We start from the raw sequence: 57,671 nt of genomic DNA, 5'->3' as shown, positions 1-57,671 counted from the left end.
ACAGCAGCAGCTGTCCCTTGGTCTCGGCGAGGTACTTGTAGGCGGAGCGGGCGATCTGCACCGGGGCCAGGTAGTTGACCTTCAGCGCCTCCTCGATGGTGGCGTTGTCGGTCTCGGCGAGCTTGCCGATGCGCAGCACGCCCGCGGTGTTGACGACGTAGTCGATGCGGCCGGTCTCGCCGTACGCCTTGGACAGCGCGTCGTCGACCTCCTCCGGGTTCTCCACGTGGGTGCCGGTGGTGGAGCGGCCCAGCGCGTAGACGGTGGCGCCGTAGGACTCGGCGAGCTCGGCGATGTCCTTGCCGATGCCGTACGAACCGCCGAAGACCACCATGGTCCTGCCGGTGAGCAGCTGCCGGTAGGCCTCCTCGGAGACCTGCTCGGGGGCGGCGGTGGAGGCGAGCTGGAAGAGCTTGTCGGCGATGAAGACGTCGACGGGCTGGGTGACCTTCATGTTGTACTCGTCGCCCGCCACGACGTGGACCGGCACGTCCGGCAGGTACTTGAGCACGACCGAGCAGTCGTCCGTGGCCTGGAAGTTGGGGTCGCCGGCGGCGACCTGGTAGGCGCGGCGGATGGTGGACAGCTTGAAGGCCTGCGGGGTCTGGCCGCGGCGCAGCCGGGAGCGGTCCGGGATCTCCGTGATGAACTCGCCGTCCTCGCCGTGCGTGCGCGTGACGATGATGGTGTCGGCGGACGGGATGGCCACGTCGACGGCCTGGTAGCGCCCCAGCGCGGTCACGCAGTCGTCGATGACGCGCTGCGACAGCAGGGGGCGCACGGCGTCGTGGAAGAGGACGTTGCGGTCCTCGCCCTCGGCCAGGCCCTCGCCGAGCGCGGCGATGGCCCGCTCCGTGGTCTCGTTCCGGGTCGAGCCGCCCTCGATGACCTTGGTGACCTTCGTGAACCCGGCCTTGGCGACGATCTTCTCGACGTCGGGCACGTATCCCGGCGCCATCAGCACGATGATGTCGTCGATGGAGTCGGCCTTCTCGAAGGTGGTCAGGGTGTGCTCGATGACTGCCTTGCCGGCGATCTTCAGCAGCTGCTTGGGGATCGAGAGACCCACCCGCTGACCGGTACCGCCGGCCAGGATCACTGCGGTGGTACGGGGCTTGGCTATGTGCTGGGACACAGGTGACCTACCTTGGGGCGACAGGGAACTTCGAAATGGTCCCACTTGGGGTTACCGCAGTGCAAGGTGAGCGACCTCTGCCGCATATGTGCGCGCCACCTGTCATTCACCCAGGACTCCTGGCGCCCGGTGGAGGGTTCCAGGGGCGCACGGTGAATTCTTGTGAGTAACTCCACAGGAGTTGTGTCATTGCTGTGCGTGACAGGCGTGACACCACCCGGTCGGCTCAGCGCAGGCGCAGCCGTTTCAGGCAGCGGTGGCCGAGGACCTTCACGAGTTCCTTCGACGATGTCCGGTGAACAGTACGCCCTTTGTCGGTGCCGTTCGTCGCGGCGACCGTGGTGAGCATCCCGAACAGGGCCTGCGCGGCCACCTCGGGAGCGAGCCGCGGCTCACCCGCCTGTCCCCCGGACGCCGGTACGCGGGACAGCGACTCCGGGTCACCGAGGACCCGTACGCCCAGGGAGCCGATCCGCGCGGCCGTCTCGGCGCCGATCCCGGCGGCGGCCTCCAGGGCCCATTGCGGGGTACGGATCCTCACGTCCCGCTGGGTGGGGCTGCACGCGTTCTTCATATGCGCGATCGCGCCGTGCCGCACCAGCCTCGAATACAGCTCTTCCGGAAGCTCATTGCCGCGGAATTCCTTATTGAGGTTCCGCAGCATTTCGGTCTCGGCGAGGGTGAGGGAACGGTTCGCGGTCTCCGGGACCGGCCGCAGCAGCCCCCCGGGCAGTCCGAGGAGCGCCTCGAAGGTGCGCATCAGCGCGTCCCGGTCGCGGTCGTCGACCACGACGACGGTCACCCGGTCGGGACCGGTCGCCCCGACCCACCGTTCGACCAGCCGGTCGTGCCGGTGCCGGCGCCAGAAGCTGGGGGTGGGCCTGTCGTACGGGGCCCGGCGGAGCATGTGCTCCAGCCACGGCTCGTAACCCAGCCGCAGCCCGTTCTGCACGTACTGCTGCCACTGCGAGGGCATGATCCGCGCCAGGGGCCGCAGGGTGACCAGGACGTGCACCCGGTCACCGCCGAGCTGCTCGACGATCCGGGCGATCGTCGCCCCGTCCTCGGCGTCGGCGAAGAACTCGCTGCTGATCACGGAGGTGCGCTCCCCGGTGGCCGCCACCTGGTCAAGCAGCCGCCGCCAGTGCTTCTCGGTGGGGACGGTGTCCCCCATCATCGCGGGCCGGGCACAGGCGGCGAGGACGGCCTCGATCGGGTGCCGGCTGTGCGCCGGGAAGTCGACGCCGTGCCGCGCCATCTCCTCCTTCGCCGCGAACAGCGCGCCCTGGACGGCGGTGGTGCCGGTCTTGTGCGGACCGATGTGCAGCAGGCGGGTGCCGGCGGGGAGGGCGGGGGTGCGGAGTTCTTCTCTCGTACAGTCGGTGTCCATGCCGAGGCACGGTAGGACGACTCACTGAGGATCCCGTGAGAGCAGCCTGGGACCCGGCTGAGTGCCGCCCCGCCGCTCCCGCGGACAGCCGTACCGCAGGGCGGCACGGGTGGGCGCGACGGTGCCCCGCGAGCGCCGGACCGCGCGACCCACCCCCGGCCGGCTCAGACCAGGTGCACGCCCGGCCTCCCCGCCTCCACCCGCAGCGCGGCCAGCGTGCGGGGCGTGGCCCGCGGCCGCACCACCGTGTCCACCACCCGCACCCGCGCGTCGATGCCGTCACGACGGATGTCGAACAGGTGGTACCCCCGGTGGGCGTCGAGCAGCTTCCAGTGCGGATTGTCCGCGCGCCGCGGATCCCACTGCGCGCGGAACGCGGCCTGGTCCTGGTCGCCGTTGCTGGAGATGGACGTGCCGACGAACTCCGCGCCCACGACCGCCGACCCCGGATCGGCGAAGTCCGCCTTCAGGTCGCTGATCATGGTCAGATGGCGGTCGCCGGTGAGGACGACGGGGTTGCTCACCCGCCGGAACTCCTGCAACAACGCGTTGCGTTCGGCCTGGTAGCCGTCCCAGGCGTCGTAGGCCCAGAGCTTGCCCTCACCGGCCTGGAGATCGGTCTCGGCCATCATGATCTGCGAGGCGATCAGGTTCCAGCGGGCGGGCGAGTGCCGCAGCCCGTCGACCAGCCAGCGCTTCTGCGCGGCCCCGAGCATGGTCAGCGACGGGTCCTGGGCGCCTTCCTGGCTGGTGGCCTGGTCGCTCCGGTACTGGCGGGTGTCCAGCACGTTGAGCCGGGCCAGCCGGCCGAACTCCAGCCGGCGGTGCATCCGGATGTGCGGGCCGTTCGGGACGGCGGTGGCGCGGACCGGCATGTGCTCGTAGTACGCCTGGTAGGCGGCCGTCAGCCGGGCGACGAACGGGTCGTGCGCCTGCTTGTCGGGGTCCTGCGGGATCTCGCCGGCGAAGTCGTTGTCGACCTCGTGGTCGTCGAAGGTGACCACGAAGGGCGCGTTCGCGTGCATCGCCGCGAGGTCCGGGTCGGAGCGGTACTGGGCGTACCGGTTGCGGTACTGGGTGAGGCTGTACGGCTCTCCGGCGCCCTCGTGACGTCGTACGCCGGTCGCCGAGGGCGTGGACTCGTAGATGTAGTCGCCGACGAACACCACGACGTCCGGGTCCTGCTGGAGCATGTCGGCGTACGGGGTGAAGTAGCCCTGCTGCCAGTTCTGGCAGGAGGCGAGCGCGACCTTCAGACGGCCGCCGGAGCTGTGCGGGGCGGGCGCGGTCCGGGTGCGGCCGACGCGCGAGAGCTGCCCGCCGGCGCGGAAGCGGAACCAGTACGTGGTGTCCGGGTCCAGCCCGCGTACGTCCACGTGGACGCTGTGCCCGTACGTGCGCCGGGCCGGGGCGACGCCCCGGCGGACGACCTTCCTGAAGCGGGCGTCCCGGGCGACCTGCCACTCCACGGCCACGGTGTGGTCGGGCATGCCGCCGCCGTTCAGCGGGTCCGGGGCGAGCCGGGTCCACAGGACGACCCCGTCGGGCAGCGGGTCGCCGGAGGCCACCCCCAGGCTGAACACGCCGTCGGGCAGCTTCATCTCGGTCGTGTGCGCGGTGGCCGGCAGCCACAGCTGGGTGGATACGGCGGCGCCGAGCACGGCGGCACCGGCGGTCAGGACGCGGCGGCGGTCGGGCTGAACTGCTCCGGACATCGGGCGAACTCCCCTGCGTCGTAAGACACTCGGACACTGGGAAGCTCGCGGTCCGGACGGTCCGTCCGCTGAACGCCGTAGTTCGCGTGCATGACAAGCAGGGGGACAACGGAAAACCCGCCGCGGCACGGGAACATCCCGTGGCCACGACGGGTCTGCCGGGTGAGCGGCGGGCGACGGCCGCCGGAGCCCGTACGGGTCAGGCGGCGAAGCCGAAGCCGTCGCGCGGCCGGGTGGTGCCGGCCGCCGGTTCCTGAGTGGGCGCCGCGTACGCGCCGGGCACCGCGAGCGGGCCGGCGACGACGCGTGCCACGCCGGTCGCGAGCGCGATCCGGGTGGGGCGGGTGAGGTTCCTGTGACGTGGGAGGGCGCGACTGTGGCGGCCGTTCCGTCGTGGAACCGGCCGGGGGGCGCCGTTCAGTGCGACCGGCCGGAACACCCGTTGGCTGCCCGGGTGTTCATCACGACCTCGCCCGGAGTCACTCCGACTGGAACGGCTCGAAGCCGTCGTACGCCTGCTCGGACTCGTCCCGTTCGGCCTGCTTGTCCCGACGGCGCTGGGCGGCCGGGCGGGGCGCCTCGAAGCGGTGGTCCTCGCCGCGCCGGCCGAGCATCTCCGCGCCCGCCGTGACGGTCGGCTCCCAGTCGAAGACGACCGCGTTCTCCTCGGGACCGATGGCGACGCCGTCACCGTTACGGGCGCCGGCCTTCATCAGCTCCGCCTCGACACCGAGACGGTTGAGCCGGTCGGCGAGGTAGCCGACGGCCTCGTCGTTGTTGAAGTCGGTCTGGCGGACCCAGCGTTCGGGCTTCTCGCCGCGCACGCGGAACAGCAGCTCCCCGTCGACCTCCTCGCGGGTGACGGTGAAGCCGGCGTCGTCCACGGCCCTGGGCCGGATGACGATGCGGGTCGCCTCCTCCTTGGGCTTGGCGGCCCGTGCCTGGGCCACCAGTTCGGCGAGCGCGAACGACAGCTCCCTCAGCCCCATGTGGGCGACGGCCGACACCTCGAAGACGCGGTAGCCGCGCGCCTCCAGGTCGGGGCGCACCATCTCGGCGAGGTCCTTGCCGTCGGGGACGTCGATCTTGTTGAGGACGACGATGCGGGGGCGGTTGCCGAGGCCGCCGTACTGCCGCAGCTCCTCCTCGATGATGTCGAGGTCGGAGACGGGGTCGCGGTCGGACTCCAGCGTGGCGGTGTCCAGCACGTGCACGAGCACGCTGCACCGCTCGACGTGCCGCAGGAACTCCAGGCCGAGCCCCTTGCCCTGGCTGGCGCCGGGGATGAGGCCGGGCACGTCGGCGATGGTGTAGACGGTCGACCCGGCGGTGACGACACCGAGGTTCGGGACGAGGGTGGTGAAGGGGTAGTCGGCGATCTTCGGCTTGGCGGCGCTGAGCACGGAGATCAGCGACGACTTGCCGGCGCTCGGGTACCCCACCAGCGCCACGTCGGCGACGGTCTTGAGCTCCAGGACGACGTCCCGCAGGTCCCCCGGCTCGCCGAGCAGCGCGAACCCGGGCGCCTTGCGGCGCGCGGAGGCGAGGGCGGCGTTGCCGAGCCCGCCGCGTCCGCCCTGGGAGGCGACGTACGACGTCCCGTGCCCGACCAGGTCCGCGAGCACGTTGCCCGCCTTGTCCAGGACGACGGTCCCGTCCGGCACGGGGAGGACCAGGTCCTGCCCGTCCTTCCCGGACCGGTTGCCGCCCTCGCCGGGCTTGCCGTTGGTGGCCTTGCGGTGCGGGGAGTGGTGGTAGTCGAGGAGGGTCGTCACGGACTGGTCGACGGTGAGGATCACATCGCCGCCGCGTCCGCCGTTCCCGCCGTCGGGTCCGCCGAGCGGCTTGAACTTCTCACGGTGGACGGAGGCACAGCCGTGGCCTCCGTTACCCGCGGCGACGTGCAGCTCGACGCGGTCCACGAAGGTGGTCATGGTGGGGTGCCTCCAGAGACGTGTCAGGGGTTTCTTGTCTTAACGCGCGAAAGGCGGACCCGCCTTCCCGACCGGGAAGTGAGGTCCGCCTCTCGAAAGCTTCCGGTCAGGCGACCGGAACGATGTTCACGACCTTGCGGCCACGGTGGGTGCCGAACTGCACCGCACCGGCCTGCAGGGCGAACAGCGTGTCGTCGCCGCCACGGCCGACGCCGGCGCCCGGGTGGAAGTGGGTGCCGCGCTGGCGGACCAGGATCTCACCCGCGTTGACGGCCTGACCGCCGAAGCGCTTCACACCGAGCCGCTGGGCGTTCGAGTCGCGACCGTTCCGGGTGGACGATGCGCCCTTCTTGTGTGCCATGTCTCCTCAGTCCCTTACTTCGCAGCCGCGGGGATCTCAGTGACCTTGATCGCCGTGTACTGCTGGCGGTGGCCCTGACGACGGCGGTAGCCGGTCTTGTTCTTGTAGCGCAGAATGTCGATCTTCTGGCCCTTGTGGTGGTCCACGACCTCGGCCTGGACCTTGATGCCGGCCAGCACCCACGGGTCGCTGGTCACAGCGTCGCCGTCGACGACGAGCAGGGTCGAGAGCTCGACCGTGTCGCCCACGTTGGCGGTGGAAATCTTGTCAACCTCAACGATGTCGCCGACAGCAACCTTGTGCTGGCGGCCACCGCTGCGCACGATGGCGTACACGCGGATCTCACTCTCACTCGAAGAACGGCATCCCCGCAGGCCAGCCGTCCGGCCAAGAACACGGACGACCTCTCCCGGACACCGGAGCACCCGGAAGGAAGAGGTTTACGGGGACGTGGCGGCCCCGATGGACACGCCGACGGTCAAGGTTACGGGGCCCTGACGTGAGGGTCAAACCGGACCTCGGACCGGCCGGGGAACGGGAGCGGCCGCGGGGCCGGACCCGGACGCGCGTCCGCCGGGCCGGAGGCGTCCGGCCCGGCGGGGCAGCCGGTGTCAGCCGGCCACGGCCTGGATGCGGCGACGGATCGGCGCGAACGCCGAGCGGGGGCGGCGCAGGTTGCGGGCCCGCATGAGGGCCGGCCAGAAGTCCGCCCCGAGCAGGATCTCGCCCTGGACGGCGTTCTTGCGCAGCAGGACCTCCTCCGGAACGACCTGCGGGTCGTCGGCGCGGTACTCCTCGATGATCCTGTCGTAGTTGTCCTTCAGCACGGTGTTGGCCGGATCGGCTCCGAAGACCGCCACGACACCGGTCGGCTTGGTGTCGAGCTCCACCACCACCAGATCGGGGCGGAAGCGCCGCAACACCTGAGCCACCTTGAACACGTCGCCGGTCCACATCCCCGTGTGCCGGTCGCGGGCCGCCTCGTCGACGTCGCGCGGCAGCATGTCGTCCAGGACGATCACGCTCGACCAGCGCGAGTGCCGCTCGACGTTCATGAAGTCCCGCAACGCGAACTCGAAGAGGTGCATGCCGTCGATGAACGCCAGGTCGAGCCGCGGCTCGCCGCCCAGGAGGTTCAGCGGATCGCGGCGGGCCAGCGCACGGAACGGGTTGCGGCCGTTGCGCAGGTGGATCAACGGGTCCTTGCGGCCGAAGAAGGCGTCACTCGTCGCCTTGACCAGGTGCACATCGCAGCTGACCTCCGACGTCACCTTGAACGCCGGATCGACGGCGACCGTGGGAACTCGGGACAGCGTCAGGCTGCGACCGTCATTCACTCCTATCTCAAGGTAGTTACGGGGGCGGTAAACCTTGTGCAACTGGCGGAGGAACCCGTGCCGATCCACGTAAAGCGCGCCCTTCACTGATGGGTGACGACCAAGCGATTCACGGAAGCTAGCCGGGGTACAACCGGGGAGTAAACACTTACCGCCCAGTAACTTCAAAGGCTTTCAGATTTCCGAGCGATAGGCGACGCATTCCTCGTAACGGGGCAGCAGTCCCTGCGCCGCCGCCTCCGCCAGCGTCGGGGCGGCGGCGTCCTTGTCCGACAGCAGCGGCTCCACGTCCGCCGGCCATTCGATGCCCAGCTCGGGGTCGAGGGGGTGGATGCCGTGCTCCCGCTGCGGCGCGTAGCCCTCGGAACAGAGGTAGACGACCGTCGCGTCGTCGGTCAGCGCCAGGAAGGCGTGCCCGAGACCCTCGGAGAGGTAGACCGAGGCGTGCGTCTCGTCGTCGAGCCGGACCAGCTCCCACTGCCCGTAGGTGGGGGAGCCGACCCGGATGTCGACGACCGCGTCGAGCACGGCGCCGCGTACGCACTTCACGTACTTGGCCTGGCTCGGCGGCACGTCGGCGAAGTGGATGCCGCGGAGGGTGCCGCGGCGGGAGACCGAGCAGTTCGCCTGGGCCAGGGACAGGTCGTGCCCGGTGCTCGCGCGGAAATCCGCTCCGCGGAACCACTCGTGAAAGCTGCCGCGCTCGTCCGGGAAGACGCTGGGCTCGTGGACCCAGGCGCCTTCGATCGAAAGGGGCTTCATGATGTGGTGGAACCTCCGGTTCAGGATGTGAGGGCTCGTTTGACCTTCTTGGCCACCTTGCGCCAAGTGGCCTGGGACTCTGCGGGCTTCTCCGGGACCGGGTGCATGTTCCCGCCGATGTCGAGAGCGAGCCGCCCGTCCCTCGTCCAGTAGGGGGCGGCCTGGATGTTCCGGCGCTGGGACCGCTCACCGCCGCAGGGCAGCAGCTCGCTCACGGGGCCGCCCTCGATGCGGGCCATGCGGTCGATCCCGAGCAGCTGGACGTTGACGTAGACGTCGTAGAGCCCCTTGGGGAGCCGGCCTCCGCACGCCGCGGTGTCGGGGTCGATGCGGACGGTTCCCGTGATCTCCACGGTCCCGTCGGAGGCGACGTTCAGCTTGGACTCGACGTCGGCGAACCAGGCCTGCGCCTTGTTGCGCTGACGCAGCTGGAAGTCCACGGCCGCACGGTTCTCCAGGTCCTTGAAGGACCATTCCGGTCCGCCGTCTATCCCGTGGACCACGGCGAGGTCGAGGCCGTAGCCGTCGCCCAGCTTCCTGACCTTCACCGTGGCGCCGCTCGGGTAGCGCAGCCGGGCGCGGAACGGCGCCACCAGCACACCCCGCCGCCAGCGCACCGGGCCGCTGAACTCGACCTCGCTGACGGTGTCGCGGTAGCGCTCGGCCACCTTGCGCAGGTCCTCTACACGGTCGGCCTCGAGCAGTTCGGCGCGGAACCGCCAGAGCGGCGGCAGCCCCTCGCGGACGGAGTCCGAGTACTCCTCCATCACCACCTTACGGGCCGCCTCGTAGTGCCCCATGCTGAAGGGGTCGCCCTTCAGGAAGCCCTGCGTGGAGGTGTTCCGCAGGACTTCGACCCGGTAGTTGCGCGTCAGGAAGGCGTCGCGCACCGGTCCCGGGCTCGTGTTCGCCTTGACGATCTGCGCGGTCTTGGCGAGCCAGGGGTAGTAGTCCTCCGGCTCGGTGCGGCTCTTGCTGTTGTTGCTGCCGTCGTCGCGCTTGCTCCAGTCGTAACACACGACATCGCCGACGATCGTGATGCTCTTGGCGAGCGGATAGGCCTTCGCCAGGAACATCTGGTCCTCGAGACGACAGCGCCCCTCCTGGAAGGTGATGTCGTTGTCGAGCAGGAACTGCCGCCGGAACATCTTGTGCGGAGTCAGCGTCTCGTACAGCTCGGCGAACTCCGGGCCGACGCTGTCGGCCGACTCGCGGAAAAGGCGGATGGGGCCGCGCATATTGCCCTTGACCTTGCCGACGACTATGTCGGAGTCGTTCTTCCGTGCCCGGTCGTACATCACTTCCAGCGCCTTCGGGCCCAAGGCGTCGTCCTGGTCGAGGAAATGTATGTACTCGCCACGCGCATTGGCGACGCCGACGTTGCGAGGGCGGCCGGGCCAGCCCGAGTTCGGCATGGAGAGCACCCGCATGTTCTCCGCCTCGTCGGCCAGTTCCTGCAGCCGCTCCGCGGAGTCATCGGTGGATCCGTCGTCGACGAAGATCACCTCGAGCTCGTCCTGCGGCAGCGACTGCTTCAGGATCGAGTTGATCGGGCGCTCGATGTAGACCCCCGCGTTGTACACCGGGATGATGATGCTGACCTTCACGGTCATGGGTTCCCCTCCTGGAGCTCCGCGACCAACACGGGCATCGCGGAGCTGAGACTTTCGGACCAGTCGCGTATCGGTTCGATGCCGGCCTGCCGCCAGCGGCTGTGCCCCAGCACGCTGTACGCGGGCCGGGGCGCGGGGCGGGCGAACGCCGCGCTGGTGGTCGGCCGGACCCGCTCCGGATCAGCGCCCAGCAGCCGGAAGATCTCCCGGGTGAGCCCGAACCACGTCGTCTCGCCGGCGCTGGTGCCGTGGTACACACCCGCGGGAGCGCTCCCCTCGAGGGCCCCCTGGCCGAGGCGCACCAGGCGGTCGGCCAGGTCGACGGTCCAGGTGGGCTGGCCACGCTGGTCGTCGACGACGTCGAGGGTGTCCTTGACGGCCTCCAGCTTGATCATCGTATGGACGAAGTTGCCGCCGCCCGCCCCGTACAGCCATGCCGTGCGGACCACGAATCCTCGGTCGGGGAGCGTGGTCAGGACGGCCTGCTCCCCGGCCAGCTTGGTGCGGCCGTACGCGCTGCGCGGGCCCGTCGGGGCGTCCTCCGCGTACGGCTTGTCCGCGTCGCCGGGGAAGACGTAGTCCGTCGAGACGTGCAGGAGCACGGCGTCGAGCTCGCGGCAGGCCTCGGCCAGGTGGCGCGGGCCGTCGCCGTTGATGCGCAGGGCGTCGTCCTCACGGGTCTCGGCGTCGTCGACGGCGGTCCAGGCGGCGCAGTTGACCACGACCGCGGGCCGATGCCCGGCGAGGACCTCGCGCACCGCCGCGGGGTCGGTGATGTCCAGCTCGGCGCGGGTGAGGGCGACCGCCGGGATCCCGGCGGTCGCGAGCCGGGCCAGGACGTCCCGCGCCAGCATCCCCCCTGCGCCGGTCACCAGCCAGCTGCGCGTACCGCTCACAGCGCCGCACGCTCCTTCAGCGGCTCCCACCAGGCGCGGTTGTCGCGGTACCACTGGACGGTCTCGGCGAGGCCCTGCTCGAAGCTCTTGCGGGGCTCGTAGCCCAGTTCCTCGCGGATCTTCGTGCAGTCGACGGAGTAGCGGCGGTCGTGGCCCTTGCGGTCCTGGACGTACTCGACGCTGGTCTCCCAGTCGGCGCCGCACGCCTTCAGGAGCAGCCCGGTGAGCTCCTTGTTGGAGAGCTCGGTGCCGCCGCCGATGTTGTAGATCTCGCCCGCGCGGCCCTTGGTGCGGACCAGCTCGATGCCCTGGACGTGGTCGTCGATGTGCAGCCAGTCGCGGACGTTGCCGCCGTCGCCGTACAGCGGGACCTTCTTGCCGTCGAGGAGGTTGGTGACGAAGAGGGGGATGACCTTCTCGGGGAAGTGGTGGTGCCCGTAGTTGTTGGAGCAGCGGGTGACGCGGACGTCCAGGCCGTGGGTGCGGTGGTAGGACAGCGCGATCAGGTCGCTGGACGCCTTCGCCGAGGAGTAGGGCGAGTTGGGCTCCAGCGGGTGGGTCTCGGGCCAGGAGCCCTCGTCGATCGAGCCGTAGACCTCGTCGGTGGAGATGTGCACGAAGGTCTTGATGCCGGCCCGGTGCGCGGCGTCGACGAGCGTGTGGGTGCCGACCACGTTCGTACGGACGAACTCCGCGCCGCCGTCGATGGACCGGTCGACGTGCGACTCGGCGGCGAAGTGCACCACCTGGTCGTGCTCGGCCATCAGCTTGCCGACCAGCTCCGGGTCGCAGATGTCGCCCTGCACGAAGGCGAACCCGGGGTGCTCGCGCACCTCGTCGAGGTTGGCCGGGTTGCCCGCGTACGTCAGCTTGTCCAGGACGGTGACCGAGACGTCACCGGGGCCCTGGGGGCCGAGCACCGTACGGACGTAGTGCGAGCCGATGAAGCCGGCGCCGCCGGTCACCAGGATCCTGGTAGTCATGAGGAGATCTGCACCTTGCTGTGATCACCGAGCACGAGCCGGTGGGCCTTGGGGTTACGGGGAGCGGGCGTGACCTCGACGTCGCGCCCGATGAGCGAGGCCTCCACCCGGCGCACGCCGGTCACGGACGCACCCCGCAGGACGATGGAGTACTCGATTTCGCTGTCCTCGATCCGGCAGCCCTCGGAGACCGAGGTGAAGGGACCGATGTACGCGTCGTTGACCACGGTGCCGGCGCCGATGACCGCGGGCCCGACGATCCGGCTGCCGCTGACCCGGGCGCCTTCCTCGATGCGCACCCGGCCGATGATCTCACTGGCCTCGTCCACCGTGCCCGCGTCGTAGGGCTCCAGGGCCTCCAGGACGGACCGGTTGACCTCCAGCATGTCGGTGACGTTGCCGGTGTCCTTCCAGTAGCCGGAGATCGTGGTGGAGCGGACGTCCCGCTTCTGGTCGATCAGCCACTGGATGGCGTGCGTGATCTCCAGCTCGCCGCGCCAGGACGGCTCGATGGAGCGGACGGCCTCGTGTATGGCGGGGGTGAACAGGTAGACGCCGACGAGGGCGAGGTCGCTCTTCGGCTGCTTCGGCTTCTCCTCCAGGCCCACCACGCGGCCGTCGGCGCCGAGTTCGGCGACACCGAAGGAGGTGGGGTTGGGGACCCTGGTCAGCAGGATCTGCGCGTCGGGCCGCTCGGTGCGGAACTCCTCCACCAGGCCGGTGATGCCGCCGACGATGAAGTTGTCGCCGAGGTACATGACGAAGTCGTCGTCACCGAGGAAGTCCTGGGCGATGAGCACGGCGTGCGCGAGGCCCAGGGGCGCGTCCTGCGGGATGTAGGTGACCTCGATGCCGAACCGGGAACCGTCCCCCACCGCCTCGCGGATCTCGTCCGCGGTGTCACCGACGATGATCCCGACCTCGGTGATCCCGGCGTCGGCGATCGCTTCCAGGCCGTAGAAGAGCACGGGCTTGTTGGCGACCGGTACGAGCTGTTTGGCCGAGGTGTGGGTGATCGGACGGAGGCGGGTTCCCGCTCCCCCGGAAAGCACGAGAGCCTTCACGTGTGGCGCCCCAATACTATGGACCTTGACAGGGGCGGAAAGCCCCCGTTTGTCTGATTTCGCAGTCAATCTGTCGGCACATCATAACCACGCGCCAGGAACAACGATTCACCGGCCATTCACGCATTCGAACCTCAAGTAGCCACCCAATGGCAAAAAATGATCCGCCCCCGGCTGGAACCGGGGGCGGATCACGATCACCGAACGATCCGGAGATCAGTCCTCCGTCGAGGCGGTCACCGACGACGACGGCTGCTGGGCCGCCGCCGCGGTCTTCTTCGACGCCGCCTTCTTCGCGGTCGTCTTGGCGGTGGTCGTCTTGGTGGCGGCCGACTTGGTGGTCTTCGCCGCCGCCTTCTTGGCCGTCGTCTTCTTGGCGGCGGTCTTCTTGGCCGCCGTCTTCTTCGTGGCGGCCTTCTTCGCCGTGGCCTTCTTGGCCGCCGTGCGGGCGGTCTTCTTGGCCGGGGCGGCCTCGGCTTCCTCGACGGGCGCCTCGGCAGGCGCCGCCTCCGCCACCGTCTCCGTCTCCGTCGCCGTCGACGGGACGACCACGACGGCCGTCTCCTCGGACGCGGTCGACGTGCTCGGCTTGCGCACCGCGCGGCGACGCGGGCGGGCCGGGGCCCCGGTCTCGGCGGGTGTCTCGGCGGGTGCCTCGGACGGGACCTCCTCGGGCTTCGGCGCGGGCGCCTCGGCGACCGGGGCCGCGGGCTCCGCGACCGTCACCACCGTGGCCTCCGCTCCCGCCGGGGAACCGGCCGGCGCGGACACCTTGCGGGTGGCCCGGCGCCGCGTACGGCCCTTGGGCGCGGCCTCCTCGGCGGCCGGCTCGGCCGGCTCGGGGACCACCGCGTCCTCGACGGCCGCGGGCTCGGCCAGCGCCTCGGCGGCCGGCTCCGGCCGCACCGGACGCGCGGCCTCCTCGGCGGCCGTCACATCCTGCGCCGTCGGGACCTCGGCCTCGGCCCTCTCGCTCTCCTCGCCCCTGTGCCGGCCGGCCCGGGCCTTGGCGGTCTCCCGCTTCGGCGCGCCCGCCGGGGCCGACACCCGCCGGCTCGCCCGGCGGCGCGTGCGCCCACGGGTGGCCGCGGCCTCCGCCTCGGCGGCGCTGCTGTACAGCTCCTCGTCCGGCACGAACTCCGGAGCGGGGAGCGCGACCGGCTCGGCGGCCTCGGCGGCGACCTCGGCCGCCGTCTCCGTCTCCGCCTCCTGCTCGGCCGTCTCCACGCCCGCGACCGCCTCGTGCTCGTGCGGCTGGTCCGCCGCACCGGCCCGCGCCCGCTTCCGGCGCTTGCCGCCGCCACCGGCGGCGGGCTGGTCCAGGTGCACGATGACACCGCGCCCGTTGCAGTGGACGCAGGTCTCCGAGAACGACTCCAGCAGGCCCTGGCCGACCCGCTTGCGGGTCATCTGAACCAGGCCCAGCGAGGTCACCTCGGCGACCTGGTGCTTCGTACGGTCGCGGCCCAGGCACTCCAGCAGACGGCGCAGCACCAGGTCCCGGTTGGACTCCAGCACCATGTCGATGAAGTCGATCACGATGATGCCGCCGAGGTCGCGCAGCCGCAGCTGGCGCACGATCTCCTCGGCCGCCTCCAGGTTGTTCCTGGTGACCGTCTCCTCCAGGTTGCCGCCCTGGCCGGTGAACTTGCCGGTGTTGACGTCGACGACGACCATCGCCTCGGTCCGGTCGATCACCAGCGAGCCGCCGCTGGGCAGCCACACCTTGCGGTCCAGCGCCTTGGCGAGCTGCTCGTCGATCCGGTACGTGGCGAAGACGTCGACCTCGCTGGTCCACCTGGACAGCCGCCCGGCCAGGTCCGGCGCCACGTGCGACACGTACCCGTGGATGGTCTCCCAGGCGTCGTCACCGCTGACGACGACCTTGGTGAAGTCCTCGTTGAAGATGTCCCGCACGACCCGGACGGTCATGTCCGGCTCGCCGTAGAGCAGCGTCGGCGCGCTGCCCGCGCCGTTCTTGGACTTCTTCTTGATCTCCTCCCACTGCGCCTGCAGCCGCTCGACGTCCCGGCGCAGCTCGTCCTCGCTCGCGCCCTCGGCGGCGGTGCGCACGATGACGCCCGCGTCCTCGGGGACGACCTTCTTGAGGATGGTCTTCAGCCGGGCCCGCTCGGTGTCGGGCAGCTTGCGGCTGATGCCGGTCATCGAGCCCTCGGGGACGTACACGAGGTAGCGGCCCGGGAGGGAGACCTGGCTGGTGAGGCGGGCGCCCTTGTGCCCGATCGGGTCCTTGGTGACCTGCACCAGGACCGACTGGCCGGACTTCAGCGCGGACTCGATGCGGCGCGGGCCGTGGCCCATGCCGAGCGCCTCGAAGTTGACCTCACCGGCGTACAGCACGGCGTTGCGGCCCTTGCCGATGTCGATGAAGGCGGCCTCCATCGACGGCAGCACGTTCTGCACCTTGCCGAGGTAGACGTTGCCGACGTACGAGGTCGCCTGCTCCTTGTTGACGTAGTGCTCGACGAGCACGTCGTCCTCCAGGACGCCGATCTGCGTACGGTCGCCGTGCTGGCGCACCACCATCACGCGCTCGACGGCCTCACGGCGGGCCAGGAACTCGGCCTCGGTGATGATCGGCACCCGGCGGCGGCCCTGCTCACGGCCCTCGCGGCGGCGCTGCTTCTTCGCCTCCAGACGCGTGGAGCCCTTGATGGACTGCACCTCGTCCGACGGCTCGGCCTTCGGACGCGGCTCGCGGACCTTGACGACGGTGCGCTCGGGGTCGTCGGCGGTCGCCTCGGCCTCACCGCCGCCGTCACCGGCGCGGCGACGACGGCGACGGCGGCGCCGGCTGCTGCTGGACCCGGAGTCCTCGCGGTCCTCGGCCTGCTCGGCCGCCTCCTCGGCGTCCTCCTCGTCCTGCTCGGCGGTGTCCTCGGCGTCCTGGGCGGCCTGCTCGACGGAGACGTCCGCGGGCTCGCCGCCCTCGATGTCGGTCTCTGCGGAGTCACCCCGCCGGCGGCGACGGCCGCCGCGGCGACGACGCCGGCGCGAACCGGCGGCCTCGCTGTCGTCCTGGTCGTCGGCCTCGGCGTGGTCCTCGGCCTGCTCCTCGTCCTCCTCCGCCTCGTCCTCGGCGGGGGTCACGGGAGCGGCCTCGGGCTCCTCGCCCCGGCGCCGGCGACGGCGGCGGGAGGCGGCGGGCTGCTCCTCGGCAGGCTCCTCGGTCCGCTCCTCCGGCTCCGCCACCGGTTCGGCGACCTCGGCGGCCGCTTCGGCGGCGGCCCGCTCCGGGGTCTGGAAGCGGGGCTCGGTGAACACCGGCGGCTGGAACACGGCGACGGCCGGACGCGCGGGGCGCCGCGACGGGGTCTCCGCCTCGCCGGACCCGGCGGGCTCGGCGAAACCGGCGGCGGCCTTACGGACCACCCGGCGCCGGCGCCGCGGAGCGGCCTCGTCGGCGACGGGCTCGGGGGCCTGGGCGGGCTCGGGGGCCTGGGCGGGCTCGGGAGCCTGGGCGGGCTCGGGAGCCTGGGCGGCCTCGGTCACTGGGGTCTCCTCGGCGGCGGGCGCGTCGGCGCGCCGCGTGGCGCGACGCCGGGAACGGCGCGGAGCGGCGTCCTCCGTCGCGGCTTCCCCGGCCTCGGGGGTCCCGGTGGTGGCCTCGGCGGTCTCGGTGGACGCCTCCGGGGAGGTCACGCTGCGCGTGGCCCGACGCCGGGAACGGCGCGGAGCGGCGTCCTCAGCCGCGGCTTCCCCGGCCTCGGGGGTGGTCTCCGGGGCCGCAGGGGCGGTCTCCGGGGCCGCGGGTGCGGTCTCCGGGGTTTCGGTGGTCGCCGTCGGCGAGGTCACGCTGCGGGTCGCACGGCGCCGGGTACGGCGCGGGGCCGCGTCCTCGGCGACGGCGGGCTGCTCGGGGGCCGGAGCGGTCTCGGGCGCGGCGGGCGCCGCCGGTACGACGGTCTCGGCGGCCTCCGCCGACTCGGGTGCCCCGGCCGGTGCGGCCGCGCGGCGGACCACACGACGACGCCGGGGCGCGGCGGCCGGTGCCTCGACGGGCTCGGCCTCCTTCTCCGCCTCGGCCTCGGCGCCCTCCTGCTCCACGAGCTCGTCGGGCTCGGGGGCCTCCGCGGCCGGTATGGCCGGCGCGACGGTCTCGGCCGTCGTGTCGGCCGCCCCGGCGGGCGGGCCCGCCGGGCGGGACGCGGCACGGCGCCGCCGCCTCGGCGGCAGGGTGTCGCTGGGGGTGTTCGGTTCGGAGCCCTCGGTGGGCTCGATCGGTTCGAGCATGCGGGCGTTTCTCCCGTCAGGCTCCCGGGCGCCGCACCTGGTCCGGCGATGCCGGTGACGTCCGCGGCTCGCGCGGTGCGCGATCGCCGCCGTCCGGGGCGCGGGCGCCGCACGGGAGCACTCTGTGTCCTGTCTCGCCGGTTCCGTACGCCGAATGCGTACGGCCTGGCGAAAGTCTTCTGGTCGGTGCGCTGCCCGACTCAGGTGGCTCCCGAGTTCGAGGGCGGCGCTTACGACGTCCGTCCCTTCGCGGGACCTTCCTTACGCCGGCGCCGTCGCGGCGGCAGTGGCGCCGGCCGGTTGCGGCTCGGTCGCTGCTGCCTCGCGGTCGGGCGCGAGCGGGTCGGTCACCGTGCCGGTCTCTTCATCGAGCAGCCCCTGCGCCAGCCTGGTCACCGCTGCGGGGACCGGCGGCGCCAGGTCGGCCACGGCGCGGAGACCGGACAGGACGTCGTCGGGTCGTACGGCAGGCGTCACGTGCCGAACAACCAGCCGCAGTATCGCACAGGGCCGGTCGGTCGGCCCAGTAAGGAGCGCGGCGCCGGCCGCTCCGGTGGAGCCGACGTCTGCGTCGGGCTGCGACAAGTGCGTTTCCGCGCTCTCCAGACCCACGACCGCCGAGCGGGCGTCGAAGGTACGGACGCCGTTCTTGGTCCGGCGCTGGACCTCGACGGTCCCGGCCGCGTTGAAGACGTCCACCGCGTGGCGGGCGTCCTCGGGGCCGACGCCGTCCAGCCGCAGCTCCCACACGGAAGCCGTCAGCCGGTCGGCGAGACCCGAGGTGCGGGCCTCGACCGCCTCGACGATGTCGAGCCCGGCGGGCATCGACTCGTCGAGGAGCGCCCGGAGCCGCTCCGGGTCACGCGTCTCGGTGAGCGCGATCTCCAGATACTCCGCCTCACTGCCCGTGCCGGTGGGTGCGGCATTGGCGTACGACACCTTCGGGTGCGGTGTGAACCCCGCCGAGTACGCCATCGGCACCTCGGCACGGCGCAGCGCACGCTCGAAGGCGCGCTGGAAGTCACGGTGGCTGGTGAACCGGAGGCGGCCGCGCTTGGTGTAGCGCAGTCGGATGCGCTGCACCGCGGGTGCGGGCGGCGGGCCTTCGGGCTGTCGCTTGCCCAGTGTTGTTCAGTCCTTCGTGAGAGCGGTCGTACTGCTACCAAGAGTACGTGTCTCCGGGCCGGTAGGTTCCCGCCGGTGTGCGAGCTGCGGTTTCTTCGGCTGACCGACCGGTTCAGCGGCCGGTTCGCCGAGCAGCATCCGGCGGAAGTCGGCGCGTGCCTGCCGTACCGACGCGCGGGCGGCGGCGAGGGCCTGCCGTACCGACGCGCGGGCGGCGGCGAGGGCCTGCCCGGTGGCCCGGCCCACCGCGCGGGCGGCGTCCCCGACGGGCCGCAGCACCGTGTCGCGCACCACGTGCCCCACCGGTGTCAGCACACTCCGGTACACCCACCGCACCGGCTCCACGAACACCCACCGGAAGAGCCTCCCGAGGAACCGCCCCACGGCGAGCGAGAGGTGCCCGGCGACCCGCCAGGCATGACCGAGGGCGTCCCCGACCTCCCGCGCGACGACCGCGAGCACACGCCCGACGGGCACCAGCACCCACCGCCACACCGCGAGCGCGGGCAGCACCAGCAGGATCCGGGTGATCCAGTACAGCCCCGCACCGATCCCGGTCACGACCGTCGCCCCCAGCCACACCAGCCCCCTGCCGCACCAGGCGACCGCCCGCCCCACCGGCGCCAGAACCCACCGGTACAGCCACAGCGCGGGCACGACGACGAGGTGTCGCCCCAGCCACAGCACGGGCACGACGACGAGGTGTCGACCCAGCCACACCGCAGCCGCCCACGCCCCGGCGCCGATCGGTGTCAGCACGCGCGCGTACAGCCATGCGGCCCCATGACCGAGGGGAGTCAGCACATGGCGGTAGAACGCGATGGCCGGAAGGACCAGCAGCACCTTCCCGAGCCACGCCAGCCCCTTGCCGGACGGCACGAGGACATACCGCCACAGCCCCACGAACGGCCACACGAACACCGCCCGTCCCACCCACAGCAGTGCCCGCCCGAGAGGCCGCAGCAGCGTGTCGTTCAGGAACCGTCCGGCGACGACCAGCGCGTCCCACGCCATCCGCACCGGCACGACCAGCACCAGCGCCACGATCCGCACGGGGATGCGGATCGCCACGACGAGACACCCCTCACCCGCGGGCGCGGCGGCCGGCGGCCGGGCCGGCTTCTCGAGATCCATACCTACGGAGACGCAGGCGCGGCCCGCCCGGATCCCACCCTCATGATGTTGTTTACCTCATATGCTGAACGCCGATCGGACATAAGAATTCCGCGACTTATGTAAAGCGATTTTCCCTACGGCCGTTCACTCATTCGCCACGCATCCAAGCGAAACAGCCACCGTTAGTCGCTATATGACGAAGGCACGCATGTCCGGGCTCATCAGGCTCGACGGGGGGAATTCGTGGGAATCGGAGCTCGCCGACCGCTGGATCGGCGAGGCCGGCTGACATGAATGACGAACGCTACGACCCTCTCGTCTACGCACCGCCCATGGAATCGCACGTACCCCCCTGGGACCCGGCCGAGGAACTCGCCTATCTGCTCCAGGAAGCCCGCGGTGAGGAATCCTCCGGCATCACCATGCCGGGGCCCCGCGAGGAGACCCCGGTCACCGATCCCCCGGCCGGCAGCCCCATGGGCAACCTGCAGGAGATCACGGCGGAACTCCCGCCCCTGCGCGCGTCACCGCGCGGCCACCGCAAACCCCCGCGCAGACGCCCCGACGCACTGCGCCTCGCCAGCTACGCCATCGCCGCCCTGGCAGCGGTCACCGTGTCGATGGTGAGCGTCTTCAGCGGCGTCGTCACCTACGAACCCCTGCTCCTCGTCACCACGGCCCACAGCAGCGGCAGTTCCTCGGCCTGGTGGCCCGTGCTGGTCTACGGCCCCTGGCTGGCGGGGTCGTTGTCCATCCTCCGCGCGGCACTGCACCGACGGCGCGCCCTGCACTCGTGGTTCGTCGTCCTGCTCTTCTCGACCGTCGCGGTGATGCTCTGCGTGGCCCAGGCCCCCCGGACGATCACCGACACAGCCGCCGCGGCGCTCCCGGGCGTGGCCGCCCTGGCCTGCTTCCAGCAACTCGTCCGCCAGATCACCCTGACCCGGCCGCCCCGCCGGGCCGTCCCCCGTCACCGGCTGCGGTCCGCCATGGACCATCCCGCACCGCTCACCGATCCCGGCAAACAGGAACGTTTCCGGGCCGCGGCCCACTCCTACCGGCGTGACACGCCGTCCACCCGGCACCCCTGACAGCACACCCCGCAAGCCCCCCGCTGTCGGTGGCCCGATACACCGCCGCCGGCAGAGGGGACCTCTCAGCGGCCTCCGCCGACGGCGGGGGCCGCGTCGTGCCGACCGGGCTTCTCCAGGACGCGCTCGCGGAGAAGCCCGTACTCCTCGCGCAGCCCGACCGTCTCGGGCGGGCGGGGAACGACGACGCCCTCGGTGACGGTCCCCTCCGTCCCGTCGAGGGTGGTCGAACCATGAGCCGCACGGAGGCAACCCTCCGCGCCCCGGCCGGGTCTTACGGACATGATCAGACACCTCGCCCGCACAGGTGCGGTGCTCACCCTCGCGTCCCTGCTCCTGACCGCCTGCTCCGGCGGCCAGGACACCCCCGCCGAGCACCCCGTCCTCGACCAGAAACTCGGCCTCCAGGTCCACCTCGCCCTGCGCCAGACGCAGAAGGCGGACGGTGCCGACTTCGTCCAGACCCTGACCTTCGCATCGAAGAAGGGCCGGGCGGTGCAGACCGTCAGCGGGCGGATGGACTTCGCGAAGGGAACGGGCGAGGCGACCACGGAGTGGCACCTGTCGAAGGGACTCCCCCGGGAAACGAAGGACACGCTCCTGGGCGCCACCCCGGGCAAGGGCAACGCCGACCCCTCGGCACGCGTCCTCGTCGACCCCCAACACATCCACTACCGCGCCGAGTCGGCGGCGTACTGGCTCCAGTACACGACGGGCGACACCCGTCCGCCCCTCGGCATCGACCACCTGCGCGGATCCGAAGGACCGGTGGGCGGCACCCTCCTCGAAGCACTCGGTGCCACGGAGGCGACATCCCGGCGGACCGACGGCTCCCGGCACACCTACGAGGCGGACATGCCCACCAGCACCGCCGGGCAACTGCTCCCCGAGGACCTCAGGCGCGAACTGTCCCTCCCCTTCCCCCAAAGCGCCCCACTGCCGACGACCGTCTCCGTGGACGACCGGGGACGCGTCACACACGTGCGAGCCGACCTCTCGACGACCCTGGGGAAGAAGGACAGCGCGTTCGAGGACATGACCTCCCTGACCATCGACCTCCGCCTCTCCGGACACGGTGTGCCGAAGCCCGCCGCGAAACCCGACGGACCCGTTCTCCCGGCCCGCGATGCGGTCCGTTCCGTCGACTCGGTGAAGCCCGGTGGCTGCGTCGACTTCAGCACGGGCCGACGGCTCGTGGACACCGTCGTGGACGTGCCGTGCTCGGGCGCGCACGACGGCAGGGTCTTTGCCCGGAGAACACTCGGCACGGGCCCCTACCCGGGCAGCACGGCCGCCCGGCAGAAAGCCGCCGCCGCCTGCGGCACCGCCTACGACACCGCCCCCGGGCGATGGGTCTCCGAGGCGGAACGGGCCGGACACTACTGGTATATGTGGCCGAAGCAGGAAGAATGGGAACAGCATGGAGGGTACGTCAGCTGCTTGGTCGTCACCACCAGGGGCGCCGACTGAAGCAGATGACGGAAGTCCGTGACCGGGCGGCCCGGAACAGGGCTTCCCGATCACCCGCTCGAGGCCCCGCTCACATCAGTGGACGTGACCGCTCGGCGCCGGCGCGGAGTTCTTGACCGTGAGCGGCAGCAACTTCTTCCCGGTCGGGCCGATCTGGATGGAGGTGTCTATCTACGAACACATGGAAAACCGCTTAAAACCGTGCCTACGCTGGTCACCATGAGGAAACGAGGACAGCTTCGGCTCGCGGCAGACCGAGCGGCCTACAACGTGGAAGCCGAGTGGACCGCAGCCGATTTCGCGCTGTTGGAGGAGCTGAAGCGGGCCGAGGCCCTGCTCCCCGAGGACGCTCCTCGGGCACTCCTGTCGATCCGCCTGTCGGTGCTGACGGACGACACGACGTCACCAGTGCGACAGGAGCTTGATCTCCGCATCCTGGCCAGGGAGCGAGGTTGCCGAGTCATCGGCGTCGCCTCGGATCTGAACGTGTCCGCGACGAAGGTTCCGCCGTGGAAGCGGAAGGAGCTCGGGGACTGGTTGAACAACCGCTCCCCCGAGTTCGACGAGATCCTGTTCTGGAAGCTCGATCGCTTCGCACGTCGCCTCTCCGATCTCTCGACGATGATCGAGTGGAGCCTGAAGCGCGGGAAGAACCTGGTCTCGAAGAACGACAGCCTCGACCTCACGACGACCGCCGGAAAGATCATGGTCACGATCATCGGTGGCATCGCCGAGATCGAAGCGGCCAACACCTCCACACGCGTCACAAGTCTGTGGGACTACGCGAAGTCTCAGGAGGACTGGCTTGTCGGGAAGCCGGCGTACGGCTACGTCACGGACGAGGACGACACGGGGAAGGTCGTTCTCGCCATCGATCCCGAGGCGTACAAGGCACTGCACTGGGCTCGGCGCATGGCGCTTCGGGGACGCTCCGCCCGTTTCATGGTGCGCTGCCTGAAGCGGTCCGGCCTCATGAGCCAAGGGCTCACCGTGGCGACGCTCCTCCGCCGTCTCCGCAACCCGGCACTCCTCGGTTACCGCGTAGAAAAGGACAAGAACGGAGGACAGCGACGTTCGAAGCCGGTCCTCGGCAAGGACGGCAGGCCGATCAAGGTCGCTTCCCCCATCTTCACCGAGGAGGAGTTCGAGGCCCTCGGCGCCGCTCTGGACAAGCGCAAGAAGAACCAGCCTCCCCGCCGTGTCGGTGGAGCGACCCAGTTCCTCGGCGTTCTCCTGTGCGCCGACTGCAAGACGAACATGACGGTTCAGATCACGAACAACACGTACGGGACTTACCAGTATCTGCGATGCCGCAACTGCAAGAGCGGCGGACTCGGGGCACCCGCCCCCGAGCGGATCTACGAGCGCCTGGTGGAGGACGTGCTCAAGGTCCTCGGAGACTTCCCCGTGCAGGTACGCCAGTACGCAGAGGGCGCCGAGGCACGAAAGGAGATCAAGCGGCTGCAGGACTCCATCGCGCTGTACATGAAGGAGCTCGAACCTGGAGGCCGGTACACGAAGACCCGGTTCACGAAGGAGCAGGCAGAGGCAACGCTCGACAAGCTCATCGGGGAGTTGGAGTCCATCGCCCCCGAGACGGCGAGGGACCGGTGGGTCAACGTCCACGGCGGCAAGACCTTCCGTGAGCACTGGCAGGAAGGCGGCATGGAGGCCATGTCCGCAGACCTGTACCGAGTCGGCATCCGCTGCGAGGTCACCCGTACGAAGGTGCCGAAGGTCCGGGCGCCGAAGGTGCACCTCCGCTTGCTGATCCCGAAGGACGTACGCGAACGGCTCGTGATCCGCGAAGACGACTTCGCGCAAGCCTCCTGAACCCAGGCCGCACAAGGACGAAGCCGCCTTCCCGTCACATGGGGAGGCGGCTTCACGTCTCACTCGAACCATGTAGTGGCGTCGAACGGTTCTTCCGTGCCGTACTCATCCACGATCACGATCCCACTTTCGATCAGTCCTCGCGAAGGACAGCCGAGCGTGGTGGGTGAAGCGGGAATGTATGAGGCCGGCGGAGGAAGTCAGGCGACGGCAGACGCCGATGGCGGAGCGGTCCACAGCTTGGAGGCGTGCGCGTGCCGCCCGCGCGGCAAGAGGGCAGCGGTGTTCCCCACTCCGGTACACGGACCCGCAGGACGGCGCGGTCAAAGTGACGAAGAGCGAGGACGGTTGCGGACTGTGGCGGGGGCATTCTTGCCATCGATCAGGCCCCACTCGGACGAGGTGGAAAGTGTCGCCCACGTGGAGCCGGGAGCAGAGGGCGCAGACGGCTGTCCGGTGGTTACAGCAACGGACGAGGAGGTGTTCGCCGGGTTCGTCGCGGTGTCGTACCGGCGGATGGTATCGCCGGTTGTCCCATCCGAAGTGGCAGTGGCTCCGAAGACAGCACCCCGGGGCGTGGGAACCCAACTTCGCGGAGCCTCCGCAGCGCCAGGGTCCCGGTATCGACGGCATGATGGAGAGCTTCTTGTACACGTAGTCCCAGCCTGTTTCGACCAGGGTACGGACAGCAGTCAGCAAGGGATGAGTGCAGTGTCCCGTGCCTTCCTCGCGTCGCGCGCCTCAGTCAAGCCAGCGCGAGTCATGTCGGCACTGTGTCGGGCCACCCGTCGAACGCCGACTGCCTTGGGCCGTGTCCGTTGCCGTGAGGCGGTGTCTGCCTCACGGCACATGGGTCATATCCACCTCAGCAGCGGGCAGCGCTCGATGGCAAGGCGGAGCGGAAGGCACCACCGAACCTCTTGAGCCCCTCGTTGGGCTGGACGATCACCTTGGTTCCCATGTATTCGTCCCGACTCCACACGCACCAGTACTCATTGGTCCGGTTCCAGGCGGAACGGACGGCGGGAATGTTCTGCCGCTTCACGTCGTCCGTCCCCTTCGTGTAACTGCCCCGGCGGCCGGAGCCGTCGGAGTACTCGAAGAGGCAGAAGTGGTCAGTCTCGCAGAACGCTGCGGCCGACAACCGCGCCGACGGTGCGGAGACCGCCGGGCCGACGGGCAGAGTGATGGCCACAACAGCAGCCGCCACGACCGCGACGGGCAGGAACTTACGCATGGGATCCCTTTCAGGGGGCGTTTCGGACACGAAAAGGATCACCAAGCAAACGCATTGCGCCAATTCCCCGAAAGTGTGGGTTTGCGGGAATGAAGGAACCACCGCCCAGCGCTCAGAGCCGCGCGGACTGCCAGTCCCGTCTCACACCCACTCCACCTCAGCATGGACGGTCGGGGAGGGTCCAGGAGGCGGCAGAGGGGCCCGGCGCCTCCCGCACGGCTCCCTGCGCCTCCACGATGCGCCGCAACGCCTCACTCACGCCTGGCCACGTTTCAGCCGGTCATGGACTTCTTGCCCCACGAGCCCGTTTGCGGCCATGTGCCGAACTGGGACATGGCCTGTACCGCAACTGCTCAGGCCTGTTGCCGAGAAAGGGACAGCCGGCGCCGGTCTCGATCAACGTCCGTGACAATGACCATCAGCTCGTCACCGATTCGGACGACGCCCTCTGAATTCTCCACGGGCACAGCACTCAGCTCAGGCAGCCGCACGAGGCCCTCGACTCCATCCGCGACCTGAACGAAGACACCGAACGGAAGCACCTTGGTCACCCGACCGCTCAGTCTCCGACCCACCGCAATGCGTTCGGCGAACCCCAGGAAGGGGTCCGGCTGAGTAGCCCGCAAGGACAGCCGGGCCTCTCCTTCCCATGTGTCGAACTGCAAGAACTCGCAGTACACACGCTGTCCGATCGCAACAACCTCGGATGCCGCCTCGAAGCGACGCCAGGACAGCTCGGGATACGTGATGAAGCCGACGCCGGGATGGACCGGGTGATCGGGGCCCTCCTCCAGCGCCACGAACACGCCGAACGACTCGATCGCCGCCACCGTGCCGGTCAGGCGTTGACCGAAGCGGAGCTGCTTGAGGAACGCCCAGAGTTCCGGGTTCTCGGTGGCCGCCATCGACAGCCGTACTCGGCCCTCCTCCAAGTCCACCGCGAGCACCTCGGCGGTGATCCGCTGTCCGACCACAGCAGCATCCGTCATACGTCGTTGCCAGGAGACATCCAGCGGCCCCACCACCCCGAGTGGACGAGCGGCAAACCCGTCCAGGGCCACGGTCACCTCAGACCGGGTGACGGCCGCCACCGTGCCACTGCAGCGATCACCGACCTGCATCGGTGCCAGAAAGCTCCTGATGGCCGGATCAGCCGACGCGTCCCCCATGGCGCCCAGGCTCTCACACGGCGGTTAGACCCACTCCACCTCTGACTGGATGCTCACGTGTCCGCCAGAGGCCGGCAGGGGCGTCCGTGGAGCGTCCCGGGCAGCCTGCCGTGCCTTCGGGGAGCCGAGGGAACCGAGCACCACGGCCACCTCGTCCTCTGTGGCGTCCGCCACAGCCTCAGCGATGCGCCGCAGTGACTCAGCCATCCCCCGCTCCCCCGTTTCAGCTGTTCGGAGCCGACTTCTTGACCGTCAGCGGCAGCAGCTTCTTGCCGCTCTCGCTCAGTTGTGGCCATGTGTCGAACTGAGGACACACGCCGCAGTCGAAGCACGGGGTCCAGCGGCAGTCCTCGACCTCCGTCTCGTCGAGGGCGTCCTGCCAGTCCTCCCAGAGCCAGTCCTTGTCGAGGCCGGAGTCGAGGTGGTCCCAGGGGAGGACCTCCTCGTAGGTGCGCTCGCGGGTGGTGTACCAGTCGACGTCCACGCCGAACTGCGCGAGGGACTTGTCGGCGCAGTCCATCCAGCGGTCGTACGAGAAGTGCTCGCGCCAGCCGTCGAAGCGGCCGCCGTCCTCGTAGACCGCGCGGATGACCGCGCCGATACGGCGGTCGCCGCGCGAGAGCAGGCCCTCGACGATGCCGGGCTTGCCGTCGTGGTAGCGGAAGCCGATCGAGCGGCCGTACTTCTTGTCGCCGCGGATCTTGTCGCGGAGCTTGGCGAGGCGCTCGTCCGTCTGCTCGGCGGAGAGCTGCGGGGCCCACTGGAAGGGGGTGTGCGGCTTGGGGACGAAGCCGCCGATGGAGACGGTGCAGCGGATGTCGTTGGAGCCGGAGACCTCGCGGCCCTTGGCGATCACACGGGTGGCCATGTCGGCGATCTGGAGGACGTCGTCGTCGGTCTCGGTGGGCAGGCCGCACATGAAGTACAGCTTCACCTGACGCCAGCCGTTGCCGTAGGCCGTCGCGACCGTGCGGATCAGGTCGTCCTCGGAGACCATCTTGTTGATGACCTTGCGGATGCGCTCCGAGCCGCCCTCGGGGGCGAAGGTGAGGCCCGAACGGCGGCCGTTGCGGGTCAGCTCGTTCGCCAGGTCGATGTTGAAGGCGTCGACACGGGTGGAGGGGAGCGACAGGCCGACCTTGTCCTCCTCGTAGCGGTCGGCGAGGCCCTTGGCGATGTCGCCGATCTCCGAGTGGTCCGCGGAGGAGAGGGACAGGAGGCCGACCTCCTCGAAGCCCGTCGCCTTCAGGCCCTTGTCGACCATCTCGCCGATGCCGGTGATCGAGCGCTCGCGGACCGGGCGGGTGATCATGCCGGCCTGGCAGAAGCGGCAGCCGCGGGTGCAGCCGCGGAAGATCTCCACCGACATGCGCTCGTGGACGGTCTCGGCGAGCGGGACGAGGGGCTGCTTGGGGTAGGGCCACTCGTCGAGGTCCATCACCGTGTGCTTGGAGACGCGCCACGGGACGCCCGACTTGTTCGGTACGACGCGGGCGATACGGCCGTCGGGGAGGTACTCGACGTCGTAGAAGCCGGGGACGTACACCCCGCCGGTCTTCGCCAGGCGGAAGAGGAGTTCCTCGCGGCCGCCGGGGCGGCCCTCCTCCTTCCAGGCGCGGACGATCCGCGTGACCTCCAGGACGGCCTGCTCGCCGTCGCCGATGACCGCGCAGTCGATGAAGTCGGCGATCGGCTCGGGGTTGAAGGCGGCGTGGCCGCCGGCCATGACGATCGGGTCGTCGAGGCCGCGGTCCTTGGCCTCCAGGGGGATGCCGGCCAGGTCCAGGGCGGTGAGCATGTTGGTGTAGCCGAGCTCGGTGGAGAAGCTCAGGCCGAACACGTCGAAGGCCTTCACCGGGCGGTGGCTGTCGACCGTGAACTGCGGGACGCGGTGCTCCCGCATCAGCGCTTCCAGGTCCGGCCAGACGCTGTAGGTGCGCTCGGCGAGGACGCCGTCCTGTTCGTTGAGGACCTCGTAGAGGATCATGACGCCCTGGTTGGGCAGTCCGACCTCGTAGGCGTCGGGGTACATGAGCGCCCAGCGGACGTCGCAGCTCTCCCACGGCTTGACCGTGGAGTTGAGCTCTCCGCCGACGTACTGGATCGGCTTCTGCACATGCGGGAGCAGAGCTTCGAGCTGCGGGAACACAGACTCGGCGGCTTCGGCAGGCATCTCGCGAACCTTTGTGTGCTGAGTGGGGTGACCATTCAGCGTAACGCGGCCGGAGGGGTACTCCCTACGTCGTCCAGGGCCGGAGGTCCTCGGTGATGGACTTCCAGGCTTCGGGGAGGGCGGCCTCGGCGCGCTCCGCACGGTGTTCCTCGCGGGCGTGGAGGATGCCGTAGGTGAAGGTGCTCTCGCCCGCCGCGTGGGCGACGGCGGCGAGCTCGCGGAGGGTCTGGCGGGCCATGACGCTGTCCTGGTGGTCGCCGAGCAGGCCCTGGAGCGACTTCATGGCCTTGACGAGGTCGTTCGCCGGTTCACCGAGTGCGGGGGCGGCGGCCTCGGCGGCGTAGCGGGTGCGCTTGGTCTTCTTGCGGGCCTCGTGCAGGGCGACGTCGCGGTCGGTGCCGGGCGGGAGGTCCAGGGCGCGGGTGACGAGGCCGGTCAGCTTGTCGAGGTCCTTGCGTACGGCCTTGGGGAGGGCCTTCTCCGGCTTGGTTCCGGCCTTCTTGCGCAGGGGCGGGTCGGCGAGCAGGGCGTCCAGGGTGTCGAGGAGGGTGAGGTACCGGCGGGAGTCGAGGATGCCGGTGAGGCGGCCGTGGGCTCCGGCGTGACGGGCCTCGGCCCAGTTGGTGAGCCGGTGGCCGACGGGGCCGGCTACGAGGGTGTCGGACAGGTCGGCGAGGGACGACCGGAGGCGTTCGGCGAGCACCTCCTGGTCGCGGTCCAGGCCCAGCTCGGCGGCCAGCCACTTCAGGTCGTCACCGACGGGGTCGGTCACCTCGCGGTCGAGGACGCCGCGGAAGGAGCGGAAGGTGCTGCGCAGACGGCGGGTGGCGACTCTCATACGGTGCACGGAGTCGGGGACGTCCTGGCGTACGGCGGGGTCGAGCTCGACGAGGGCGTCGCGCTGGGCGCGGACGTAGGCGAGGACGTGGTCTTTGGTGGTGACGGGTTTCCCGGCCGGCCGTGGCCTGTGTTTCCGCTTCGGGGCGGCCTCGGGCGCCGTGGCGGGTGTGCGTGCGGTCGCCGCGGTCGTGGTGTTGTCCGGTGCCGTGTCGGCCAGTGCCCGGGCCAGTTTCGAGGCCGAGGCCGAGGGGCGTACGCCGGCCTTGCGCAGGCGTTTCTCCACCTTGTCGAGGAAGGCGGGGTCGCCGTCGTCGGCGAGTTCGACCTCGATCTCGGTCCACCGGGCGGTGCCGCCGGTGCCGGTGAGGCGTTCGGCGCGGACGGTGTCGACGCTGACCTCGGCGAGCAGCCGGCCGTCGGCGTCGACGAGGTGGCGTACGTCGCGGTCGGAGCGCAGCCGGACGACGGGCAGCAGTGCGCTGTCGCGGACGCGGGAGCGGACGAGGGCGGCGAGCTCGTCCGGGAGGGTGTCGGAGAGCGGGGCGCGGATCTCGTCGCGCACTCCGGGGGCGACGGGGAACTTCAGGTGCCAGCCGGCGTCGGAGCCGCCGGTGCGGCGGCGCAGGGTGACGGAGGACGCGGCGAGGCGTTCGTCGGCGGTGTCGTGGTAGGTGGCGTCGAGGTGGGTGACGCCCTTGTCGAGGACGGTCGCCACGCCGGGGACGCGGGTCAGGTCGGGCAGTCCGCTGTCGTCGGACTCGTACTTTCGCTCGATCTCGCGCTTGGTGTCCGCCATGAGGCGAATCTATCCGCCGTGGGTGAATCTAGTCGTGGGTGCGGAGCGGCAGTGGACCACCGCTCCGCACCCGCGACGGTTCACGCGGACATCGGCCGTTGTATCCGGATGGACTGCAGCAGGCCCACGGCCAGCCAGACGGCGAACATGGAGGAGCCGCCGTAGGAGACGAACGGCAGGGGGAGGCCGGTGACGGGCATGATGCCGAGGGTCATGCCGATGTTCTCGAAGGCCTGGAAGGCGAACCAGGCGACGATGCCGGCGGCGACGATCGTGCCGTACAGGTCGGTGGTGTCGCGGGCGATGCGGCAGGCGCGCCAGAGGATGATGCCGAGCAGGCCGATGATCAGTGCGCCGCCGACGAAACCGAGTTCCTCACCGGCGACGGTGAAGACGAAGTCGGTCTGCTGCTCGGGCACGAACTGGCCGGTGGTCTGGGAGCCCTGGAAGAGGCCGGAGCCGGTCAGTCCGCCGGAGCCGATGGCGATGCGGGCCTGGTTGGTGTTGTAGCCGACGCCGGCGGGGTCGAGCTCGGGGTTGGCGAAGGCGGCGAAGCGGTTGATCTGGTACTCGTCGAGGATGCCGAGCTGCCAGACGGTGACCGCGCCGGTCGCTCCGGCGCCGAGCAGGCCGAAGATCCAGCGGTTGGAGGCGCCGGAGGCGAGCAGCACACCGAGCACGATGATGACCATGACCATGACCGACCCGAGGTCGGGCATGAGCATCACGATCAGCATGGGGACGACGGCCAGCCCGAGGGCCTGGAGGACCGTGCGGTGATCGGGGTACGGCTTGTCGCCGGCGTCGACGCGGGCGGCGAGCAGCATCGCCATGCCCAGGATGATCGTGATCTTCACGAACTCGGAGGGCTGGAGGGAGAAGCCGCCGGGGAGCTTGATCCAGGAGTGGGCGCCGTTGATGGTGGAGCCCAGCGGGGTGAGTACGAGCAGGATCAGGAAGACGGAGGCGCCGTACAGCAGGGGCACGGCCGTGCGCAGGGCGCGGTGGCCGAGCCAGAGGGCGCCGATCATCAGGGCCACCCCGATGCCGGTGTTGAGCCAGTGCCGGACCAGGAAGTAGTAGGGGTCGCCCTGGTTGAGTTCGGTGCGGTTGCGGGTGGCCGAGTAGACCAGGAGCGAGCCCAGCAGGGACAGGGCGAGCGCCGAGAACAGTATCGGCCAGTCGAGGCGCCGGGCCAGGGAGTCACGGGCGAAGACCCGTGTCCAGCCGGCCCGCTCCGGTCCGTATCCGGAGACCTGGAAGCTGTTGACTCCGCCGGTCATGACGCTGCCCTCCGGAGTCCCTTTCCGGTGCCGGTGCCGCCGCGTCGTCGCCGGTGGCGGCGGGTCTGGCGGTTGCCGATCTCCGGTGAGGGGACCGTGCCCGCCTGCTGCGGGTCGGCGGGGCCGTCGTCCTGCGGGGTGGTGGCCTGTGCGTCGGGCGAGGGGGTCGACCGGTCCTTGGCGGGGTCCTTGGAGATCTTCGGGGAGGTGATCGTGCCGTCCGTGCGGACCTTCGGGAGGTTCTTCTGCGGCGTGGACAGCAGCGCCTTCTTCTTGTCGATCTCGCCGTCCTCGGAGACGCCGTACAGGGCGTTGTAGATGTTGCGCACGGCGGGGCCCGAGGCGCCGGAGCCGGTACCGCCCTGGGAGATCGTCATGACGATCGAGTAGTCCTTGGTGTACGTGGCGAACCACGAGGTGGTCTGCTTGCCGTAGACCTCGGCGGTACCGGTCTTGGCGTGCATCGGGATCTCGTCCTGTGGCCAGCCCCCGAATCGCCACGCGGCCGTACCGCGGGTGGCGACTCCTTCGAGGGCTTCGTCTATCTGGGCGAGCGTCTTCTTCGACGTCGGCAGCTTGCCGTGCGCCTTGGGCTCGATCTCCGTGACGGTCTTGCCGTCGGGGCTGATGACGGCCTTGCCGACGGTGGGGTCGTAGAGGGTGCCGCCGTTGGAGATGGCCGCGTAGATGGTGGCCATCTGGATGGGGGTGACGAGGGTGTCGCCCTGGCCGATGGAGTAGTTGACGGAGTCACCCGCGCGCAGCCGGTTGCCTTCGAGGCAGTTCTCGTAGGCGATCTTCTCGGCGTAGGTGCCGTCCTTCTTGCCGTACTTGCACCAGGCGTCCTTGTTGGCCGTCCAGTAGTCCAGCTTCCACTGGCGGTCGGGGACGCGGCCGGTGACCTCGTTGGGCAGGTCGATGCCGGTCTCCTCGCCGAGGCCGAACTGGTGGGCGGTCTTGTAGAACCAGTCGTTGGCGTTCTTCTTCGGCTTGTTGCCGCCGTCGCGCTTCCACTCCTGGTGGGAGAGGGCGTAGAAGACGGTGTCGCAGGACACCTCCAGGGCGCGGCCGAGGCTGATCGGGCCGTGGTTCTGGGACTCGAAGTTCTTGAAGACCTGTCCGCCGATGGAGTACGAGCTGGAGCAGTTGTAGGGGCCTTCGAAGGAGTAGCCGGCCTGTATGGCGGCGGCCGTCGGGATGACCTTGAAGATGGAGCCGGGTGCCGACTGGCCCTGGATGGCGCGGTTGAGCAGCGGGTAGTTGGACTTCTTGCCGGTGAGGTTCGCGTAGTCCTTGGCGGAGATGCCGCCGACCCAGGCGTTGGGGTCGTAGGTCGGGTTGGAGGCCATGGCGACGACGCGGCCGGTCTTGGCCTCCATGACGACGACGGCGCCGGAGTCGGCCTCGTAGTTGCGGTTGGTGTTGCGGTCGTGCTGCTTGCGGGCTTCCTTCATCGCCTCGTTCAGCTCGTACTCGGCGATGCGCTGGACGCGGGAGTCGATGCTGGTGACGAGGTTGGCGCCGGGCTGGGCGGGGTCGGCCTCGGCCTCGCCGATGACGCGGCCGAGGTTGTCGACCTCGTAGCGGGTGACGCCGGCCTTGCCGCGCAGCTGCTTGTCGTACTGGCGCTCCAGGCCGGAGCGGCCGACCATGTCGGAGCGCAGGTAGGGCGAGCTGGTGTCCTGGGCCTTGGTGATCTCCTCGTCGGTGACGGGTGAGAGGTAGCCGAGGACCTGGGCGGTGTTGGCCTTGCCGGGGCTCGGGTAGCGGCGCAGGGCCTGCGGTTCGGCGGTGATGCCGGGGAAGTCCTCGGCGCGCTCGCGGATCTGCAGGGCCTGTTTGGCGGTGGCCTCGTCGGTGATGGGGATGGGCTGGTACGGCGAGCCGTTCCAGCAGGGCTGGGGGGTCTCGGCGTCGCAGAGACGGACCTTCTGCTGGACCTCCTCGGCGTCCATGCCGAGGACGCCGGCGAGTTTGGCGAGGACCGCCTTGCCGTCGTCCTTCATCTTCAGCAGGTCGGTGCGGGAGGCGGAGACGACCAGGCGGGTCTCGTTGTCGGCGAGGGGCACTCCGCGGGCGTCCAGGATGGAGCCGCGGACCGCGGGCTGGACGACCTGCTGGACGTGGTTGCCGGAGGCCTCCTTGGCGTACTGGTCGCCCTCGCGGATCTGGAGGTACCACAGGCGCCCGCCGAGGGTGCCGAGGAGGGAGAGGACGAGGACCTGGATGACGACGAGCCGGATCTGGACCCGTGGGCTGCGGCCGGTCTCGGGGATGTTGGTCACGCGGCTTCCTCCTCCCTCGGAGCGCGTACGACTGTGCGGGTACGAGTGATGAACGGCCGGGCCATGAGCCCGCGTTCCATCGCCCGTTCACTCGTTCCGGTGAAGTTCTGCGAGGTCACAGGCGCTTGACCCCCTTGATGCGTCCGGCGCGGGCCACCCGGGCGCGGGCCGCCTTGACCCGCAGTCCGCCCCGTTGCCCGCCGATGCGCAGTCCGGTGCCGCCGGAGAGCCAGCCGGAGGCGACGTCGCCGGACTTGGCGGGACTGGTCTCGGCGAGCGGGTCGTTCTCGGCGCGCCGGGCCAGGGCCATGACGCCGGGGACGATGAACGGCGCGAGCAGCAGGTCGTACAGGGCGGCGGTGAACAGCAGCCCGCCGAGGCCGACATGGCGGGCGGCGGTGTCGCCGACGAGGGCGCCGACACCGGCGTAGAGCAGGGTGGAGCCGACGGCGGCGGCGACGACCACGACCATCGGGCCGGTCGCCGACCTGACCTGCCCGCTCTCGGGTTTGACGAGTCCGGCGAGGTAGCCGATGACGCACAGTACGAGGGCGTAGCGCCCGGCGGCGTGGTCGGCGGGCGGGGCGAGGTCGGCGAGGAGTCCGGCGGCGAAGCCGATGAGGGCGCCGCCGACATGGCCGTAGACCAGGGCGAGGCCGAGGACGGTGAGCAGCAGCAGGTCGGGGACGGCGCCCGGGAGGTGGAGGCGGGCGAGGACGCTCACCTGGATCACCAGGGCGACGACGACCAGCGAGCTGGAGAGCAGGATCCGGTTGACGCGCATGGGGTGACAGCTCCTACTGCTCTTGCTGGTTGAGGCCGTCGGCGGGGGCGGAGGGCGTGACGGTCACCGTCACGGTCGGCGTGGGGGTCGGCTTCGGCTTCTTGGGCAGCACCGTGTCGCGCGGGTCCTTCTCGGGGGCCTGGACGACGACGCCGACGACGTCGAGCTTGCTGAAGCTGACGAACGGCGTGACGGAGAGGGTGCGGGTGAGGTCGCCGCCGGAGGGGTCGACACGGGAGACGACGCCGACGGGGACGCCGGGCACGAACGGCTTGTCGGCCTGCGAGCCGAAGGTGACCAGGCGGTCGCCCTTCTTGATCTCGGCCTTGCCGTTGAGGAGTTCGACGCGCAGCGGGCGGTCGCCCTGGCCGGCGGCGAAGCCGAGTTCGTCGGTGGACTCCATGCGGGTGCCGACGGTGAAGTCGGGGTCGGTGGCGAGCAGCACGGTGGCGGTGTCCGGGCCGACGGTGGTGACGCGGCCGACGAGTCCGTCGCCGTTGAGGACGGTCATGTCGCGTTCGATGCCGTCGTCGGCTCCGGCGTCGATGGTGATGGTCCAGGAGAAGCCCTGGGCCGCCCCTATGGCGATCACCTGGGCGCCCTTGATGCCGTACTGGCCCTGGCCGGAGATCTTCAGCAGCTTGTCGAGCTGCTTGAGGCGGCTGCGGCCGCGGTCGTCGCTGCCGAGTTCGGCCTTGAGCGCGGTGTTCTCCCGCTCCAGCTCGGCGAGCCGGTCGTGCCGGTCGCCGGACTCCCGGACGGCGGAGACGGCGTTGCCGATCGGGTCGACCGCGCCGGACACGCCGTTCTCGATCGGGCCGAAGACGGTCGCCGCGGCCTGCCGGGCACCGTCGACCGGTGAATCCTCCCCGCCGCGGATGTCCACCGTGATCAGTGCGAACGCGATGGCGATCAGCAGCACCAGGAGCAGCCGGCTCTCTCGTGTGTCCCTCACGTGCGGCGGCCGTGCCTTCCTCGTCGAGAACGGGTATGAGGTGGGGGTCTGTTCAGGTGTGTCGAAGATGCTTCGAAGGGTGCGTCGAAGGATGCTTCGGAGGTTTTTTCGAGGCGTTACAGGGGGGTTGTGGGGGTTTGTGCCTCTATATCAACGATCCGCCGCACGGAAGAAGGTCGTCCCGTACGGCGGTATCGAGGAGGTGCGTCATCTGCGCGGCTGGGCGTCGAGCACCTGCTGAAGCGCCTCGAACTCCTCGACGCACTTGCCGGAACCGAGCGCCACGCTGTCCAGCGGGTCCTCGGCGATGTGGATCGGCATGCCCGTCTCCCGGCGCAGCCGCTCGTCGAGGCCGCGCAGCAGCGCGCCGCCGCCGGTCAGGACGATTCCCCGGTCCATGATGTCGCCGGACAGCTCCGGCGGGCACTTGTCGAGGGTCGTCTTGACGGCGTCCACGATGGCGTTGACCGGTTCCTCGATCGCCTTGCGCACCTCGGCGGCGGAGATGACGACGGTCTTGGGCAGTCCGGAGACGAGGTCCCGGCCGCGGATCTCGGTGTGCTCGTCGGTGTCCAGGTCGTACGCCGAACCGATCGTGATCTTGATCTGTTCGGCCGTCCGCTCACCCAGCAGGAGGGAGTACTCCTTCTTGATGTGCTGGATGATCGCGTTGTCCAGCTCGTCGCCCGCGACGCGGATGGACTGGGCGGTGACGATGCCGCCGAGGGAGATGACCGCGACCTCCGTGGTGCCGCCGCCGATGTCCACCACCATGTTGCCGGTGGCCTCGTGGACCGGCAGCCCGGAGCCGATGGCGGCGGCCATGGGCTCCTCGATGATGTGCACCTGACGGGCGCCGGCCTGCGACGACGCCTCGATGACGGCGCGGCGCTCGACGCCCGTGATGCCCGAGGGCACACAGACGACGACCCGCGGACGAGCCAGGTACCGCCGCTTGTGGATCTTCAGGATGAAGTAGCGGAGCATCCGCTCGGTGATCTCGAAGTCGGCGATGACGCCGTCCTTCAGCGGGCGCACGGCGACGATGTTGCCGGGGGTGCGCCCGATCATCTTCTTCGCCTCGGCACCGACCGCGAGGATGCCACCGGTGTTGGTGTTGATCGCGACGACGGACGGCTCGTTGAGTACGATCCCACGACCCCTGACGTACACCAGCGTGTTGGCGGTCCCGAGGTCGACAGCCATGTCACGGCCGATGAACGACATTGAGTTCCCCATCAGGATTCGACTGGCCTTCCCACGAGCTTTTGAGGGCTTCTCAGGTCGGCGAGGTGGGTACGGTGACGTGAAGGCTTCCATCGTAGACGCGCCTTCGCGAACACCGCGCGAGGGTCTTCGCCATTGTCATCAGATGGCGCGCCCCGCTGCTTGTGGAGACGGTCCATCGGGGGCATCCGTTCCCCCGAACGCCGCGCATATGCCAAAAAAGGGTCCGGGGGCAAAGCCCCCAGACCGTCCGACAGGCGGCCAAACGCGTCGGCCGCTGCCGCGATGTGATCGTTATGCGCGGGATTCGCGCACGTCCGAGTACGCGGGTTACGCGCGACCCGGGAAGAAGATCTTCACCTCGCGCTCGGCGGACTCCTCGGAGTCGGAGGCGTGGATCAGGTTCTCCCGGACGATCACACCGAAATCACCGCGGATCGAGCCCGGGGCGGCGGCGATCGGGTCGGTGGGACCGGCCAGTTGGCGCACACCCTCGATGACCCGCTCACCCTCGACGATCATCGCCACGACCGGCCCGGAGGCCATGAACTCCACCAGCGGCTCGTAGAACGGCTTGCCCTTGTGCTCGCCGTAGTGCTGCTCCAGCGTGTCCTGGTCCAGGGCCCGCAGCTCCAGCGCGGTGATCTGCCAGCCGGCCTTGCGCTCGATACGGCTGATGATCTCGCCGGTCAGGCCACGACGTACGGCGTCGGGCTTGAGGAGGACGAGGGTGCGCTGGGTCACGACGGAGCTCCTTGTGCGGGAAGTGATGCGGGAGGACGAGATTACCGGGCGTGTCGGGACATCTGTCACGCAGCGTCAGGCTGCTCCGCCTGCGCGGCGAAACGGGCCTTGGCTTCGTCCACCTTTCGCCCGAAGTGCACCGACGTCCACCACAGCAGCGCGAAGAGCGCGCCCATGAAGAACATCATCGGGACGAAGACACCGGAGGCGATCAGGGCGATCTGCAGCGCCCAGCCGAGGGCCACCCCGCCGGGCCGGGTGACCATCCCGCACAGGGCCACGGACAGGAACATCGCGATGCCGCAGACCGTCCACACCGTGCCGGTGGACAGGTCCGCGTCCTTCATCGCGACCAGCCCGGCGAAACCGATGATGAAGAACTCGCCGATCAGCGTCGAAGCGCAGAGCGTACGCACGGGATCTCAGCCCCTCCCCAGGAGCAGTCGGGCCTCGCCGACGGTGATGACGGAACCGGTGACGAGCACACCGCCGCCCGCGAACTCGCCCTCCTCCTCGGCCAGTGTGATCGCGGCCTCCAGGGCGTCCGGCAGCCGCGGCTCGACCTGGACGCGGTCCTCGCCGAACACCTCGACCGCGATTCCCGCCAGCTCGTCGGCGTCCATCGCACGGTGGCTGGAGTTCTGGGTGACGACGACCTCGGCGAAGACCGGCTCGAACGCCTCCAGCAGTCCGCGCACGTTCTTGTCGCCGCTCGCGCCGACCACGCCGATGAGCCGGCTGAACTGGAACGCCTCCCCGATCGCGGCGGCCGCCGCCCGCGCGCCCGCCGGATTGTGGGCGGCGTCCAGGACGACGGTCGGCGAACGCCGCACGACCTCCAGCCGGCCCGGGGAGGCGACGGCGGCGAACGCCTTGCGCACGGTGTCGATGTCAAGCGGCTGGGCGTGCTGGGCGCCGACGCCGAAGAACGCCTCCACGGCGGCGAGCGCCACGGCCGCGTTGTGGGCCTGGTGCTCGCCGTGCAGCGGCAGGTACACCTCGGGGTACTCGCCGCCGAGTCCGCGCAGCGTCACCAGCTGGCCGCCGACGGCCACCTGCCGGGCCACGACCCCGAACTCCAGACCCTCGCGGGCCACCGTCGCGTCCACCTCGACGGCCTTCTTCAGCAGCACCTGCGCGGCGTCCACCGGCTGCTGCGCCATGATCACCGTCGCGTCCCGCTTGACGATGCCGGACTTCTCGCCGGCGATCTCGGCGGGCGTGGTGCCGAGCCGGTCGGTGTGGTCGAGGTCGATCGGCGTCACCACGGCGACGCCGGCGTCGATCACGTTCGTCGCGTCCCAGCTGCCGCCCATGCCGACCTCGACGACCGCCACGTCCACGGGGGCGTCGGCGAAGGCGGCGTACGCCATGCCGGTGAGCACCTCGAAGAAGGACAGCCGGTACTCCTGCCGGGCGTCCACCATCTCGACGTACGGCTTGACGTCCTGGTACGTCTCGATGAACCGCTCGGCGGAGACGGGTGCCCCGTCGAGGCTGATCCGCTCGGTGATCGACTGGACGTGCGGGGAGGTGTAGCGGCCGGTGCGCAGCTCGAAGGCGCCGAGCAGGGCCTCGATCATGCGGGCGGTGGAGGTCTTGCCGTTGGTGCCGGTGATGTGGATCGAGGGGTACGAGCGCTGGGGCTCGCCCAGGACGTCCATCAGCGCGGCGATGCGGGCGACCGAGGGCTCCAGCTTGGTCTCGCCCCAGCGGGTGGCGAGCTCCGCCTCGACCTCACGCAGGGCCTTGTCGACCTCGGGGTCGGCGGGGCGGGCGGGCACGTCCGCCTGGGGCGGGCCGCCCTGGGTGCGCAGGGTGCGGCTGCCGGCCTCGATCACCGCGAGGTCGGGGTCGCGGTCGGTCTCGGCCTCGACGATCTCGTCGAAGCCGTCGACGGGCTCGGGCTGCTCGCTGTCATCAGGGGGGAGCTCACTCACGGGGACCAGTCTACGTACCCCGGCCCGCGCCCCCTCGTGCCGCTGGGGCGGCACGGGTGGGCGCTGGGGGTACCCCCTCCGAGGAAGGCACCTCGTAGGCGCCGAGCGGCGCGACCCGCCCCCCGGACGGCCGAAGGCTCCCGGAGCCGTGTGGTTCCGGGAGCCTTCGGTTGCCGTCGCGGGGTTTCGCTCACCCGCGCTCGCGGGGTGCCGCTGCGCCCACCCGTGCCGCCCGAGCGGCACGACTGCCCGCAGCGACGGGGGGCGCCGTCCAGACCGGGCGGCTGACCGCAGCCACAGGGGTGGGCGCCGCCCGAGCGGCACGACTGCCCGCAGCAGCGGGGGCGCCGTCCGGACCGAGCGACTGCCCGCAGCCACAGGGGTGGGCGCCGCCCGAGCGGCACGACTGCCCGCAGCAGCGGGGGGCGCCGTCCGGACCGGGCGGCTGACCGCAGCCGCGGTGGGTTACGCCGGGGGCAGGCGGTCGAGTTGGGTCCGGAGTCGGGTGATGTCCTCCTCCGCCTTGGTCAGGCGCGTGCGGATCTTGTCGACCACGTGGTCCGGGGCCTTCGACAGGAACGCCTCGTTGCCGAGCTTCGCCGTCGCCTGGGCCTTCTCCTTCTCGGCGGCGGCGAGGTCCTTGGCCAGGCGCTTCCGCTCGGCGGCGACATCGATCACACCGGACAGGTCCAGCGCGACCTCGACACCCGCCACCGGCAGCGTCGCCGTGGCCGTGAAGGACTCGCCCTCCGGCTGGAGGCGCAGCAGCTGCCGGACGGCCGGCTCGTGCGGGGCCAGCGCCGTACCGTCGAGGTTCAGCCGGGCCGGGACCCGCTGGCCGGGCTGCAGGCCCTGGTCGGCGCGGAAGCGGCGGACCTCGGTGATGACGGACTGCAGCGTCTCGATCTCCCGCTCGGCGTCCGCGTCCCGGAAGCCGCTGTCGGACGGCCACTCGGCGATGACGACCGACTCGCCCCCCGTCAGCGTGGTCCACAGCGTCTCCGTGACGAACGGGACCACCGGGTGCAGCAGCCGCAGCGTGACGTCCAGCACCTCGCCGAGGACCCGCTTGCTGACCTCGGCCGGCTCCCCGCCCGCCTGGAACGTCGTCTTGGACAGCTCGACGTACCAGTCGAACACCTCGCCCCACGCGAAGTGGAACAGCGTGTCCGACAGCTTGGCGAACTGGTAGTCGTCGTAGTACGCGTCGACTTCGGCGACGACCGAGTTCAGCCGGGACAGGATCCAGCGGTCGGTCGACGACATCTTCGACGCGTCCGGCAGCGGACCCTCGACCGTCGCGCCGTTCATCAGCGCGAAACGCGTCGCGTTCCAGATCTTGTTGGCGAAGTTGCGCGCGCCCTGGACCCAGTCCTCGCCGATCGGCACGTCGACACCGGGGTTGGCGCCGCGCGCGAGGGTGAAGCGGAGCGCGTCGCTGCCGTACTTGTCCATCCAGTCCAGCGGGTTGACCGCGTTGCCGAAGGACTTCGACATCTTCTTGCCGAACTGGTCGCGGACCATGCCGTGCAGGGCGATGGTGTGGAACGGCGGGGTGCCGTCCATCGCGTACAGGCCGAACATCATCATCCGGGCGACCCAGAAGAAGAGGATGTCGTAGCCGGTGACCAGGACGGAGTTCGGGTAGAACTTCGCGAGCGACTCCGTCCGCTCGGGCCAGCCGAGCGTGGAGAACGGCCACAGGCCCGACGAGAACCAGGTGTCGAGGACGTCGGTGTCCTGGTGCCAGCCCTCGCCGGTCGGGGCCTCGTCGTCCGGTCCGACGCAGACGACCTCGCCGTTCGGCCCGTACCAGACCGGGATGCGGTGGCCCCACCACAACTGCCGCGAGATGCACCAGTCGTGGAGGTTGTCGACCCAGTCGAAGTACCGCTTCTCCATCTCCTGCGGATGGATCTTGACCTTGCCGTCGCGGACGGCGTCGCCGGCCGCCTTCGCCAGCGGGCCGACCTTGACCCACCACTGCATGGACAGCCGGGGCTCGATGGTGGTCTTGCAGCGCGAGCAGTGGCCGACCGAGTGGACGTACGGCCGCTTCTCGGCGACGATCCGGCCCTCGGCGCGCAGCGCGGCGACGATGGCCGAGCGGGCCTCCAGCCGGTCCAGGCCCTGGAAGGGGCCGTGGGCGGTGATGACCGCGTGCTCGTCCATCACGGCGATGGACGGCAGGCCGTGCCGCTGGCCGATCTCGAAGTCGTTCGGGTCGTGCGCCGGGGTGACCTTGACGGCACCCGTGCCGAACTCGGGGTCGACGTGCTCGTCGGCGACGACCGGGATGGAACGGTCGGTCAGCGGCAGCTTGACGAGCTTGCCGACGAGGTGCTTGTAGCGCTCGTCCTCGGGGTGGACGGCGACGGCCGTGTCACCGAGCATCGTCTCGGCACGGGTCGTGGCGACGACGATCGTCTCGTCCCCCTCGCCGTACTTCATGGAGACGAGCTCGCCGTCGTCGTCCTGGTAGTCGACCTCGATGTCGGAGATCGCGGTCAGACAGCGCGGGCACCAGTTGATGATGCGCTCGGCACGGTAGATCAGCTCGTCGTCGTAGAGCCGCTTGAAGATGGTCTGGACGGCCTGGGAGAGGCCCTCGTCCATCGTGAAGCGCTCACGCGACCAGGCGACGCCGTCACCGAGGCGGCGCATCTGACCGGAGATCTGCCCGCCGGACTCGCCCTTCCACTGCCAGACCCGCTCGATGAACGCCTCACGGCCGAGGTCGTGGCGGGACTTGCCCTCCTTGGCGAGCTCCCGCTCGACGACGTTCTGCGTGGCGATGCCGGCGTGGTCCATGCCGGGCTGCCACAGCGTCTCGAAGCCCTGCATGCGCTTGCGGCGGGTCAGGGCGTCGATGAGCGTGTGCTCGAACGCGTGCCCGAGGTGCAGGCTGCCGGTGACGTTCGGCGGCGGGATGACGACGGTGTACGGAGGCTTCTCGCTCTTGGCGTCCGCCTCGAAGTAACCGCGCTCTACCCAGCGCTCGTACAGCGGCCCCTCTACATCGGCCGGCGCGTACTGGGTCGGCAGTTCGGTCGTGGGCGCTGGTGGCTCCTGCTGAGCGTTCTCGGTCACGGGGCTCAGTTTAGAGGCGTCACGGGCCTGTCCCGAAACGCGTTTCTCTGTAACGGTGCGACCCCCGGCGGTCTGAACGCGTCACTCCTGAGTCAGGATGTCAGCAACGCATAAGCACCTGGAGGGGGAACCCCGTAATGAGCTACAACCAGCCGGGCCCGTACGGCGGGCAGCAGCCGCAGCAGCCCGGGCCGTACGGCCAGCCGGGACCTTACGGCCAGCAGCCGCAGGCTCCGCAGCCCGGCTACGGCTACCCCCAGCAGGCTCCCCCGCCCGGCCAGCCCGGATACGGCTACCCGCAGCAGCCCGGCCAGCCCGGTGTCCCGCCGCAGCAGCCGTACGGCCAGCAGCCGCCCTACGGCCAGCCCCAGTACGGCATGCCGCCCCAGCCCCCCGCTTCGGGCGGCGGCGGCAAGAAGGCCGGGATCATCATCGGCGCGGTGGCGGTCGTGGCGGCGATCGGCGTGGGCGCGTACTTCGTGATCGGCGGGGGCGGCGGCGCGGGCGGCCTGGAGGACGACGGGGCGCACAAGCTGACGACGCCGGCGACGGTGATCAGCGAGTACAAGCTGGTCGGCGAGGGCAATGAGAGCAGCGACTCCGACACCGCGCAGGACATGGAGAAGAGCGGCGTCAAGAACGGTACGGCCATCGTCGGGCAGTGGTCGACCGCCGACTTCAGCAACTACGACCCCGAGGATCCCTCCACGCTTCCCGGCCAGGCCGAGCTGCTGACCGCCAAGGGCATGACGATGGTGGGCGGTTACGGCGAGATCGCCGACCCCCAGAGCGTCCTGGACAAGTTCTTCGCCAACATCCAGAAGGAGGTCAAGGAGAGCTCGACCAGTGACACCGGCGGGATGCAGAACGCCGAGCTGATCGGCGACCCCGAGGAGGTCGAGATCGACGGCGCGGTCGCCAAGTGCCAGTCGACCAAGAGCACCAACGCGCTGACCAAGAAGGAGTCGACCGACTGGTTCTGCGCCTGGGCCGACTACAGCACGGTCGCCATGGTCTCGCCCGGTGACAACAACGGCACGGGCGTCGGCAAGGACACCGCGGTCGACCTCACCACCAAGCTCCGCGAGCAGATCCGCGTCAAGGCCTGAACCGTACGAACGCCGAAGGGGCCCCGGGTCGACCCGGGGCCCCTTCGCGTTGCCGCGGTGGCGGCTACGCCGTCTTCTGCTCGCCGGAGCCCCGGCCGCGGGCGTCGCGCGGGATCAGGGTCGGGTTGACGTTGGAGAGGACCACGTCGGCCGTGATGACCACGCGGGCGACGTCCTTGCGGGACGGGACCTCGTACATCACGCCCTGGAGGACCTCCTCCATGATGGCGCGCAGGCCGCGGGCGCCGGTCTGGCGGAGGATGGCCTGGTCGGCGATGGCCTCCAGTGCCTCGCGCTCGAAGTCCAGTTCCACTCCGTCGAGTTCGAAGAGGCGCTGGTACTGCTTCACCAGCGCGTTGCGCGGCTCGACGAGGATCTGGAGCAGGGCCTCGCGGTCGAGGTTGTGGACGCTCGTGATGACCGGGAGCCGGCCGATGAACTCGGGGATCATGCCGAACTTGACCAGGTCCTCCGGCATGACCTCCTCGAACTGGTCCTTGGACTCCCGCTCCTGCTTGGAGATGATCGTCGCGCCGAAGCCGATGCCCTTGGCACCCGCCCGGCCCTCGATGATCTTCTCCAGTCCGGCGAAGGCGCCGCCCACGATGAACAGCACGTTCGTCGTGTCGATCTGGATGAACTCCTGGTGCGGGTGCTTGCGGCCGCCCTGCGGCGGGACGGAGGCCGTGGTGCCCTCCAGGATCTTCAGCAGGGCCTGCTGGACGCCCTCGCCCGAGACGTCGCGCGTGATCGAGGGGTTTTCACTCTTGCGGGCGACTTTGTCGATCTCGTCGATGTAGATGATCCCGGTCTCGGCCTTCTTGACGTCGTAGTCGGCCGCCTGGATCAGCTTCAGCAGGATGTTCTCGACGTCCTCGCCGACGTATCCCGCCTCCGTGAGCGCCGTGGCGTCGGCGATCGCGAACGGGACGTTCAGCATGCGGGCGAGGGTCTGGGCCAGCAGGGTCTTGCCGGAGCCCGTGGGGCCCAGCAGGAGGATGTTGGACTTCGCCAGCTCGATGGCGTCCTCGCGGCCCTGCGCACCGCCGTTCTCGCCGGCCTGGACGCGCTTGTAGTGGTTGTACACGGCGACGGAGAGCGCCTTCTTGGCCGCCTCCTGCCCCACCACGTACCCCTCGAGGAACTCGTAGATCTCGCGGGGCTTGGGCAGCTCCTCCCAGCGGACCTCACTGGTCTCGGCGAGCTCTTCCTCGATGATCTCGTTGCAGAGATCGATGCACTCGTCGCAGATGTACACACCGGGCCCTGCGATGAGCTTCTTGACCTGCTTCTGGCTCTTGCCGCAGAACGAGCACTTGAGCAGATCGCCGCCGTCACCGATGCGTGCCACGGTGTGCTTCCCCTTCGCCTGGGAGTCGCCTGGACGCGGGCGTCCGGCGGCTCCTGGTGCTGCCTTATGTCCGACGGTACCTTGCCTGGCCCCCCGTTCGGGCCCCCCTTGGCACGGTTCACTTTGACGTGGACCGTGCCAAACCGTGCCAAGGGGCGGCAGACGTTACACCCCCGCCCCGCGTCAGCGCAGGCTGGTGTTGTCCATCTTCCGGGTGGTGATGATCTGGTCGATCAGGCCGTACTCCAGCGCGTCCTCGGCCGTGAGGATCTTGTCGCGCTCGATGTCCTCGCGGATCTTGTCGAGCGGCCGGGTGGAGTGCTTGGCCAGCATCTCCTCCAGCTGGCTCCGCATCCGGAGGATCTCGTTGGCGGCGATCTCCAGGTCGGAGACCTGGCCGCGGCCGGTCTCGCTGTACGGCTGGTGGATCAGCACGCGCGCGTTCGGCAGCGCCATGCGCTTGCCGGGCGTACCGGCGGCCAGCAGGACGGCGGCGGCGGAGGCCGCCTGGCCCATGCAGACCGTCTGGATGTCCGGCTTCACGTACTGCATCGTGTCGTAGATCGCCGTGAGCGCGGTGAAGGAGCCGCCGGGGCTGTTGATGTAGACCGAGATGTCCCGGTCGGGGTCCATCGACTCCAGGCACAGCAGCTGCGCCATGACGTCGTTGGCGGAGGCGTCGTCGATCTGCACGCCGAGGAAGATCACGCGCTCCTCGAAGAGCTTCGCGTACGGGTCGTACTCGCGGATGCCCTGGGAGGTGCGCTCGACGAAGCGCGGGATGACGTAGCGGGACTCGGCCGAGGGGCCGGTGTACCGGCCCTCGGAGGCGGCGGGCGTGCGGTCGTACAGGCCGCTGCCGGGGAAGCTGTTCACGGTGTCTCCTGAAAGGGGCTGAGGCGGTCGGCTGGGGCTGCTGGGGCTGTTCACCGGGCCCGGGGGCCCGGTGGGGCGTCCACGGGGCCGCGAGGGCCCCGCGAGGCCGCTCAGGCCCCGGTGCCGCCGCCGCCCGGCATGCCGGCGGCCGTGGCGATCACGTCGTCGATGAGGCCGTACTCCTTGGCCTCGAAGGCGTCGAACCAGCGGTCACGGTCGGAGTCGCGGGTGATCTGCTCGACCGTCTGGCCGGTGTGCTGGGACGTCAGCTCGGCCATGCGCTTCTTGGTGTGCAGCAGCCGCTCGGCGTGGATCTTGATGTCCGAGGCCGAACCGGCGAGACCGGCGGACGGCTGGTGGATCAGGATCTCGGCGTTCGGCAGCGCGAAACGCTTGCCGGGGGTGCCGGCGCTCAGCAGGAACTGGCCCATGGAGGCCGCCAGGCCCATGGCGATCGTCACCACGTCGTTCTTGATGTACTGCATGGTGTCGTAGATCGCCATGCCGGCCGTGATGGAGCCGCCGGGGCTGTTGATGTACAGGTAGATGTCCTTGTCCGGGTCGGAGGCAAGGAGCAGCAGCTGTGCGGTGATCTTGTTGGCAATGTCGTCGTCGACCGGCTGGCCGAGGAAGATGATCCGCTCGCCGAGCAGCCGGTTGTAGACCTGGTCGCCGAGGCCACCACCGATGGAGGGCTCGCCGGCGGCTGAGGGCATCAGATTCGTCACGTATCCACCTGCTCGTCTTACGACGGCGCCGGGCCGTCTCACGTGTCCCTACGGGGTCGGAGCCGTATTCGGTGACTCGCGTCCCCTGGTATTCAAGGACCCTAACGCGGTGACTCCGCCAGGGAATCCCGGTAACGGGGGTGTTCGCCGGGGGCGTAGAGGGGTGTACTTCGCGGTTGCTCCGCGATGCGCTCCGCCGTGTGCTCCGCGAGGGGGGCGCCGTTCGCCTTTCCGGCGGGGACCACTGGTTCGTGGGCGGCTGCGGGCCGGTGGGGGCTGGTCGCGCCCACGCGGCGGAGCCGCACATCGTTACAGCCCCGCGCCCCTGGTTTGCTGCCCCGACGCCCGACAGCAGGGCCCCGGAGCGACGCACACCCCGGCGCCCGACGGCAGGATCCGGCGGGATGCACGCCCCGACGCCAGACACCAGGGCCCCGGAGTGTCGCACACTCCGGGGCCCTGGTGATCACGTCAGAGGTGATGCGAGGGTCAGCCCTCGGTCTTCTCCTCGGCGGGGGCCTCGGTGGCCTCGGCCTCGGTCGACTCGGAGGCCTCGGTCTCCTCCTCGTCCTCGTCCTCGAGGTCGACGATCTCGCCGTTGGTGTCCTTGACCGTGGCCTTCTCGACCACGGAGGCCAGGGCCTTGCCGCGGGCGACCTCGCCGACGAGGAGCGGGACCTGGCCCTGCTCGACGACGGCCTGGGCGAACTGGTCGGGGGACATGCCGGAGGAGGCCGCGCGCCGCATGAGGTGCTCGGTGAGCTCCTCCTGGTTGACGTTGAGCTTCTCCTGCTTGACGAGCTCGTCGAGCACGAACTGGGTCTTGATGCCCTTGACCGCGGCCTCGCGGGTCTCGGTCTCGAACTCCTCCTCGGTCTTGCCCTGGATCTCCAGGTACTTCGCGAGGTCGAGGCCCATCTGGCCGAGCTGGTGGTGCTCGAGGTTGTGCTTGCGGGTGTTGATCTCGTCCTCGAGCAGCTTCTCGGGGACCGGGACCTCGACCAGCTCGAGCAGCTTCTCCAGGACGCGCTCCTGGGCCTGCGTGGCCTGGTCGTACTGCTTCATGTTCTCCAGGCGCTTGCGGCTGTCCGCCTTCAGCTCCTCGAGGGTGTCGAACTCGGACGCGAGCTGGGCGAACTCGTCGTCCAGCTCCGGCAGCTCACGGGCGGCGACCTGGGACACCTTGACGGTGACCTCGGACTCCTTGCCGGCCGCCGAGCCGCCCTTGAGCTCGGAGGTGAAGGTGGCCTCGCCACCGGCCTCCAGGCCCTTCACGGCGTCGTCGATGCCGTCCAGCAGCTCGCCGGAGCCGATGGTGTACGACACACCGCTCGCGACGCCGTCCTCGAGGACCTCGCCGTCGACCTTGGCCTCCAGGTCGATGGTGACGACGTCGCCGTCCTCGGCGGCACGCTCCACCGGGGAGGTGGAGGCGAAGCGCTCGCGGAGCTGCTCGACCGATTTCTCGACGTCCTCGTCGGTGACCTCGACGGCGTCGACCTCGACCTCGATGCCGGAGTAGTCCGGGATCTCGATGGTCGGGCGGATGTCGACCTCGGCGGTGAAGTTCAGCGTCTCGCCGTCCTTCAGCTCCGTGATGTCGACCTCGGGCTGGCCCAGCGGGCTCAGCTCGGCCTCGTTGACCGCGTCGGTGTAGAACTTCGGGAGGGCGTCGTTGACGGCCTCCTCCAGCACCGCACCGCGGCCGAAGCGCTGGTCGATGACCCGGGCCGGGACCTTGCCCTTGCGGAAGCCCTTCACCGTGACCTGCTGGTTGATCTTCTTGTACGCCGCGTCGAGGCTGTCCTTGAGCTCCTCGAAGGGCACCTCGACAGTGAGCCGAACCCGGGTCGGGTTCAGGGTCTCCACGGCGCTCTTCACGGTTCGGTCTCCTTGTGGCTGACTTCTCGGGTTCTGCCGGGACCAGAGGGGTCCGGCCGATTCGCCGCCCGGAGGACTTCAGAGACACACAGGGCGTGCAGCTTGCATAGTAACGGCAGCGGCTACGGCACCCAAAAGGCGATCACCGGTGCATGAGCAGGTGGCTGGTCGGGGTGGCGGGATTTGAACCCACGGCCTTCCGCTCCCAAAGCGGACGCGCTACCAAGCTGCGCCACACCCCGTCTGGTGCGACACGTAGGGTACATGCACCCGGGCGGAACGGCCGCCGCGTTTCACGCGCGCGGTGCCGCGCCGGGGCGGTCCGGAAACGGGGTGTGCGACGAGGGCGCACGACCCGCTACGATGCCTGTCAGTGCCGCGGTCACCGACGCGCGGCGCGCTCCGTGCGGGCGTAGCTCAATGGTAGAGCCCTAGTCTTCCAAACTAGCTACGCGGGTTCGATTCCCGTCGCCCGCTCTGTACGGCTCAGGGCCGGGTCGGAGGTTCTTCCTCCGACCCGGCCCTGGTCGCTTTTCTCCGCGGCGGGCGGCCCGGATCGTTTCCGCGCGGGGGCGGGCGGGGTCAGAAGCTGATCGAGTTGATCATCTCGGCTATCGAGTCCAGGAACCGCTGGATGTCGTCGGCCATGCCGGTGGAGGCGAGGAAGAAGCCGAAGAGGACGGCGACGATCGCCGGGCCGGCCTTGATGGAGCCGCTTCTCATCAGCACCACCAGGATGATCGCCAACAGCAGCACCACAGACAGTGAAATGGCCACAACTGATCACACCCTCGGTCGGTTCCGCTTCCCCGGCCCGGGCGACGCGACCCCGCGCACCCCGCCAGAACCATCGTGCCACCAACACGGCCGCCCTATGCGGCGGCTGACGCATCATCCGTCCCGGTGTGGCCGGCCCCACCCGCGCGCGAACGTCCGCGCGGACCGACGACGCCGTGTCGCACGGCAATTCGAAGGAACACCCGCACAGGGAATTCAACAGGATCGTTTCCGTCTCCACACAACGCGTTCGCAGCTAATTCGAATTGTCGCCGCGGGTACTCCGGCAAGCCCTGGACCGATACGGTGGAGACATACCCAAGCTGGACATATCACCGGAGTCGCCTGCCGGGCTTATGCGTGGTTCAGTCCGGAACAATCACGACAAGTCCGGTCCGAGTGCCGGCCAAGTCCCTTATATGCACAGCGTGTTGGCCATCACGCCGATCATGCCGATCACTTTCCCCGATCCGGGGCACCCGAGCCGAATACCAGGAACAACGCCGGGCGTTTTACGAAATGCCGCGGACGACGCTAGGGTGCCTCAGATGTTCCACGCTGCCTCGTCCCCCGCAAGCGCAGCGAGCTCACCGATCGACTCCCCGAGTTCCCGCCGGGAGGGTCAGTGACGAACTCGCAGCGACCGTACGGCAACCGCAGAACGCCGCTCCCCCCGGCGCAGTCACCGGCGCCCGGAGTGCCGAGCCCGCGCACGAAGAGCCCGCACACGAAGAGCCCGCACGGCAAACAGCGCGACGCGTTCTTCGACAACGCCAAGTACCTGGCGATCGTGCTGGTGGCGGTCGGCCACGCCTGGGAGCCCCTCAAGGGCGACAGCCGGGTCCTGGAGGCGGCGTACACGGTCGTGTACTCGTTCCACATGCCGGCCTTCATCGTCATCTCCGGCTTCTTCTCGCGCAGTTTCGACATACGGCCCGACCGGCTGCGCCGGCTGATCACCGGCGTCGCCGTGCCGTACATCGTGTTCGAGACCGCCTATCCCCTGTTCCGACGGGTCGTCGACCACGCCCCGGAGCAGGAGATCAGCCTGCTCGACCCCTGGTACCTGACCTGGTTCCTGGTCGCGCTGTTCGTGTGGCGGCTGACCACGCCGATCTGGAACGCGGTACGGCATCCGCTGCCGCTGGCCCTCGGCATCGCCATGCTGGCCAGTGCCACCCCCGGGATCGGCGACGACCTCGACCTGCAGCGCGTGCTGCAGTTCCTGCCGTACTTCGTGCTCGGTCTGTGCATGCGGCCGGAGCACTTCCACATGGTGCGCCGCCGGTCGGTGCGGATCGCGGCGGTGCCGGTGTTCGCGGCGGCGCTGGCCTTCGGCTGGTGGGCGGTGCCGCGGATGAACACCGCGTGGTTCTACCACCGTGACGCCGCGCAGGAACTGGGCGCGCCGTGGTGGGCCGGCCCGGTCATGGTGCTCGCGATGTTCGGCTGCTCGCTGCTGCTGACCGCCTGCTTCTTCGCCTGGGTGCCGCGCCGCCACATGTGGTTCACGGCGCTCGGCGCGGGCACGCTGTACGGCTATCTGCTGCACGGCTTCGTGGTGAAGGCCGGCGACTACCAGGGCTGGTTCGAGCACTCCGTGCTGCGTCAGCCGCTCGGCGAGATCGCCGTGAGCGTCCTGGCGGCGGCCCTGGTGACCCTGCTGTGCACCGCCCCCGTACGGCGGACGTTCCGGTTCGTGATGGAGCCGAGGATGGAGTGGGCGTTCAAGCGGGACGCCGCCGAACAGGCCCGCGAACGTGAGCGGCAGGAGAAGAAGGAGACTCGCGAGAAGGTCTCCGCCTAGGAGTACCCCTCCCCCTTCACGGGACCACGAGACCGAGGAGTGCGCGCATCCGCGTGTACTTCTCGGTCAGTCGTGTGCGGGTCGGTCCGTCCAGTACGGCGAGGCGGGCCGGGTCGGCGTTGTGCGCCAGGTCCGCCTCCTTCACCAGCAGCGCGCCGGGGGTGGCGAGGATCCGGGCCGCGTACGCCTCGGGCGGCTCCCCGGACCGTTTGGTGACCGCGAGGACGATGTCCTTGGTCCGCCGGGTCAGCGCCGCCTCCTCCAGCCACCGCCGGGACAGCTTGTCGTCCTCGACGGCGTCGTGCAGCCAGGCCGCCGCGATCTGCTCCTCGTCACCGCCGCGTGCCCGTACCCCCTCGGCGACGGCCCGGAGGTGTTCGGCGTAGGGCCGGCCCGCCTTGTCGGTCTGGCCGGTGTGCGCGGCGCGGGCGGTGGCCTCGATCTCGGCCAGGGGCAGCGGTGTCGTCTCGGTCACCCGCCCAGTGTGCACGGGTCAGCGGGCCGCCGCGGCGGCCGTCGGGCCCTCGCGGCAGATCAGCAGCAGCGCCCGGTCGTCGTTGACGTCCTTGGCGACCGCCTCGATGAGGTGCCAGGCGGCGCCGTGGAAGCCGCCCGCGACATAGCGGTCGGCCTCGCCGGTGAGGCGGTCGATGCCCTCGACGATGTCCCGCTCCGAGGTCTCCACCAGACCGTCCGTGAACAGCATCAGCACGTCCCCGGGGCGCAGCGAGCCCTTCACCGAGTCGAACTGGGCGCCGTCGTACACGCCCAGCAGCGGGCCGTCGGCCGCCTTCTCCTCCCAGCGTCCGCTGCCCGCGCTGAGCTGGAGGCCCGGCGGGTGCCCGGCGGAGTAGAGCTCGTAGTCGCCGGAGTCCAGGTCGAGCACCAGGTGGATGGAGGTGGCGAAGCCCTCGTCCCAGTCCTGGCGCAGCAGATAGCCGTTGGCGGCGGGGAGGAAGGCGTGCGGCGGGAGGCTGCCGAGGAGACCGCCGAAGGCGCCGGAGAGCAGCAGGGCGCGTGAGGCGGCGTCCATGCCCTTGCCGGAGACGTCGGTGAGCACGACCTCCAGGGTGCGCCCGCCGTTGGTGCGGGCCGCGACCACGAAGTCGCCCGAGAAGGACTGGCCGCCCGCCGGGCGCAGGGCCATCTCGCGGTGCCAGCCGTCGGGGAGTTTCGGCAGCTTGCTCTGCACCCGGATGCGTTCGCGCAGGTCGAACAGCATGGTGCCGCCGCGCCGCCAGGGCACGCCCACCCGGCTGCGGAACTGTGCGACGAGCAGTCCGAAGAAGCCGCAGGCGGCGACGGTGAGGACCACGCCCGGGGTGACCCGGGCCGCGCCCTCGGTGTAGGGGCCGAGTTGCACCGACTCCACGATCAGCGCGGTCGCCGCGGCGGCGTACAGGCCGAGCAGGCTCGCCGGGCGCAGCAGCAGGCCGCCGGCGACGATCGGTATGACCAGTGCGGCCGGCGCGCACCACACCGAGTTGGCGAGTGTCCCGGCCGCGATCAGCGGAACGGTGAGGAACAGTCCGGCGAGCGCGACCCAGTCCGAGCCGTCGCCGCGGAAGTAGTCGACGGCGCTCCGGCGCACGCCGACGCGGGCCCGGTGCCACTGCTTCTTCAACCGGGCCGTGAACGTGTCGGCTTCCGCGCGCCGCTCTCGTCCTGCTGCCATTAGTTCGGGACCCTATCCATCGGACCGGCCACTTGGCACGGGAGGTCCTGGTTGTCCCCTTGCCGGGGCCGACTTCACAGTCAACTTCACCAGGCGCCGCCGTGGGGCCGCGCGGGAGAAATTGCCTCGCTCGTCCGGTACGGCACTGGTAGGGATGGCTCATGACGACCGAGAAAACGGGCCCCGTAACAGGACTTCGCGTGCTGCAGCCGGATGATTGGGACAAGTGGTACGCGAACCTGATCCGTGCGTTCGGCGGCGGCGAGGAGGCGGACGAGGAACGCGAACTGTGGAACTCGCTCACCGAGTACGACCGTTTTCTGGGGTTCTGGGACGGCGACGAGTGTGTGGGGACGGCGGGCGCGTTCTCGTTCCGGCTGACCGTGCCCGGCGGGGACTCCGTGCCGGCCGCGGGCGTCACGGGCGTCAGCGTGGCCGCCACGCACCGGCGGCGCGGCGTGCTGCGGACGATGATGCGGCGCCAGTTGGACGACGTCCGGTCCTGGGGCGAGCCGCTGGCGGTGCTCACGGCGTCGGAGCCGGCGATCTACGGCCGGTTCGGGTACGAGGCGGCCACCTTCCAGGTCAACGCCGAGATCGACACGAGTCGTACGAGTCTGTCGGTCCCGTCCGGTACGGATGACGTACGGGTGCGGTACGCGGCCCCCGCCGACGTGCTCGACGCGTGCGAGGCGGTGTACGCCCGGCTCGTGCCGGGCCGGGCGGGGATGCTCGCGCGGCAGCCGGGCTGGGAGCGGCTGGGGACGCTGGACCCGGCGGGCAGCCGGGGCGGGGCGTCGCCGCTGCAGTGCGTCGTCGCCGAACGGGACGGCGAGACGGTCGGGTACGCGCGGTTCCGGGTGAAGGGGGAGTACGGTCCGGCGGGGCACGAGGGCTCGGTGGTCCTGAGCACCCTGGCCGCGCTGGATCCGGCGGCGGACGCGGCACTGTGGCGGTTCCTGTTCGGCATCGACCTGACGTCGTCGCTGGTGGCGCGCGGCCGGCCGGTCGACGAGGCGTGGCAGTACATGGTGTCCGACATCCGCCGGTGCCGGCCGGAGATCCGGGACTCGCTGTACGTACGGCTGGTCGACGTCGGCGCGGCCCTCCGGGCGCGGACGTACCGGGCGCCGGTGGACGTCGTGTTCGAGGTGGAGGACGCCTTCTGTCCCTGGAACGCGGGGCGTTGGCGGCTGAGCGGGGACACCAAGGGCGCGTCCTGCGAGCGTACGGAGGAGTCGGCCGACCTCGTCCTGTCGGTACGGGAGCTGGGCGCGGCGTATCTGGGCGGGGTGAGCCTCACGGCGCTCGCGGCGGCCGGCCGGGTGGACGAGTCGCGGCGGGGCGCGCTGGCGGAGGCGTCCCTGGCGTTCGGGAGCGACCCGGCGCCGTGGCTGCCGCACGGGTTCTGACGGCTCAGCGGCGCTGGCAGTCCGGGCACCAGAACAGATTGCGGGCGGCGAGGCCGGCGGTGCGGATCTCGCCGCCACAGATGTGGCAGGGCAGGTGGGCCCTGCGGTAGACGTACACCTCGCCGCCGTGGTCGTCGACGCGCGGCGGGCGTCCCATCGCCTCCGGGGTGTGTTCGGGGCGGACGGTGTCGATGCGGTTGAGGCGGACGCCCTCGCGCATCAGGGCGACCAGGTCGGCCCAGATCGCGTCCCACTCGGCCGTGGTGATGTCCCGGCCCGCGCGGTACGGGTCGATCCGGTGCCGGAAGAGGACCTCGGCGCGGTAGACGTTGCCCACGCCCGCGATGACCTTCTGGTCCATGAGGAGGGCGGCGATCGTCGTACGGCTGCGGCCGATCCTGCGGTACGCGAGGGCCGGGTCGGCGTCCGGACGCAGCGGGTCGGGGCCGAGCCGGGCGTGGACCGCCTGCTTCTCGGGGTCCGTGATCAGGGCGCAGGTGGTGGGGCCGCGCAGGTCGACGTAGGACGTGGCGTCGGCGAGGCGGAGCCGGACGGTGTCCGTGGGCGGCGGTACGGGGGCCGGGCCGAAGGTGACCTTGCCGAAGAGGCCGAGGTGGATGTGGACCCACTCGGCGGGCTCGGCGTCGCCGAAGCCGAGGAACAGGTGCTTGCCGTGGGCGTCGGTGGTGTGCAGCGGCGTGCGGTCGAGGAGGGCGGCGGCGTCGGCGAACTTGCCCTGGGGGCTGGTGACGCGGAGGGGGGTGCCGGCGGCGAAGGCGGCGGCGTAGTCCTCGGCCAGCCGGTGGATGGTGTGGCCTTCCGGCACGGGGATGTCCTTCCAAGCTTGTGCCCACCGCCCGGCCGACCCGGTCGACCGGACGGCCCGGCTCGCTCCGGGCGATCCGGCTCGTTCCGGGCGACCCGCCCCGCTCCGGGCGGACCGGCGATCCGGCTCGTTCCAGGCGACCCGGCTTGCTCCAGGCGACCCGGCTTGCTCCAGGCGACCCGGCTTGCTCCAGGCGACCCGGCTCGTTCCGGGCGGCCCGCCCCGCTCCGGGCGGACCGGCGACCCGGCTCGTTCCGGACGGCCCGGCTTGTTCCGGACGGCCCGGCTCGTTCCGGGGCCCCGGCGGGGACCGCGTCTCCCGCGTCCCGCCGGCGCGTCGCCCCGGCGGGACGCGCCACGGAGCGGGCGCCCTCCCCCGAGGTCCGTGCGTCGAGGGGAGGGCCCCGGCGGTGTTACTGCTGCGGGTGGTGCGGGGGGATGGGCGGGAGGTCGCCGGTGGTCTCGTAGGCGGCGAGCATGTCGATCCGGCGGATGTGGCGCTCGTCACCGGAGAACGGGGTGCTCAGGAAGGTCTCGACGAACTTCGTCGCCTCGTCCTGGGTGTGCATGCGCGCGCCCACCGCGATCACGTTGGCGTTGTTGTGCTGGCGGCCCAGTGCCGCCGTCTCCTCGCTCCACGCCAGGGCCGCCCGTACGCCCTCGACCTTGTTCGCGGCGATCTGCTCGCCGTTGCCGGAGCCGCCGATCACGATGCCGAGGGCGCCCTCGTCCGCGGCGGTCCGCTCGGCGGCACGGAGACAGAAGGGCGGGTAGTCGTCCTGGGCGTCGTAGATGTGCGGGCCGCAGTCGACGGGCTCGTGGCCCGCCGCCCCGAGCCACTCGACGAGGTGGTTCTTGAGTTCGTAGCCCGCATGGTCCGAGCCGAGATACACGCGCATGGTCCGAGTGTGACACGGGGGTTCCCGGGAAGGCGCGTCGGGTGCCCTGCGTGAAAAGTGTGAGCAAATCCACGGAAGCTATGGAAAAGCTCAAGTAAAAATCCGGAATCAAAGGTTCCTGAATTCTTTCGCCTCCGTTTCACTGGTCCGGCTCGTACCCCGCTCACACGGGACTGCTCCACCGGCGCAAAGGAAGACCACCCCATGACTTCGCAGCCGACCCTCACCAAGCCCGAGGACGACCCCGGAAGGCCCGGCGATCCCGGGGCACCGGGGGATTCCGGGCTCCAGGCCGGGCTCAAGAACCGCCATCTGTCGATGATCGCCATCGGCGGTGTGATCGGCGCGGGCCTCTTCGTCGGCTCCAGCACCGGCATCGCGACCGCCGGCCCCGGCATCCTCCTGTCGTACGCCCTCGTCGGCACGCTCGTGGTGCTGGTGATGCGGATGCTCGGGGAGATGTCCGCGGCCAACCCGGCCTCCGGGTCCTTCTCCGCGCACGCCGACCGGGCGCTCGGTCCCTGGGCCGGGTTCACCATCGGCTGGCTCTACTGGTTCTTCTGGGTCGTCGTCCTCGCGGTCGAGGCGACCGCCGGCGCCGCGATCCTCGAAGGATGGATACCGGCCGTTCCGCAGTGGGGCTGGGCGCTCATCGTGATGGTGGTGCTGACCGCCACCAACCTGGTCTCCGTCGGCTCCTACGGCGAGTTCGAGTTCTGGTTCGCCGGGATCAAGGTCGTCGCCATCGGCGCGTTCATCGTCGTCGGCGGACTGGCCGTCTTCGGCGTGCTGCCCGGTGTCGACAGCGACCAGGCGGGCCTCGCCAACCTCACCGAACACGGCGGCTTCCTGCCCAACGGCGCCGGCGCCGTCCTCACCGGCATCCTGCTCGTCGTCTTCTCCTTCATGGGCAGCGAGATCGCCACGCTGGCCGCCGGTGAGTCGGAGGACCCGCAGCGCGCCGTCACCAAGGCGACCAACAGCATCATCTGGCGGATCGGCGTCTTCTACCTCGGCTCGATCCTCGTCGTGGTCTGTCTGCTGCCGTGGGACAGCGAGTCCATCACCGAGGACGGCTCGTACGTCGCCGCCCTGGACTCCCTCGGCATCGCGCACGCCGGTCAGATCATGAACTTCATCGTGCTGACGTCCGTGCTGTCCTGCCTCAACTCCGGGCTCTACACGGCCTCCCGGATGGCCTTCTCGCTCGGCCGGCGCGGGGACGCGCCGAAGGCGTTCGCCCGGACCACCCGCCGGGGCGTGCCGCAGACCGCGATCATCGCGTCGGTGGTGTTCGGCTTCGTCGCCGTCTTCTTCAACTACAAGTTCCCCGACTCCGTCTTCCTCTTCCTCGTCAACTCCTCCGGCGCGGTCGCGCTGTTCGTGTGGCTGGTGATCTGCTTCTCGCAGCTGCGCATGCGGAAGATCATCGAGGCGGAGGCGCCGGAGAAGCTGGTCGTGCGGATGTGGCTGTACCCGTATCTGACGTGGGCCAGCGCCGCGCTGATCGTGTTCGTGCTCGGCTACATGCTGACCGACACCGAGCACGACGGGCGTACGACGATGCTGCTGTCGCTGCTGGTCGCCGCGATCGTGCTCGTCGTCGCCGTCGTCAAGCAGCGGGTGGCCGGGCGCCGTACGGAGGACCGGGACGGGATCCCGGCCGGCTGAGGCACTCGTACATCTCGTCCATACGGCAAGAGGCCCGGCGGGGGCGCTGTACGGCGC

The 57,671-nt window shown here is 70.2% G+C and carries 46 protein-coding genes and 2 tRNA genes (1 of these 48 running past the window's edge); 8 read left to right on the top strand and 40 right to left on the bottom strand.

The window, feature by feature from the left end; all coding sequences use genetic code 11:
- The 15 genes from ACFV5H_RS30110 to ACFV5H_RS30040 form a co-directional block, all read right to left on the bottom strand.
- Positions 1 to 1,135 carry the 5' portion of a D-ribitol-5-phosphate cytidylyltransferase gene (locus ACFV5H_RS30110; protein WP_385198107.1) on the bottom strand. Its footprint begins 362 nt before the window's first position, so the window shows 1,135 of its 1,497 coding nt (coding positions 1-1,135); it begins with the start codon at positions 1,133 to 1,135; its stop codon lies off the left edge, out of view.
- 226 nt (positions 1,136 to 1,361) lie between these two features.
- Complete coding sequence (locus ACFV5H_RS30105; protein WP_385051800.1) at positions 1,362 to 2,525, bottom strand: hypothetical protein; 1,164 nt, start codon at positions 2,523 to 2,525, stop codon at positions 1,362 to 1,364.
- A gap of 164 nt (positions 2,526 to 2,689) precedes the next feature.
- Positions 2,690 to 4,240 carry an alkaline phosphatase D family protein gene (locus tag ACFV5H_RS30100; protein WP_385051798.1) on the bottom strand — a complete coding sequence of 517 codons (1,551 nt, stop codon included), beginning with the start codon at positions 4,238 to 4,240 and terminating at the stop codon, positions 2,690 to 2,692.
- A gap of 479 nt (positions 4,241 to 4,719) precedes the next feature.
- On the bottom strand, positions 4,720 to 6,174 hold the full coding sequence (gene obgE, locus ACFV5H_RS30095) for a GTPase ObgE (RefSeq protein ID WP_385051796.1): 1,455 nt from the start codon (positions 6,172 to 6,174) through the stop codon (positions 4,720 to 4,722).
- Between the two features lie 106 nt (positions 6,175 to 6,280).
- On the bottom strand, positions 6,281 to 6,535 hold the full coding sequence (gene rpmA, locus ACFV5H_RS30090; protein WP_003976205.1) for a 50S ribosomal protein L27: 255 nt from the start codon (positions 6,533 to 6,535) through the stop codon (positions 6,281 to 6,283).
- Positions 6,536 to 6,549: 14 nt separating this feature from the next.
- Positions 6,550 to 6,870: a 50S ribosomal protein L21 gene (rplU, locus tag ACFV5H_RS30085; protein ID WP_033525816.1), complete on the bottom strand. Its 321-nt coding sequence runs from the start codon at positions 6,868 to 6,870 to the stop codon at positions 6,550 to 6,552.
- 276 nt (positions 6,871 to 7,146) lie between these two features.
- Complete coding sequence (locus ACFV5H_RS30080) at positions 7,147 to 7,941, bottom strand: class I SAM-dependent methyltransferase (RefSeq protein WP_385051793.1); 795 nt, start codon at positions 7,939 to 7,941, stop codon at positions 7,147 to 7,149.
- A gap of 105 nt (positions 7,942 to 8,046) precedes the next feature.
- Positions 8,047 to 8,634, bottom strand: a complete 588-nt coding sequence (gene rfbC, locus ACFV5H_RS30075) for a dTDP-4-dehydrorhamnose 3,5-epimerase (RefSeq protein ID WP_385051791.1) — start codon at positions 8,632 to 8,634, stop codon at positions 8,047 to 8,049.
- Between the two features lie 20 nt (positions 8,635 to 8,654).
- Positions 8,655 to 10,247 (bottom strand): glycosyltransferase family 2 protein, encoded by a 1,593-nt coding sequence (locus tag ACFV5H_RS30070; RefSeq protein ID WP_385051787.1) that lies wholly within the window; start codon positions 10,245 to 10,247, stop codon positions 8,655 to 8,657.
- Positions 10,244 to 11,143, bottom strand: coding sequence for a dTDP-4-dehydrorhamnose reductase (rfbD, locus tag ACFV5H_RS30065; RefSeq protein ID WP_385198106.1), 900 nt, complete (start codon positions 11,141 to 11,143; stop codon positions 10,244 to 10,246). Before rfbD ends, ACFV5H_RS30070 begins: the two co-directional genes overlap by 4 nt.
- Positions 11,140 to 12,126, bottom strand: a complete 987-nt coding sequence (rfbB, locus tag ACFV5H_RS30060; protein ID WP_385051783.1) for a dTDP-glucose 4,6-dehydratase — start codon at positions 12,124 to 12,126, stop codon at positions 11,140 to 11,142. The genes rfbD and rfbB overlap by 4 nt, the downstream gene beginning before the upstream one ends.
- Positions 12,123 to 13,190 (bottom strand): glucose-1-phosphate thymidylyltransferase, encoded by a 1,068-nt coding sequence (locus ACFV5H_RS30055; protein WP_385051781.1) that lies wholly within the window; start codon positions 13,188 to 13,190, stop codon positions 12,123 to 12,125. Before ACFV5H_RS30055 ends, rfbB begins: the two co-directional genes overlap by 4 nt.
- Positions 13,191 to 13,406: 216 nt before the next feature.
- Entirely contained in the window at positions 13,407 to 17,444 is a 4,038-nt protein-coding gene (locus tag ACFV5H_RS30050) for an Rne/Rng family ribonuclease (RefSeq protein WP_385198104.1), read from the bottom strand.
- Between the two features lie 261 nt (positions 17,445 to 17,705).
- Positions 17,706 to 18,527: a TIGR03936 family radical SAM-associated protein gene (locus ACFV5H_RS30045; RefSeq protein ID WP_385051777.1), complete on the bottom strand. Its 822-nt coding sequence runs from the start codon at positions 18,525 to 18,527 to the stop codon at positions 17,706 to 17,708.
- A gap of 48 nt (positions 18,528 to 18,575) precedes the next feature.
- On the bottom strand, positions 18,576 to 19,703 hold the full coding sequence (locus tag ACFV5H_RS30040; RefSeq protein ID WP_385198103.1) for a hypothetical protein: 1,128 nt from the start codon (positions 19,701 to 19,703) through the stop codon (positions 18,576 to 18,578).
- Positions 19,704 to 19,975: 272 nt separating this feature from the next.
- Here ACFV5H_RS30040 and ACFV5H_RS30035 point away from each other — a divergent pair, with 272 nt between their 5' ends.
- The gene (locus ACFV5H_RS30035; protein ID WP_385051773.1) at positions 19,976 to 20,776 is read left to right on the top strand and encodes a DUF2637 domain-containing protein; all 801 of its coding nucleotides are present in this window, start codon (positions 19,976 to 19,978) and stop codon (positions 20,774 to 20,776) included.
- Positions 20,777 to 20,841: 65 nt separating this feature from the next.
- On the opposite strand, the gene ACFV5H_RS30030 is transcribed toward ACFV5H_RS30035, so the two are convergent.
- Entirely contained in the window at positions 20,842 to 21,060 is a 219-nt protein-coding gene (locus ACFV5H_RS30030; protein WP_385198101.1) for a hypothetical protein, read from the bottom strand.
- Here ACFV5H_RS30030 and ACFV5H_RS30025 point away from each other — a divergent pair.
- Positions 21,059 to 22,246 carry a hypothetical protein gene (locus tag ACFV5H_RS30025; RefSeq protein ID WP_385198100.1) on the top strand — a complete coding sequence of 396 codons (1,188 nt, stop codon included), beginning with the start codon at positions 21,059 to 21,061 and terminating at the stop codon, positions 22,244 to 22,246. The genes ACFV5H_RS30030 and ACFV5H_RS30025 overlap by 2 nt on opposite strands.
- A 270-nt stretch (positions 22,247 to 22,516) precedes the next feature.
- A complete protein-coding gene (locus ACFV5H_RS30020) occupies positions 22,517 to 24,079 on the top strand; it encodes a recombinase family protein (RefSeq protein WP_385198115.1) in 1,563 nt (520 codons plus the stop codon).
- A gap of 105 nt (positions 24,080 to 24,184) precedes the next feature.
- Here ACFV5H_RS30020 and ACFV5H_RS30015 read toward each other — a convergent pair whose 3' ends face one another.
- The 14 genes from ACFV5H_RS30015 to ACFV5H_RS29950 all read right to left on the bottom strand — a co-directional run bounded on the left by ACFV5H_RS30015 (position 24,185) and on the right by ACFV5H_RS29950 (position 42,602).
- Positions 24,185 to 24,712, bottom strand: coding sequence for a replication initiator (locus ACFV5H_RS30015; protein WP_385198113.1), 528 nt, complete (start codon positions 24,710 to 24,712; stop codon positions 24,185 to 24,187).
- 232 nt (positions 24,713 to 24,944) lie between these two features.
- Entirely contained in the window at positions 24,945 to 25,358 is a 414-nt protein-coding gene (locus tag ACFV5H_RS30010) for a peptidase inhibitor family I36 protein (RefSeq protein ID WP_385198098.1), read from the bottom strand.
- Between the two features lie 311 nt (positions 25,359 to 25,669).
- Complete coding sequence (locus ACFV5H_RS30005; protein WP_385198097.1) at positions 25,670 to 26,485, bottom strand: S1 RNA-binding domain-containing protein; 816 nt, start codon at positions 26,483 to 26,485, stop codon at positions 25,670 to 25,672.
- A 223-nt stretch (positions 26,486 to 26,708) separates the two neighbouring features.
- The gene (locus tag ACFV5H_RS30000) at positions 26,709 to 28,658 is read right to left on the bottom strand and encodes a TIGR03960 family B12-binding radical SAM protein (RefSeq protein WP_385198095.1); all 1,950 of its coding nucleotides are present in this window, start codon (positions 28,656 to 28,658) and stop codon (positions 26,709 to 26,711) included.
- Positions 28,659 to 28,722: 64 nt separating this feature from the next.
- A complete protein-coding gene (locus ACFV5H_RS29995) occupies positions 28,723 to 30,294 on the bottom strand; it encodes a CHAD domain-containing protein (protein WP_385051767.1) in 1,572 nt (523 codons plus the stop codon).
- A gap of 80 nt (positions 30,295 to 30,374) precedes the next feature.
- Positions 30,375 to 31,577 (bottom strand): rod shape-determining protein RodA, encoded by a 1,203-nt coding sequence (gene rodA, locus ACFV5H_RS29990; protein ID WP_385051765.1) that lies wholly within the window; start codon positions 31,575 to 31,577, stop codon positions 30,375 to 30,377.
- Complete coding sequence (gene mrdA / locus ACFV5H_RS29985) at positions 31,574 to 33,862, bottom strand: penicillin-binding protein 2 (protein WP_385198093.1); 2,289 nt, start codon at positions 33,860 to 33,862, stop codon at positions 31,574 to 31,576. The genes rodA and mrdA overlap by 4 nt, the downstream gene beginning before the upstream one ends.
- Positions 33,863 to 33,977: 115 nt before the next feature.
- A complete protein-coding gene (gene mreD / locus ACFV5H_RS29980; RefSeq protein WP_385198091.1) occupies positions 33,978 to 34,646 on the bottom strand; it encodes a rod shape-determining protein MreD in 669 nt (222 codons plus the stop codon).
- Between the two features lie 13 nt (positions 34,647 to 34,659).
- Positions 34,660 to 35,601 carry a rod shape-determining protein MreC gene (mreC, locus tag ACFV5H_RS29975; protein WP_385051759.1) on the bottom strand — a complete coding sequence of 314 codons (942 nt, stop codon included), beginning with the start codon at positions 35,599 to 35,601 and terminating at the stop codon, positions 34,660 to 34,662.
- 207 nt (positions 35,602 to 35,808) lie between these two features.
- Entirely contained in the window at positions 35,809 to 36,828 is a 1,020-nt protein-coding gene (locus tag ACFV5H_RS29970; protein ID WP_006133575.1) for a rod shape-determining protein, read from the bottom strand.
- A 330-nt stretch (positions 36,829 to 37,158) separates the two neighbouring features.
- The gene (gene ndk / locus ACFV5H_RS29965; protein WP_030818434.1) at positions 37,159 to 37,572 is read right to left on the bottom strand and encodes a nucleoside-diphosphate kinase; all 414 of its coding nucleotides are present in this window, start codon (positions 37,570 to 37,572) and stop codon (positions 37,159 to 37,161) included.
- A gap of 65 nt (positions 37,573 to 37,637) precedes the next feature.
- Complete coding sequence (locus tag ACFV5H_RS29960) at positions 37,638 to 37,988, bottom strand: DUF4233 domain-containing protein (protein ID WP_385051756.1); 351 nt, start codon at positions 37,986 to 37,988, stop codon at positions 37,638 to 37,640.
- A 6-nt stretch (positions 37,989 to 37,994) separates the two neighbouring features.
- The gene (locus ACFV5H_RS29955) at positions 37,995 to 39,512 is read right to left on the bottom strand and encodes a bifunctional folylpolyglutamate synthase/dihydrofolate synthase (RefSeq protein ID WP_385051754.1); all 1,518 of its coding nucleotides are present in this window, start codon (positions 39,510 to 39,512) and stop codon (positions 37,995 to 37,997) included.
- A gap of 465 nt (positions 39,513 to 39,977) precedes the next feature.
- The gene (locus tag ACFV5H_RS29950; protein ID WP_385198090.1) at positions 39,978 to 42,602 is read right to left on the bottom strand and encodes a valine--tRNA ligase; all 2,625 of its coding nucleotides are present in this window, start codon (positions 42,600 to 42,602) and stop codon (positions 39,978 to 39,980) included.
- A 137-nt stretch (positions 42,603 to 42,739) separates the two neighbouring features.
- Between ACFV5H_RS29950 and ACFV5H_RS29945 the strand changes: the two genes are divergently transcribed.
- On the top strand, positions 42,740 to 43,711 hold the full coding sequence (locus ACFV5H_RS29945; protein ID WP_385051750.1) for a hypothetical protein: 972 nt from the start codon (positions 42,740 to 42,742) through the stop codon (positions 43,709 to 43,711).
- 64 nt (positions 43,712 to 43,775) lie between these two features.
- Here ACFV5H_RS29945 and clpX read toward each other — a convergent pair whose 3' ends face one another.
- The 5 genes from clpX to ACFV5H_RS29920 form a co-directional block, all read right to left on the bottom strand.
- Positions 43,776 to 45,062, bottom strand: a complete 1,287-nt coding sequence (gene clpX / locus ACFV5H_RS29940; protein ID WP_073931885.1) for an ATP-dependent Clp protease ATP-binding subunit ClpX — start codon at positions 45,060 to 45,062, stop codon at positions 43,776 to 43,778.
- 183 nt (positions 45,063 to 45,245) lie between these two features.
- Entirely contained in the window at positions 45,246 to 45,938 is a 693-nt protein-coding gene (locus ACFV5H_RS29935) for an ATP-dependent Clp protease proteolytic subunit (RefSeq protein ID WP_073931884.1), read from the bottom strand.
- 110 nt (positions 45,939 to 46,048) lie between these two features.
- Positions 46,049 to 46,654, bottom strand: coding sequence for an ATP-dependent Clp protease proteolytic subunit (locus ACFV5H_RS29930; protein WP_024887530.1), 606 nt, complete (start codon positions 46,652 to 46,654; stop codon positions 46,049 to 46,051).
- A gap of 501 nt (positions 46,655 to 47,155) precedes the next feature.
- Positions 47,156 to 48,547 (bottom strand): trigger factor, encoded by a 1,392-nt coding sequence (tig, locus tag ACFV5H_RS29925; protein ID WP_385051748.1) that lies wholly within the window; start codon positions 48,545 to 48,547, stop codon positions 47,156 to 47,158.
- A gap of 165 nt (positions 48,548 to 48,712) precedes the next feature.
- A tRNA-Pro gene (locus ACFV5H_RS29920) sits at positions 48,713 to 48,789 on the bottom strand.
- A 164-nt stretch (positions 48,790 to 48,953) separates the two neighbouring features.
- Between ACFV5H_RS29920 and ACFV5H_RS29915 the strand changes: the two genes are divergently transcribed.
- Positions 48,954 to 49,024, top strand: a tRNA-Gly gene (locus ACFV5H_RS29915).
- Positions 49,025 to 49,129: 105 nt separating this feature from the next.
- Here the strand turns inward: ACFV5H_RS29915 and ACFV5H_RS29910 are convergent.
- Entirely contained in the window at positions 49,130 to 49,324 is a 195-nt protein-coding gene (locus tag ACFV5H_RS29910; protein ID WP_217127783.1) for a hypothetical protein, read from the bottom strand.
- 625 nt (positions 49,325 to 49,949) lie between these two features.
- Here ACFV5H_RS29910 and ACFV5H_RS29905 point away from each other — a divergent pair.
- Positions 49,950 to 51,131, top strand: coding sequence for an acyltransferase family protein (locus ACFV5H_RS29905; protein ID WP_385198089.1), 1,182 nt, complete (start codon positions 49,950 to 49,952; stop codon positions 51,129 to 51,131).
- Between the two features lie 16 nt (positions 51,132 to 51,147).
- On the opposite strand, the gene ACFV5H_RS29900 is transcribed toward ACFV5H_RS29905, so the two are convergent.
- Positions 51,148 to 51,606 carry an HD domain-containing protein gene (locus tag ACFV5H_RS29900; protein ID WP_385051743.1) on the bottom strand — a complete coding sequence of 153 codons (459 nt, stop codon included), beginning with the start codon at positions 51,604 to 51,606 and terminating at the stop codon, positions 51,148 to 51,150.
- 18 nt (positions 51,607 to 51,624) lie between these two features.
- Positions 51,625 to 52,806: a PP2C family protein-serine/threonine phosphatase gene (locus ACFV5H_RS29895; protein WP_385051741.1), complete on the bottom strand. Its 1,182-nt coding sequence runs from the start codon at positions 52,804 to 52,806 to the stop codon at positions 51,625 to 51,627.
- A gap of 161 nt (positions 52,807 to 52,967) precedes the next feature.
- Here ACFV5H_RS29895 and ACFV5H_RS29890 point away from each other — a divergent pair, with 161 nt between their 5' ends.
- Positions 52,968 to 54,218 carry a GNAT family N-acetyltransferase gene (locus ACFV5H_RS29890; RefSeq protein WP_385051739.1) on the top strand — a complete coding sequence of 417 codons (1,251 nt, stop codon included), beginning with the start codon at positions 52,968 to 52,970 and terminating at the stop codon, positions 54,216 to 54,218.
- Positions 54,219 to 54,222: 4 nt separating this feature from the next.
- Here the strand turns inward: ACFV5H_RS29890 and ACFV5H_RS29885 are convergent, their stop codons facing one another.
- Both ACFV5H_RS29885 and ACFV5H_RS29880 read right to left on the bottom strand, forming a co-directional pair.
- Complete coding sequence (locus ACFV5H_RS29885) at positions 54,223 to 55,044, bottom strand: Fpg/Nei family DNA glycosylase (protein ID WP_385198088.1); 822 nt, start codon at positions 55,042 to 55,044, stop codon at positions 54,223 to 54,225.
- A 413-nt stretch (positions 55,045 to 55,457) separates the two neighbouring features.
- The gene (locus tag ACFV5H_RS29880) at positions 55,458 to 55,943 is read right to left on the bottom strand and encodes a ribose-5-phosphate isomerase (protein WP_073931876.1); all 486 of its coding nucleotides are present in this window, start codon (positions 55,941 to 55,943) and stop codon (positions 55,458 to 55,460) included.
- Between the two features lie 204 nt (positions 55,944 to 56,147).
- On the opposite strand from ACFV5H_RS29880, the gene ACFV5H_RS29875 reads away from it, so the two are divergent.
- A complete protein-coding gene (locus ACFV5H_RS29875) occupies positions 56,148 to 57,614 on the top strand; it encodes an amino acid permease (protein ID WP_385198087.1) in 1,467 nt (488 codons plus the stop codon).
- Positions 57,615 to 57,671 lie beyond the last annotated feature (57 nt).

The sequence above is a fragment of the Streptomyces sp. NPDC059787 genome (assembly GCF_042732315.1).
Taxonomy (GTDB): Bacteria; Actinomycetota; Actinomycetes; order Streptomycetales; family Streptomycetaceae; genus Streptomyces; species Streptomyces atrovirens.
The sequence above is the reverse complement of the archived record's forward strand: the minus strand, read 5'-3'. Positions and strand labels throughout refer to the sequence as shown.

Coding starts and splice junctions, on each gene's coding strand:
- ACFV5H_RS30025 (WP_385198100.1), top strand. CDS start 21,059: ATGATCAGACACCTCGCCCGCACAGGTGCGGTGCTCACCCTCGCGTCC.
- obgE (WP_385051796.1), bottom strand. CDS start 6,174: ATGACCACCTTCGTGGACCGCGTCGAGCTGCACGTCGCCGCGGGTAAC.
- ACFV5H_RS30050 (WP_385198104.1), bottom strand. CDS start 17,444: ATGCTCGAACCGATCGAGCCCACCGAGGGCTCCGAACCGAACACCCCC.
- ACFV5H_RS29970 (WP_006133575.1), bottom strand. CDS start 36,828: ATGTCGTTCATCGGCCGTGACATGGCTGTCGACCTCGGGACCGCCAAC.
- ACFV5H_RS29995 (WP_385051767.1), bottom strand. CDS start 30,294: ATGGCGGACACCAAGCGCGAGATCGAGCGAAAGTACGAGTCCGACGAC.
- ACFV5H_RS29890 (WP_385051739.1), top strand. CDS start 52,968: ATGACGACCGAGAAAACGGGCCCCGTAACAGGACTTCGCGTGCTGCAG.
- ACFV5H_RS30100 (WP_385051798.1), bottom strand. CDS start 4,240: ATGTCCGGAGCAGTTCAGCCCGACCGCCGCCGCGTCCTGACCGCCGGT.
- ACFV5H_RS29945 (WP_385051750.1), top strand. CDS start 42,740: ATGAGCTACAACCAGCCGGGCCCGTACGGCGGGCAGCAGCCGCAGCAG.
- mreD (WP_385198091.1), bottom strand. CDS start 34,646: ATGCGCGTCAACCGGATCCTGCTCTCCAGCTCGCTGGTCGTCGTCGCC.
- ACFV5H_RS30005 (WP_385198097.1), bottom strand. CDS start 26,485: ATGGGGGACGCGTCGGCTGATCCGGCCATCAGGAGCTTTCTGGCACCG.
- ACFV5H_RS30105 (WP_385051800.1), bottom strand. CDS start 2,525: ATGGACACCGACTGTACGAGAGAAGAACTCCGCACCCCCGCCCTCCCC.
- ACFV5H_RS30000 (WP_385198095.1), bottom strand. CDS start 28,658: ATGCCTGCCGAAGCCGCCGAGTCTGTGTTCCCGCAGCTCGAAGCTCTG.
- ACFV5H_RS30070 (WP_385051787.1), bottom strand. CDS start 10,247: ATGACCGTGAAGGTCAGCATCATCATCCCGGTGTACAACGCGGGGGTC.
- rodA (WP_385051765.1), bottom strand. CDS start 31,577: ATGACCGGCGGAGTCAACAGCTTCCAGGTCTCCGGATACGGACCGGAG.
- rfbB (WP_385051783.1), bottom strand. CDS start 12,126: ATGACTACCAGGATCCTGGTGACCGGCGGCGCCGGCTTCATCGGCTCG.
- ACFV5H_RS29875 (WP_385198087.1), top strand. CDS start 56,148: ATGACTTCGCAGCCGACCCTCACCAAGCCCGAGGACGACCCCGGAAGG.
- ACFV5H_RS30035 (WP_385051773.1), top strand. CDS start 19,976: ATGAATGACGAACGCTACGACCCTCTCGTCTACGCACCGCCCATGGAA.
- ACFV5H_RS30015 (WP_385198113.1), bottom strand. CDS start 24,712: ATGCCGTCGATACCGGGACCCTGGCGCTGCGGAGGCTCCGCGAAGTTG.
- ACFV5H_RS29895 (WP_385051741.1), bottom strand. CDS start 52,806: ATGGCAGCAGGACGAGAGCGGCGCGCGGAAGCCGACACGTTCACGGCC.
- ACFV5H_RS29930 (WP_024887530.1), bottom strand. CDS start 46,654: ATGCCCTCAGCCGCCGGCGAGCCCTCCATCGGTGGTGGCCTCGGCGAC.
- rfbC (WP_385051791.1), bottom strand. CDS start 8,634: ATGAAGCCCCTTTCGATCGAAGGCGCCTGGGTCCACGAGCCCAGCGTC.
- ACFV5H_RS29880 (WP_073931876.1), bottom strand. CDS start 55,943: ATGCGCGTGTATCTCGGCTCGGACCATGCGGGCTACGAACTCAAGAAC.
- ACFV5H_RS30040 (WP_385198103.1), bottom strand. CDS start 19,703: ATGGATCTCGAGAAGCCGGCCCGGCCGCCGGCCGCCGCGCCCGCGGGT.
- ACFV5H_RS30030 (WP_385198101.1), bottom strand. CDS start 21,060: ATGTCCGTAAGACCCGGCCGGGGCGCGGAGGGTTGCCTCCGTGCGGCT.
- rpmA (WP_003976205.1), bottom strand. CDS start 6,535: ATGGCACACAAGAAGGGCGCATCGTCCACCCGGAACGGTCGCGACTCG.